Source organism: Halobacillus rhizosphaerae (assembly GCF_046719735.1).
In the GTDB taxonomy this organism is placed as follows: domain Bacteria; phylum Bacillota; class Bacilli; order Bacillales; family Halobacillaceae; genus Halobacillus_B; species Halobacillus_B rhizosphaerae.
The window spans coordinates 1-57,671 of the sequence record NZ_JAUTWQ010000012.1 but is presented as its reverse complement, the minus strand read 5'-3'; the positions used below and the strand labels follow the sequence as shown (position 1 = coordinate 57,671).

General features: G+C 42.9%; 51 protein-coding genes and 1 riboswitch (1 of these 52 running past the window's edge). Of the genes, 36 read left to right on the top strand and 15 right to left on the bottom strand.

All coding sequences use genetic code 11. From position 1 onward, the window contains the following. From Q7A53_RS14200 to Q7A53_RS14190, 3 genes are all read left to right on the top strand, one after another. Positions 1 to 840, top strand: the 3' end of a protein-coding gene (locus tag Q7A53_RS14200) for a penicillin-binding transpeptidase domain-containing protein (protein WP_411789836.1). Its footprint begins 1,182 nt before the window's first position; only the last 840 of its 2,022 coding nucleotides appear in the window; its start codon lies off the left edge, out of view; it ends in the stop codon at positions 838 to 840. Positions 841 to 1,086: 246 nt separating this feature from the next. Beyond that, positions 1,087 to 2,571, top strand: coding sequence for a phytoene desaturase family protein (locus Q7A53_RS14195; RefSeq protein WP_411789835.1), 1,485 nt, complete (start codon positions 1,087 to 1,089; stop codon positions 2,569 to 2,571). Positions 2,572 to 2,633: 62 nt separating this feature from the next. After that, positions 2,634 to 2,807 carry a hypothetical protein gene (locus tag Q7A53_RS14190; RefSeq protein WP_411789834.1) on the top strand — a complete coding sequence of 58 codons (174 nt, stop codon included), beginning with the start codon at positions 2,634 to 2,636 and terminating at the stop codon, positions 2,805 to 2,807. A 47-nt stretch (positions 2,808 to 2,854) separates the two neighbouring features. Here the strand turns inward: Q7A53_RS14190 and kynB are convergent, their stop codons facing one another. The 3 genes from kynB to recQ form a co-directional block, all read right to left on the bottom strand. Next, positions 2,855 to 3,475, bottom strand: a complete 621-nt coding sequence (kynB, locus tag Q7A53_RS14185) for an arylformamidase (RefSeq protein ID WP_411789833.1) — start codon at positions 3,473 to 3,475, stop codon at positions 2,855 to 2,857. 10 nt (positions 3,476 to 3,485) lie between these two features. Then, positions 3,486 to 4,766 (bottom strand): kynureninase, encoded by a 1,281-nt coding sequence (gene kynU / locus Q7A53_RS14180; protein ID WP_411789832.1) that lies wholly within the window; start codon positions 4,764 to 4,766, stop codon positions 3,486 to 3,488. 75 nt (positions 4,767 to 4,841) lie between these two features. Then, positions 4,842 to 6,989, bottom strand: a complete 2,148-nt coding sequence (gene recQ, locus Q7A53_RS14175; RefSeq protein ID WP_411789831.1) for a DNA helicase RecQ — start codon at positions 6,987 to 6,989, stop codon at positions 4,842 to 4,844. A 105-nt stretch (positions 6,990 to 7,094) separates the two neighbouring features. Between recQ and Q7A53_RS14170 the strand changes: the two genes are divergently transcribed. The 4 genes from Q7A53_RS14170 to Q7A53_RS14155 all read left to right on the top strand — a co-directional run bounded on the left by Q7A53_RS14170 (position 7,095) and on the right by Q7A53_RS14155 (position 11,567). Continuing rightward, positions 7,095 to 8,027 (top strand): NADP-dependent oxidoreductase, encoded by a 933-nt coding sequence (locus Q7A53_RS14170; RefSeq protein ID WP_411789830.1) that lies wholly within the window; start codon positions 7,095 to 7,097, stop codon positions 8,025 to 8,027. Positions 8,028 to 8,273: 246 nt separating this feature from the next. Continuing rightward, positions 8,274 to 9,734, top strand: coding sequence for a circularly permuted type 2 ATP-grasp protein (locus Q7A53_RS14165; RefSeq protein WP_411789829.1), 1,461 nt, complete (start codon positions 8,274 to 8,276; stop codon positions 9,732 to 9,734). Beyond that, positions 9,727 to 10,689, top strand: a complete 963-nt coding sequence (locus Q7A53_RS14160) for an alpha-E domain-containing protein (protein ID WP_411789828.1) — start codon at positions 9,727 to 9,729, stop codon at positions 10,687 to 10,689. Before Q7A53_RS14165 ends, Q7A53_RS14160 begins: the two co-directional genes overlap by 8 nt. Before the next feature lie 26 nt (positions 10,690 to 10,715). Beyond that, complete coding sequence (locus tag Q7A53_RS14155; protein WP_411789827.1) at positions 10,716 to 11,567, top strand: transglutaminase family protein; 852 nt, start codon at positions 10,716 to 10,718, stop codon at positions 11,565 to 11,567. Positions 11,568 to 11,812: 245 nt separating this feature from the next. Here Q7A53_RS14155 and brnQ read toward each other — a convergent pair whose 3' ends face one another. After that, entirely contained in the window at positions 11,813 to 13,132 is a 1,320-nt protein-coding gene (gene brnQ / locus Q7A53_RS14150; RefSeq protein ID WP_411789826.1) for a branched-chain amino acid transport system II carrier protein, read from the bottom strand. A gap of 319 nt (positions 13,133 to 13,451) precedes the next feature. Here brnQ and Q7A53_RS14145 point away from each other — a divergent pair, with 319 nt between their 5' ends. Then, a complete protein-coding gene (locus Q7A53_RS14145) occupies positions 13,452 to 15,314 on the top strand; it encodes a cation:proton antiporter (RefSeq protein ID WP_411789825.1) in 1,863 nt (620 codons plus the stop codon). Between the two features lie 133 nt (positions 15,315 to 15,447). On the opposite strand, the gene Q7A53_RS14140 is transcribed toward Q7A53_RS14145, so the two are convergent. Further along, positions 15,448 to 15,627, bottom strand: a complete 180-nt coding sequence (locus tag Q7A53_RS14140; RefSeq protein WP_411789824.1) for an SE1832 family protein — start codon at positions 15,625 to 15,627, stop codon at positions 15,448 to 15,450. A 79-nt stretch (positions 15,628 to 15,706) separates the two neighbouring features. Here Q7A53_RS14140 and Q7A53_RS14135 point away from each other — a divergent pair, with 79 nt between their 5' ends. The 8 genes from Q7A53_RS14135 to Q7A53_RS14100 all read left to right on the top strand — a co-directional run bounded on the left by Q7A53_RS14135 (position 15,707) and on the right by Q7A53_RS14100 (position 22,234). After that, positions 15,707 to 16,552, top strand: coding sequence for a GNAT family N-acetyltransferase (locus Q7A53_RS14135; RefSeq protein WP_411789823.1), 846 nt, complete (start codon positions 15,707 to 15,709; stop codon positions 16,550 to 16,552). 260 nt (positions 16,553 to 16,812) lie between these two features. Continuing rightward, a complete protein-coding gene (locus Q7A53_RS14130; protein WP_411789822.1) occupies positions 16,813 to 17,370 on the top strand; it encodes a TRAP transporter small permease in 558 nt (185 codons plus the stop codon). A 50-nt stretch (positions 17,371 to 17,420) separates the two neighbouring features. Further along, a complete protein-coding gene (locus tag Q7A53_RS14125) occupies positions 17,421 to 18,686 on the top strand; it encodes a TRAP transporter large permease (protein ID WP_411789821.1) in 1,266 nt (421 codons plus the stop codon). A gap of 78 nt (positions 18,687 to 18,764) precedes the next feature. Further along, positions 18,765 to 19,799, top strand: coding sequence for a DctP family TRAP transporter solute-binding subunit (locus Q7A53_RS14120; RefSeq protein WP_411789820.1), 1,035 nt, complete (start codon positions 18,765 to 18,767; stop codon positions 19,797 to 19,799). A gap of 289 nt (positions 19,800 to 20,088) precedes the next feature. After that, the gene (locus Q7A53_RS14115) at positions 20,089 to 20,223 is read left to right on the top strand and encodes a hypothetical protein (RefSeq protein WP_411789819.1); all 135 of its coding nucleotides are present in this window, start codon (positions 20,089 to 20,091) and stop codon (positions 20,221 to 20,223) included. Positions 20,224 to 20,396: 173 nt separating this feature from the next. Further along, complete coding sequence (locus Q7A53_RS14110; RefSeq protein WP_411789818.1) at positions 20,397 to 21,032, top strand: FMN-dependent NADH-azoreductase; 636 nt, start codon at positions 20,397 to 20,399, stop codon at positions 21,030 to 21,032. Between the two features lie 177 nt (positions 21,033 to 21,209). Then, complete coding sequence (locus Q7A53_RS14105; protein ID WP_411789817.1) at positions 21,210 to 21,767, top strand: AAA family ATPase; 558 nt, start codon at positions 21,210 to 21,212, stop codon at positions 21,765 to 21,767. Between the two features lie 47 nt (positions 21,768 to 21,814). After that, complete coding sequence (locus Q7A53_RS14100; RefSeq protein WP_411789816.1) at positions 21,815 to 22,234, top strand: nuclear transport factor 2 family protein; 420 nt, start codon at positions 21,815 to 21,817, stop codon at positions 22,232 to 22,234. 78 nt (positions 22,235 to 22,312) lie between these two features. On the opposite strand, the gene Q7A53_RS14095 is transcribed toward Q7A53_RS14100, so the two are convergent. After that, positions 22,313 to 23,389, bottom strand: a complete 1,077-nt coding sequence (locus Q7A53_RS14095; protein WP_459178595.1) for an AI-2E family transporter — start codon at positions 23,387 to 23,389, stop codon at positions 22,313 to 22,315. Positions 23,390 to 23,600: 211 nt separating this feature from the next. Here Q7A53_RS14095 and pepT point away from each other — a divergent pair, with 211 nt between their 5' ends. From pepT to Q7A53_RS14075, 4 genes are all read left to right on the top strand, one after another. Then, complete coding sequence (gene pepT, locus Q7A53_RS14090) at positions 23,601 to 24,827, top strand: peptidase T (protein ID WP_411789815.1); 1,227 nt, start codon at positions 23,601 to 23,603, stop codon at positions 24,825 to 24,827. 415 nt (positions 24,828 to 25,242) lie between these two features. Continuing rightward, positions 25,243 to 26,004, top strand: coding sequence for a TerC family protein (locus Q7A53_RS14085; protein ID WP_411789814.1), 762 nt, complete (start codon positions 25,243 to 25,245; stop codon positions 26,002 to 26,004). A gap of 108 nt (positions 26,005 to 26,112) precedes the next feature. Beyond that, positions 26,113 to 26,304, top strand: coding sequence for an SE1561 family protein (locus tag Q7A53_RS14080; RefSeq protein WP_411789813.1), 192 nt, complete (start codon positions 26,113 to 26,115; stop codon positions 26,302 to 26,304). A gap of 137 nt (positions 26,305 to 26,441) precedes the next feature. Then, positions 26,442 to 26,891 (top strand): OsmC family protein, encoded by a 450-nt coding sequence (locus tag Q7A53_RS14075; RefSeq protein WP_411789812.1) that lies wholly within the window; start codon positions 26,442 to 26,444, stop codon positions 26,889 to 26,891. Between the two features lie 389 nt (positions 26,892 to 27,280). On the opposite strand, the gene Q7A53_RS14070 is transcribed toward Q7A53_RS14075, so the two are convergent. Both Q7A53_RS14070 and Q7A53_RS14065 read right to left on the bottom strand, forming a co-directional pair. Then, the gene (locus tag Q7A53_RS14070; protein ID WP_411789811.1) at positions 27,281 to 28,936 is read right to left on the bottom strand and encodes a glycoside hydrolase family 13 protein; all 1,656 of its coding nucleotides are present in this window, start codon (positions 28,934 to 28,936) and stop codon (positions 27,281 to 27,283) included. A 458-nt stretch (positions 28,937 to 29,394) separates the two neighbouring features. Then, positions 29,395 to 29,544, bottom strand: coding sequence for a Spo0E family sporulation regulatory protein-aspartic acid phosphatase (locus Q7A53_RS14065; RefSeq protein WP_411789810.1), 150 nt, complete (start codon positions 29,542 to 29,544; stop codon positions 29,395 to 29,397). Positions 29,545 to 29,851: 307 nt separating this feature from the next. Here Q7A53_RS14065 and Q7A53_RS14060 point away from each other — a divergent pair, with 307 nt between their 5' ends. From Q7A53_RS14060 to Q7A53_RS14020, 9 genes are all read left to right on the top strand, one after another. After that, the gene (locus tag Q7A53_RS14060) at positions 29,852 to 30,079 is read left to right on the top strand and encodes a hypothetical protein (RefSeq protein WP_411789809.1); all 228 of its coding nucleotides are present in this window, start codon (positions 29,852 to 29,854) and stop codon (positions 30,077 to 30,079) included. A 110-nt stretch (positions 30,080 to 30,189) separates the two neighbouring features. After that, a riboswitch (FMN riboswitch) is annotated at positions 30,190 to 30,342 on the top strand. Between the two features lie 169 nt (positions 30,343 to 30,511). Then, positions 30,512 to 31,609, top strand: a complete 1,098-nt coding sequence (gene ribD / locus Q7A53_RS14055; RefSeq protein ID WP_411789808.1) for a bifunctional diaminohydroxyphosphoribosylaminopyrimidine deaminase/5-amino-6-(5-phosphoribosylamino)uracil reductase RibD — start codon at positions 30,512 to 30,514, stop codon at positions 31,607 to 31,609. Further along, complete coding sequence (gene ribE, locus Q7A53_RS14050) at positions 31,610 to 32,260, top strand: riboflavin synthase (protein ID WP_411789807.1); 651 nt, start codon at positions 31,610 to 31,612, stop codon at positions 32,258 to 32,260. It begins immediately after the preceding gene. Positions 32,261 to 32,277: 17 nt separating this feature from the next. After that, positions 32,278 to 33,471, top strand: coding sequence for a bifunctional 3,4-dihydroxy-2-butanone-4-phosphate synthase/GTP cyclohydrolase II (locus Q7A53_RS14045; RefSeq protein ID WP_411789806.1), 1,194 nt, complete (start codon positions 32,278 to 32,280; stop codon positions 33,469 to 33,471). Positions 33,472 to 33,483: 12 nt separating this feature from the next. Further along, positions 33,484 to 33,951, top strand: a complete 468-nt coding sequence (gene ribH / locus Q7A53_RS14040; protein WP_411789805.1) for a 6,7-dimethyl-8-ribityllumazine synthase — start codon at positions 33,484 to 33,486, stop codon at positions 33,949 to 33,951. A gap of 118 nt (positions 33,952 to 34,069) precedes the next feature. Further along, entirely contained in the window at positions 34,070 to 35,497 is a 1,428-nt protein-coding gene (locus tag Q7A53_RS14035; protein WP_411789804.1) for a cryptochrome/photolyase family protein, read from the top strand. A gap of 165 nt (positions 35,498 to 35,662) precedes the next feature. Beyond that, positions 35,663 to 36,904 (top strand): aminopeptidase, encoded by a 1,242-nt coding sequence (locus tag Q7A53_RS14030; protein ID WP_411789803.1) that lies wholly within the window; start codon positions 35,663 to 35,665, stop codon positions 36,902 to 36,904. 457 nt (positions 36,905 to 37,361) lie between these two features. Next, a complete protein-coding gene (locus tag Q7A53_RS14025; protein ID WP_411789802.1) occupies positions 37,362 to 38,372 on the top strand; it encodes an acyltransferase family protein in 1,011 nt (336 codons plus the stop codon). 364 nt (positions 38,373 to 38,736) lie between these two features. Then, a complete protein-coding gene (locus Q7A53_RS14020; RefSeq protein WP_411789801.1) occupies positions 38,737 to 39,396 on the top strand; it encodes a type 1 glutamine amidotransferase domain-containing protein in 660 nt (219 codons plus the stop codon). A 152-nt stretch (positions 39,397 to 39,548) separates the two neighbouring features. Here Q7A53_RS14020 and Q7A53_RS14015 read toward each other — a convergent pair whose 3' ends face one another. From Q7A53_RS14015 to Q7A53_RS14005, 3 genes are all read right to left on the bottom strand, one after another. Further along, on the bottom strand, positions 39,549 to 40,904 hold the full coding sequence (locus tag Q7A53_RS14015) for a YjiH family protein (protein ID WP_411789800.1): 1,356 nt from the start codon (positions 40,902 to 40,904) through the stop codon (positions 39,549 to 39,551). A gap of 928 nt (positions 40,905 to 41,832) precedes the next feature. Continuing rightward, a complete protein-coding gene (locus tag Q7A53_RS14010; protein WP_411789799.1) occupies positions 41,833 to 42,702 on the bottom strand; it encodes a fructosamine kinase family protein in 870 nt (289 codons plus the stop codon). 75 nt (positions 42,703 to 42,777) lie between these two features. Then, complete coding sequence (locus tag Q7A53_RS14005) at positions 42,778 to 43,677, bottom strand: GNAT family N-acetyltransferase (RefSeq protein ID WP_411789798.1); 900 nt, start codon at positions 43,675 to 43,677, stop codon at positions 42,778 to 42,780. 173 nt (positions 43,678 to 43,850) lie between these two features. On the opposite strand from Q7A53_RS14005, the gene Q7A53_RS14000 reads away from it, so the two are divergent. Both Q7A53_RS14000 and Q7A53_RS13995 read left to right on the top strand, forming a co-directional pair. Continuing rightward, positions 43,851 to 45,518, top strand: a complete 1,668-nt coding sequence (locus Q7A53_RS14000) for an ABC1 kinase family protein (RefSeq protein ID WP_411789797.1) — start codon at positions 43,851 to 43,853, stop codon at positions 45,516 to 45,518. Further along, positions 45,515 to 45,814, top strand: coding sequence for a phasin family protein (locus tag Q7A53_RS13995; RefSeq protein WP_411789796.1), 300 nt, complete (start codon positions 45,515 to 45,517; stop codon positions 45,812 to 45,814). Before Q7A53_RS14000 ends, Q7A53_RS13995 begins: the two co-directional genes overlap by 4 nt. A gap of 187 nt (positions 45,815 to 46,001) precedes the next feature. Here the strand turns inward: Q7A53_RS13995 and Q7A53_RS13990 are convergent, their stop codons facing one another. Both Q7A53_RS13990 and Q7A53_RS13985 read right to left on the bottom strand, forming a co-directional pair. Then, the gene (locus Q7A53_RS13990) at positions 46,002 to 46,847 is read right to left on the bottom strand and encodes an STAS domain-containing protein (RefSeq protein ID WP_411789795.1); all 846 of its coding nucleotides are present in this window, start codon (positions 46,845 to 46,847) and stop codon (positions 46,002 to 46,004) included. Positions 46,848 to 46,975: 128 nt separating this feature from the next. Beyond that, entirely contained in the window at positions 46,976 to 48,154 is a 1,179-nt protein-coding gene (locus tag Q7A53_RS13985; RefSeq protein WP_411789794.1) for an MFS transporter, read from the bottom strand. Positions 48,155 to 48,236: 82 nt separating this feature from the next. Between Q7A53_RS13985 and yeiL the strand changes: the two genes are divergently transcribed. Next, positions 48,237 to 48,917, top strand: a complete 681-nt coding sequence (gene yeiL / locus Q7A53_RS13980) for a transcriptional regulator YeiL (protein ID WP_411789793.1) — start codon at positions 48,237 to 48,239, stop codon at positions 48,915 to 48,917. Between the two features lie 415 nt (positions 48,918 to 49,332). On the opposite strand, the gene Q7A53_RS13975 is transcribed toward yeiL, so the two are convergent. Continuing rightward, entirely contained in the window at positions 49,333 to 51,027 is a 1,695-nt protein-coding gene (locus Q7A53_RS13975; protein WP_411789792.1) for a methyl-accepting chemotaxis protein, read from the bottom strand. Between the two features lie 172 nt (positions 51,028 to 51,199). Between Q7A53_RS13975 and coxB the strand changes: the two genes are divergently transcribed. From coxB to Q7A53_RS13955, 4 genes are read left to right on the top strand one after another with little or no spacing between them, the layout of a single operon-like run. Next, positions 51,200 to 51,904: a cytochrome c oxidase subunit II gene (coxB, locus tag Q7A53_RS13970; protein ID WP_411789791.1), complete on the top strand. Its 705-nt coding sequence runs from the start codon at positions 51,200 to 51,202 to the stop codon at positions 51,902 to 51,904. A gap of 18 nt (positions 51,905 to 51,922) precedes the next feature. After that, entirely contained in the window at positions 51,923 to 53,830 is a 1,908-nt protein-coding gene (locus tag Q7A53_RS13965) for a cytochrome c oxidase subunit I (RefSeq protein ID WP_411789790.1), read from the top strand. Further along, on the top strand, positions 53,827 to 54,402 hold the full coding sequence (locus Q7A53_RS13960; RefSeq protein WP_411789789.1) for a cytochrome c oxidase subunit 3: 576 nt from the start codon (positions 53,827 to 53,829) through the stop codon (positions 54,400 to 54,402). The genes Q7A53_RS13965 and Q7A53_RS13960 overlap by 4 nt, the downstream gene beginning before the upstream one ends. A 15-nt stretch (positions 54,403 to 54,417) precedes the next feature. Continuing rightward, positions 54,418 to 56,001 carry an FMN-binding glutamate synthase family protein gene (locus Q7A53_RS13955; RefSeq protein WP_411789788.1) on the top strand — a complete coding sequence of 528 codons (1,584 nt, stop codon included), beginning with the start codon at positions 54,418 to 54,420 and terminating at the stop codon, positions 55,999 to 56,001. 176 nt (positions 56,002 to 56,177) lie between these two features. Here Q7A53_RS13955 and Q7A53_RS13950 read toward each other — a convergent pair whose 3' ends face one another. Further along, positions 56,178 to 57,419 (bottom strand): GNAT family N-acetyltransferase, encoded by a 1,242-nt coding sequence (locus Q7A53_RS13950; RefSeq protein WP_411789787.1) that lies wholly within the window; start codon positions 57,417 to 57,419, stop codon positions 56,178 to 56,180. Positions 57,420 to 57,671: the final 252 nt, after the last annotated feature.

Here is a 57,671-nt window from a genome sequence, read left to right as displayed (position 1 = left end):
GACAATCCGGATAAACCTCTATTGAATAAATTCTCAAAAACCTATGCCCCGGGTTCCACATTCAAGCCGATAACAGCTTCCATTGGACTGGAGACGGGTGCTATCAACCCTAACGAAGAAATGTCCATTCCGAATAAAACATTCAGTAAGGACGGGTGGGGTGGATACTCGGTTACAAGAGTGGGGAACAGTGATAAGCAGGTGACACTGCGTGATGCGCTGGTTCATTCGGACAATATTTATTTTGCCCGTTCCATTCTAAAGATAGGAGCCGCTGACTTTTTGCAGCAATCAAAGGATTTCGGATTTAGTGAGGAATTCCCATTTCCTTATCCCATCGGTTCTTCTCAAATTCTCAAACAGGATAGCTTCGGTGATAATGAAGTATTGTTAGCAGATACCGGCTATGGTCAAGGTCAGGTGGAAATGAGTACCTTGCATGTCGCCTTAACTTACACACCATTTGTAACCAATGGAAATCTGTTAAAACCAACCCTTTTTAAAGAGGAGAAAACCGGACAAATCTGGCATGAAAATATTATGAGTGAAGACACCGCATCGACCATTCGGAAAGACTTGAAGGAAGTCGTTCATGCTCGCGATGGTACAGCCCATGGTCACCAGCTAGAAGGAATTGACCTTGCAGGAAAAACGGGTACCGCTGAGCTTAAACAATCGCTTGATGACAAAAACGGTCAGGAGAATGGCTGGTTTGTCGCATGGGATACGAATAAATCAGATCTGCTTGTCTCGATGATGATTAAGGACGTGAAAGATAGAGGCGGAAGCCATTATTTGGTGCCGAAAGTGAAGCGTATATTTGAAGAAAATGATAAATAATGCTGATAGCTATCGACCAATAAGAAGATTAGCTTGAAGACGACCCTCCTCAGCTGCTGGGAGATAAGAATCCCATTCATCATAAATCCTGAACCATTCTTTATTACTGGTTCGGGATTTTTTGTATGTAGGACAGCTTGGTTTCTATTTTCTATGAAAGGTGGCTGTCAGGAATGTGCCCATCTCCTATTCGACTTAGTGGAAAACGGGAATAATTAAATAGGATGGCAAGGGAGGGACGGATGAATGGTGAAAATCTTTGATGTGGCGGTTGTAGGCGCCGGGTTTGGCGGATTAGCTGCAGCAGCCATGCTGAGTAAAGAAGGAAAGAGTGTTGCCGTATTTGAAGCTTCAAATGAACTTGGCGGAAGTGCAGGGAAATTTGAGAGAGACGGGTACCGATTTCAGTCAGGGGCGACTCTTGGAATGGGGTTTGAAAGCGGCGGAGTGTTCTCGAACCTTTACCAGAAGTTAGACTTGCAGCCTCCTCCCATGAAACTATTGAGTCCGATTATGGATATTCATTTGCCGGATCGAACGATTCATTATTATCGGGAGCGGCAGAAGTGGTATGAGGAAATCGCCCGGAAGTTCCCCGGTGATCCGAGCAGAATCCAGGCATTCTATGATGAAGTGTTTCGGGTGGGGGCAATGGTGGATCAATTGGTGCACCAGCTTCCGGTCTTTCCTCCTAAGAAGTTTAAAGACTGGGTGAATTTGCTTCCGCTTGTCAAACCAGGTTCTCTGCCGCTGGCTCCTTATCTCGGGCAGACCATCTATGATCGCTTGAAAAAATACGGATTACATGAAAATCGCTTATTTATTACCTTTCTTAACGGAGAATTAATGGACAGTGTTCAAACAAATGTGACCCGTTGTCCGGCTTTTCTAGGTTATGCAGCACTGCAGACTTTTCATAAAGGAGCGTATGCTGTTCGCGGAGGTTTGGCTGTAATTGCGGAACAGCTGGCGCATTATTGCAAACGTGCAGGGAATGACGTCTTTATGCGGCACCCCATTTATCAAGTGAGCGAGGATCACGGCATTTACCAGCTGCAATCCAAACGGGATCAAACCTTTGCAGCTAAGCAAGTACTGCTGAATAATTCAGTTCACAACTTTCACGACACCGTGGACAAGAGCCTGGCGAGTAAATCTATGATTAACCGGCAAAAGGAGGCAGAAAGAGACGCCTGGGGTGCTTATATCATTCATGCAGGGGTGAGAGAAGAGGTTTTCGCTGAGACTGATGTTCTCTATCATCAATTTATTGATCCTGAGTATCCTGACGACCTTCATGAAGGAGGGCAATTCTTACTTTCCTTATCAGACCCGGAAGACAGGCAGATGGCACCGGAGGGTATGCGGTCGCTTACTATTTCTACACATACTAATGCTATGCAGTGGTGGAATACCGCTCATTATGCTGAAAGAAAAGAGGCCATGAAACACCGTCTTCTCCGTACGGTAGACCATTATTTCCCCGGATTTTCTGAGCAGCTCGATTTCGTGCTTCCCGGCACACCCATAACTTTTCATAAATGGCTGCGCCGGTCATTTGGCAAAGTGGGAGGTTATATTCCGGATGGTAGGTTCAGCTGGGCAAAAAGTTATTCGATCCGAACCGGCCTTGATGGGGTATTTCAATGCGGAGATACGATTTTCCCTGGAGCAGGCACATTGGGAGTGACTTTATCCGGACTTATGGCTGCCAAAGAAATGAGTAAATGATTGAAGTGAGCGGGTTATGGGAATAAGTAGGATAGAGGTTATTTCAAAAAGGAGAGATCAATATGCCAGGTCCAGAAAATGAACTAGCAGGTTTCCAGGCCAACCCGAATGAATTTGGAAAGTGCGGCATATGCGGGAAGCTGCTGACGTCGAAACAAGAAAAAGAAGTAAAAATGTGTAAGGATTGTCAGAGCCGTCATAAAGATCAGGGAGTCGAGTATGACGAATCAGAATAATCAATAATAAAAAGGAGGGGCATTCAATGGAGATGCCCCTCCTTTTATTATTTTTGTCTTAACATCGCTCGCACAGGGCAGCCATCTGCTTCTTCCATTTTTAACGGAAAAGCAAAGAGTTCGTAAATGCCTGGAGCTACATGATCCAGCTGGATCCCTTCCAGGATTAAAATGTCATTCTTGTATAGGGAGTGGTGACCCGTAAGGTTTTTACTAGTTTCAGGGTCTACAGAAGGTGTATCAACACCGATAAGGTCGATTCCCTGCTCTTTCAGGAAGTTCCCGACATCTTCGCCGATCACTGTATAACTGGAAGGGAAGATGGAACGATCACTCCAGCTCATGGATCGGAATAACACTTTTTTAACTCCAGAAAAATCAAACGAGGTTAAATCTTCTGCCATAATGGTTTCGATTCCTTCCACATTGACGACCAGGGCATCTCCTGTGAAGCGCTCCATTGGAATATCACCGAGTTTCAACCCATCAGAATCGTAATGAAACGGAGCGTCTACATGGGTACCTGTATGGTTGCTTGCTTTAAACTGTCCGACGTTAACGGAGCCGGTCTCCTCCATGGAAGCACTAAGTTTATAATGAAAAGTTTCGTCTCCAGGCCAGGCAGGCGTTTCGTTAGTCAGGCTCATTGAAATATCAATTAATTGCATAATATCCTCCTTAGGCGATAATTCCGCGTTCATTTTTGTATTGCTTATGCTTCCCTTTATTCATAATTTCTTTAAGGATCATCATGACATCATAAACCTCTTCAAAAGATGTATAAAGCGCAATAGGGGCTAGCCGGATCACATTAGGCGAACGATAATCAGGGATGACACCCTCCTGTTTAAGCGCCTTACAAATACTGGCTGCTTCGGGATGGAGCAGGCTTATATGACCTCCGCGCTGCGAATCTTCAAGGGGAGTGGCGATTTGAAAGCCTGCCTCATTTAATTCCTGGTGAAGCATGTCCATCATCAGGCGGGTCTGCTTTAGAGATTTTTGACGAACCGCCTCAATCCCTGCTTCGTGGAAAATTTCAAGAGAGCCAAGCAAGGGAGCTGAGCTGAGAATATGAGGGGTGCCTATTTGGAAGGCCCCAGCACTGTCGGATGGAGTTAACTCATGATCCATATCAAATTGCTTTTCTTTTTTTGAGCTGAACCATCCAGCCAACCCGGGTTTTCGGCCCAAATGCTTTTGGTTTACAAACAAGCCTCCCACACCGCCGGGACCGCTATTTAAGTATTTGTACGTACACCAGACGGCAAAGTCCACATCCCACTGATCGAGCTTATGTGGAAGGGCTCCGATAGAGTGGGCTAAATCAAACCCTGCAATAATCCCGTGCTTATGAGCCGCTGCTGTAAGCTGTTCTATATCCAATAACTGACCGCTGCGATAAAGGACCGATGGAAGCAGAAGCAGAGCCGCAGTGTCATCCATAGCTGCAATGATATCCTCTTCAGTCAGTGTATGGCCATTAGAACTTTCCACTTGTATTAAATGCTCGTTGGGATCAAGTCCATGAAGCTCAATCTGGCTTTTCAGAGCATAAATGTCAGAAGGGAAGTTTAGCGCATCCGCGATAATTTTCGTTCTTTTTCCTTCTGGTTTGTAAAAAGTGGCTAACAGCTGATGTAAATTGGTCGTAATGGATCCGGTATTGATAACTTCTTCAGGTGCCGCTCCAATAAGCGGTGCTGTCAGCTCGCCAAGTTTTTCAGACATGTAATACCATGGCTGCTGTCCTTCAGTCCATCCTTCAATTCCGTGCTTTTTCCAATCGTTTAAGGACGTGAGCAATGCTTTTTCTGCTTTTTTTGAAAGCAGGCCAAGAGAGTTTCCATCCATATAATACGTGTGTTCTTGTAAGTAAAATTGACTTCTGAATTCGCTTAAGGAATCTTCTTGATCCAAAGTTCGCACCGATTCTCTCGTAATTACCCTTTCTGTCATCCAATTCCTCCTCCTTTTAATTATAAAGATTCCCTCCTGAAGATGGCAAAAGAAGCGCGCTCCATTCAGAGAAAGTTATTTCTTCCATAAATCGTTTTTCACGAGGACCGCTTTAATCATCCGATATGAAATGTTATCCGGTAGTGCCTCCTTAAGGGGCTTTAACTTATCTTCTTCAAGCTGGTTATATTCGTAGAGCACCTGCTCTTCCTCTGATGGAGTGAACCATTCATCCCAATCAGCCGCTTCTCCTTCTTGAATCGCGCGAAAGATATGATTCTCTATTGTTAACTCTGACATTCCTCGTTCTTTAGCGATCGCTTTAAAATCTGTTTTGTTTTCCTGCCACATCTGATAAGAAATCAGGTGACTCGGCCGGTCATCGTCTGGGTTCTTCCGAGGAATCATCCGTGAAGACGTGTTAAATTTAGGCTTAGGTTTCTCTTCCTGCTCTGCGGCCCAAGGTTGAATTACCTCAAGGAATGCCTCCCCGTACTGAGCGAACTTTTGCTCTCCGACTCCTTTGACTGCCAGCATTTCTTGTTTGTCTTCAGGCAAGTAAATCGTCAGCTCTTTAAGCGTAGCATCTGAGAACACAACATAAGGAGGGAGACCTGCCTCGTCTGCCAATGATTTTCTCAGAGCTCGCAATTCTTCAAAGTACTCTAGGTTGTAGTTGGTTTCCTGTTTCGTAGTGGTTGCCTCAACGAGCATAACGACTGACGTTTCATTCTTCAGCACGGATAAGGAATCCTTCGTCAATTGTAGAGCAGGGTAACGTCCTTGTCCGGGCGTCAAGTAGCCCTCCGCTGTTAAAAAATGAATAAACCGTGTGAGTTCTTTTTCCGTATAGCGGGAAAGAATACCGTAAGTAGATAGGTCTTGAAACCGGAACTGCCGGACCTTCTGATCGGAAGAACCCCGCAGGACTTTCGCGGTTAAACCGGCGCCGAATTTCCCTCCCATCCGTTTCACGCAGGAAAGAACCATTTGAGCTTCCTTCGTCATATCACGTTCTTCCCCGGCATGCATGCAGTTGGAACACTTGCCGCATGGTTCAGGTGGGACGGGATCATCAAAGTATTCCAAAATAAATTTCTGTAAACAAGTATGAGTGTGACAATAGTTCACCATGGCTTGGAGTTTCGCGTACTCTTCTTTTTTCTTCTCCTCTGAAGGAGACTGGTCAATCAGGAAGCGCTGTAAATTAATATCCTGACTTGAGAAGAGCAGAACACAATCTCCCGGTTCACCATCACGGCCGGCTCTTCCTGCTTCTTGATAATAAGATTCGATATTCATCGGCATGGAGTAGTGGATCACATAGCGGACGTTGGACTTATCAATTCCCATTCCGAACGCATTCGTTGCGATAATAGTCGTAATTTCATCCTGGACAAAATCGGTCTGGACCTTCTTCCGCTGATCCTCGCTCATGCCCGCATGGTATTTGCCGGCAGCATAACCTTTCTTGGATAAAAAGGATTGAAGCTGATCAGCATCTTTTCTAGTTGCTGTGTAAATAATGCCCGCCTCCTGGGGGCGGCTTTCTAAATACTCGGTAACAAATTCACGCTTATCGCGTCCTTTCATAATTCGAAAGGAAAGGTTCTCCCGGGCAAAGCCTGTATTAACCACGGCTTCATCATCAACCTCAATCAGCTGTTTAATATCTCGAATGACCTCTTGAGTTGCTGTAGCGGTTAAAGCCATCAGAACGGGGAGGTTAGGAACTTTCTGTAAAGTTGAAACGATCGACCGGTAGCTCGGCCTGAAGTCATGCCCCCATTGAGAAATACAGTGTGCTTCGTCAAAGGCAATTAAAGCTAATTGAATTCCTTGAATAGCTGTCATGAAAGCTGGCGAGTCAAACCTTTCAGGAGCAACATAGACAAAGGAATAGCGGCCGTTTTCCATATCCTGAATACGATTTCGCTGCTCTTCTGAAGATAAAGAGCTGTTAATGTACGTCGCCGCCACTCCATAAGAAAGCAAGGCGTCCACCTGATCTTTCATTAAGGAAATAAGCGGAGAAATGATAATGGCCGTTCCCGGAAGTGTGAGACCTGGAATTTGGTAACACAATGACTTTCCCCCTCCGGTAGGCATGACGGCAAGAGTATTTTTTCTTTCTAAAACATGAGAGATGGCTTCTTCCTGTCCTGGACGAAACGAAGAAAACCCATAGTATTGCTGCAGCAGTTCTTTAGCTTGCTTTATCATTTTGATCATCCCTTTGGTCGATTCTTTCCCTATTTTATCATGTTTCGATTAACTAAATAGGGGAAAATAGTTATCGTGAAAGCTAATGATAAGGAGTGTTTATAGATGAAGGCTATCGTAATAGAGAATTATGGAGATAAAGAGCAGCTAGTGGAAAAAGAAGTTGCAGCACCAGTTATAAATGAAGATCAAGTACTCGTAGAATTAAAAGCAACCTCCATCAATCCTATTGATTGGAAATTGAGAGAAGGGTATTTAAAGGATCAACTTTCGTTTGAATTTCCGATCATTTTGGGCTGGGATGCCGCAGGAATTGTAAAGGAAACCGGGAAAAACGTGAAGAATTTTAAAGAAGGCGATCGTGTTTTCGCTCGTCCGGCAACAACGCGGAACGGAACCTACGCCCAATATGCGGCTGTCGATGAGCAGCTTCTCGCTCATCTGCCGGAAAATATTCCGTTTGAAGAAGCAGCAGCGGTTCCATTGGCTGGACTAACGGCTTGGCAGTGCCTCGTTGATTTTGGTGAAATCAAACAAGGCGATAAAGTGCTTATTCATGCTGGCTCCGGCGGTGTCGGCCATTATGCGATTCAAATTGCTAAAGCTCTAGGTGCCTATGTAGCCACAACAGCCAGTGGGAAAAATCAAGATTGGGTAGAAGAATTAGGACCAGACCGATTTATTAACTATAAGGAAGAAGATTTCTCAGAAGTATTAAGTGATTTCGATATCGTTCTTGATACACTGGGAGGCGAAATTCAGGAGAAAAGCTTTCAAGTGTTGAAAGAAGGAGGAAGACTGGCTTCAATTGTCCAGCCGCCTGATGAGAAGACCGCAGAGAAATATGGCGTGAAAGCAGGGTTTGTCTGGCTGGAGCCAAGTGGTGAACAGCTTGCAAAGCTTGCTGATTTGATGGTGAAAGGGCAGCTTACTTCTGTGATAGGCCATCGTTTTCCACTTAGCGAGGCAGGCTTGAAAGATGCCCATGAAGTGAGTGAATCCCACCACGCAAAAGGTAAAATCGTCATTTCGATCTAAACTGTCAGAACTATTATCTAGCTTAGGCTCTATTTACTAGTATAACAAAATCAGCTGAGAAGCAGTAAATTTATAACATCCTGCCTTTTTAAGTGGCAGGATGTTTTTTATATAAAGATGCGTTTTATATAAAAATGCAGAATCAATTTATTTCCATTTTTCTTTAAATTCAAACAATATTCTGACTATGAAATGTTATAGTAGGGTATATACACTATTACAAGGTTCCATGAGAGGAGAGATTTAGTGTTAACCAATTACAAGGTGGGAGAATTCTTTGATGAAATGATCGGAAAAAGCGGAGAGCCCAGAAATCACTATCAATGGTTTTATCAGCTTGTCCACCAATTCTCGGAACAGGAACTAAAGGAAAAGCACGAAACAGCACAGTTAAGCTTCCTGCGCCAGGGAATTACATTTACTGTTTATAACCATACAGGGAGTACAGAACGAACGATGCCCTTTGACTTTGTACCCATTATTATTCCCGATACAAAATGGGAAAAGGTGAAAAAAGGCATGAAACAGCGCATGTCCGCCCTCAATCATTTTCTGTCTGATGTTTACCATGACCAGAATATTGTGAAGGATGGCATCGTACCCGCTGAGCTGATTGAGCAGAATCCTTATTATTATCATAAACAGGTGGGGGGAGTAGACATCCCGTTAGATAACCATATCTTTCTTGCTGGAATTGATTTAATCAAGGATGAAAATGGCGATTATCGGGTGTTAGAAGATAATTTGCGGAACCCATCCGGAATGTCTTATGTATTCCAAAATCGTTATGTCATGAGACAAGTCTATCCTGAGTTGTTTTTTCAGCATTCGATCGAAACCCTCGAACAACAATTTTCAGAGCTTCACCAGGCCGTGATCAGCCACGTACCTAAAAATGCTAACCCTTCTAAGCCGCCGGCAGCGGTGCTCCTCACACCGGGTATGTACAATTCTGCTTATTATGACCATGTTTTTTTAGCTCAGCAAATGGGGATTGAACTGGTGGAAGGACGCGACTTAATTGTAAAAGATGATATTGTCTACATGAAAACCATCCGCGGGTTAAAACGAGTGGATATTATTTACAGAAGGATTGATGATGATTTTCTTGATCCAGAAGCTTTCCGTCCCGACTCGGCACTTGGGGTTTCAGGACTGTTGAATGCTTATCGTAAAGGAAATGTATCCATTCTGAATGGCATTGGTAACGGAGTAGCAGATGATAAAGCAATGTATGCCTATGTCCCTGACATGATACGTTACTACTTAGACGAAGAACCCATCATACCTAATGTGGAAACATACTTCCTGAGAGACCCGGAACAAATGGAATATGTGCTGGAGCATTTAGATAAATTAGTTGTAAAGAATGTGGGTGCCTCCGGGGGATATGACATGCTGATTGGTCCTCATGCGGAAGAGAGTGAGCGTGAACTCTTCAGGAAGAAAATTATCGAGAGTCCGTCGCAGTATATAGCCCAGCCCACCATAAAGCTGTCCCGTGCTCCTGCATACCAGGATGGTAAATTTTATCCATGTCACGTCGACCTTCGTGTATTCGTTATGAATGGTGAAACGACGCATGTGATGCCTGGCGGGTTGTCACGAGTTGCCTTGAAAGAAGGTTCGCTCGTTGTGAACTCTTCTCAAGGCGGCGGAGGAAAAGATACATGGATTCTTGCGGAAGGAGGCCAAGCCAATGCTTAGTCGAGTTGCTGATTCACTTTATTGGATGTCCCGAAATATCGAAAGAGCCGAAAACAATGCAAGAGCACTCAGCGTACAGCTGGTAAATATGCTGGAAGCTTCGGATCAGGATATGCTGGATCGCGATTGGGAAGAAGTGCTGGAGATTTCGGCATCGGCCGAGGATTACTACAACCGTTATGAACGGTTGGACCGCGATGCGATGATACATTATTTAACGATTAGTCCCGTAAACCTGAATTCTTTAGCAAACTGTATGAAATATGCCCGCGATAATGCCCGATCTACGAGAGAAATTATTCCGGACGAACTTTGGCAGAGCTTAAATCGATTTCATTTGGAGCAGAAAGGCTGGGAGGAACAGACGTTTACCATCCAGCATACTCAAGGGTATTTAAAGAATCTAATTACGGCCTCTATGACCGCCCAGGGAATTATTGAGTCCTCCATGTCACGCGGGAACCCCTATACGTTCATCAAAATCGGCAAATGGCTCGAGCGTGCGGAAAAAACGGCGCGAATTCTGAACGTCATTTGTGAAAAACACAGGAAAAGTACCCCTGGCGGAACTCATAGCTACTATTATTGGCTTACCGGCCTGCAAGTTCTAAATGGCTATGATGCTTATATTAAAGATAATCCTCCGACGATGGACGCGAAACCGGTGCTGCGATTTTTAATTGACGAACCTGCTTTTCCACGCTCAATCCGTTACTGTATGGACCATGTTTTAAGCGCTGTTCATAAATTGGAAGGTGGGAAAATTTCCAGCTATTCTGAGGAATTGTTTCAAATGCTGGCGACGATCGAAGAAGAGCTGGGGCGGACAAATATAGAAGAATTGGATATGGAAGAATTAATGAAGTTTCTCGATCATTTTCAAGATCGCTGCTATGCGGTAAGCCGCTTGTTTACAGAAACTTATTATTTAGTTGAGCCGGTGCATGTGACATGACACTGCTGCTCTAGGGGGATTTTACGGTGAAATACCAAATTGAACACACAAATACTTTCTACTATGAGAATTTTGTAGATCAGAGTATGAATCATATTAGGCTGAAACCTAGGACCGATGAATGTCAGCGATTACTGCTTTATCGGACAGAAATTAAGCCAAACTCCATGACAAAAGAACATATTGATTTATGGGGCAATCACGTGGAGACTTTTTTCATCCCTCAGAAGCATGAGCATCTTTCTGTGAAAACAATTTCAACAGTAAGCATTCAAAAGAGTCCATTTATACGAATGATTCGCTGTAATGACGAAATGAGATCAATTTTTAATTCAGATCTGTTCCATAATCATTATTTACCATATTTAAATGAAACGCCTTATACGTTTATGTACAAGGAGCAGTTAGAAGAAATCAACAATCTCATTGGCAGTTCGGATGATCCGATCCAATTTGCGCTGGATTTAATGGCATACATTAACCAATCGATCATGTATGATGGTATAGCCACTCAAGTCAATACGAAGGCTTTTGAAGCTTGGCCGTTAAAAGCCGGAGTGTGTCAGGATTATGCTCATATCATGATTGCTGTTCTTCGATCTGCTGGCATTCCTGCTAGGTACGTGAGTGGATATTTGTATGTAGGAGAAGACTCTGCTTTGATCGGTGATGCTGCCACACATGCCTGGGTGGAAATGATGGTCCCAGGAATCGGCTGGGTTGGCCTTGATCCTACGAATAATGTAGAGGCCCTCGAGCATCACATTCGAATTGGCACAGGCAGAGATTATGCAGACGTAAGTCCTTTGCAGGGCGTGTATCGTGGAGGCGGTCAAAACTTAGACGTGAAAGTAAGTGTAACGCTGCTGGATCACTAATGAGGTTCCCTTAACGGAAACTGTGTAAAACTTAGAGGCAGGGACAGAAGTCTTTTAGCCAATATAAAATCCGAACGATGAGGAAATGGTAATGTCATTCTTCCATCATCGTTCGGATTTTTTCTTGTAAAAGATGAAAATTCCAGTCGTTTCTGGACGGGGGATACTTACATTTCCTGTTTTATGTCCCAACTTCTTTCTGTTGAATAAGACACTTTCGACCTGGCATTAAAGATTAGCTTTTATTAGTTTTGATAACTTTCAGATGTTTTCGTCTGCAATTTAATCACATGATAGAGCCCGCCGGCAAGTGCTCCAGCTAAAGCGGGAATCATCCAGCTTAAATTTAATTCAAAGAAAGGAAGCTGACTGATCCACGGTGTCGCAAAAGATAGGTTCACTCCCATAGCATTCAATCCATCATACAAACTTACTATCGAAGTGAGTATAATTGCTCCCCGGTAAACATAAGGTGAATGATGGAAGAAGCGGCTGATAAAGGTCAGGATGATCAGCACAATGGCGATAGGATACACAAATACCAGCACAGGAACAGAATAAGCAATAATCTGATTGAGCCCTATATTGGCAATACTGAAGCTGAGCAGCGTAATCACCATAACCACTGTTTTATAGGATAGCTTAGAAATACGCTGAGAGAAAAACTGTCCACAGGCGACCGTTAATCCTACACAGGTAGTGAAACAAGCGAGAGCCACAATAATGCCCAATAATAAAGTACCAAGATCACCATAGATGATTTTAGCGGCCGCTGATAAAATGGCACTTCCATTATCATAACTTCCTTCAGTGGCCATTTTTGCCCCAATCCAGCCGATGGCTACATACACGCCGGTGAGACCGACAGCTGTCACTAAACCAGCTTGCAGCGTCTTAATGGTTAACTTTTTTTGATCATGGACACCGCGGTCTCGGAAGGAGGTAACGACAATAATTCCGAATGCTAAAGCACCAATAGCATCCATAGTTAAGTAGCCTTCAATAAAACCTGCGAAGAATGGCTGGGCTTGGTATTTTTCGCTTGGCGGCTGAATCGGTCCGTCTAGTAAGAAGAAGCTTCCCGCTACCAATCCTATAATAGCGATAAATAGAGCAGGAGTTAACCATTGACCGATACGGTCGATTAATTTAGATGGATTTAAGCTGACCCAATAAACCATTGTAAAGAAGATCACAGTAAATAGAAACAGTGTCCACGAAGAGGGACTGCTGAACCATGGAACGGCTCCCATTTCATACGCGACATTCGCAGCACGGGGAATTCCAAAGAAGGGACCAATGGCTAAATAGATGACCGAAGTGAAAATAATTCCAAACTTAGGATGAACACGTCCGGCTAATTCAATTGCTCCATTTCGAAAAAAGGAAATACCTGCGACAGTGATCACAGGAATCCCGACACCGGTGAGAACAAAACCGGAAATAGCCAAGAAATAGGAGCTTCCAGATTCCATACCGAGGGATACTGGGTAGATTAGATTGCCGGCTCCAAAAAACAGCGCAAACAGTGTAAAGCCAATAAATAGCGTATCTCTAAACTTCATAGGGGCTCCTCCTCCATAGATGTAATTATTCATATTCTTTGCGTAAAAAAAGCCATCCTGTCCAAGGATGAACTATATAGTAACGATTAATTTTTAAACGGATCGTTTCATCTGCAACGCCGTAAATACTATCAATGTCAAAAAATTATGTCAATCAATATTTTTAAATCGGCAGTGTTTGGAATTTTTTCCAATGAAGAAAGCGTTCTCTTTCTGAGGTCTAATGTTCATCTCAGAACAAGATAGTTTACAGGAGGGGAGGGGGCATATAAAATATGAATATCATTGTTACGCAAGCCTTAAACAAGGGAGACTACACATGATTGATTCGCTTTTGCTTCAATTTATGATTATTGGAACACTGGGGATCGGTTCCCAATGGCTTGCATGGAGATTTCGTCTGCCTGCCATAGTGATTATGTCCATTGCAGGGCTGCTTGCCGGACCTGTATTTGGACTGATGAACCCGGAACATGATTTCGGTGGATTATATGAACCGATTATATCTCTAGCAGTAGCTGTTATTCTTTTTGAAGGCAGCCTTAATTTAGATTTTAAAGAAGTGCGAGGGCTAGGACGTCCCGTTTTTCGAATCGTTACGTTCGGTGCTTTTCTAGGATGGATCTTTGGAGCTTTAGCCGCTCATTATGTTGCCGGGCTGAGCTGGGCGGTTGCCTTTGTTATTGGGGGACTATTTATCGTTACAGGGCCCACAGTCATTCTGCCGCTTCTGCGTCAGGCTAAACTGAAACCAAGACCGGCGAAGATCCTTAAATGGGAAGGGATTATTGTGGATCCGGTCGGTGCTTTACTGGCTGTGTTCGCATTCGAAATTATAAAGTTTCTGCTGGGTCACGACAGCAATCCGACTCAATTGTTATCCTTCCTGCTTGCCTCTATATTTGCAGTCATACTTGGCTGGGCATGTGGGAAAGGGGTAGGCTGGATGTTCGAAACGGGGTATGTTCCGGAGTTTTTGAAATCTCCCGTTGTCTTCACGGTCGTGATTGCCTGCTTTACTATAGCTGATGAAATCACTCATGAAACAGGATTGCTTTCTGTTACAGCCATGGGAATGACGTTAGCGAATATGCATATCTCTTCCATTGATGACATGAGACATTTCAAAGAAAATATCTCGCTATTATTAATTTCCACTATATTCATCATGCTGACGGCATCTTTAACTCAGGAAACCCTGCTGCAAATCTTCCATTTTCGTATTATTGGATTTGTATTGTTGATGCTGTTCATTGTCAGGCCGCTCTCTATCTTCCTGTCTACATGGAGGACAGATTTAACGAAAGCAGAAAAACTGCTGATCGGCTGGATTGCCCCTCGCGGCATAGTTGCTCTTACCGTTGCCAGCTATTTCGCCAGTGTGTTTGGAGATGCTGGATTTGATGATGCCAGCATCCTAATCTCGTTAACTTTTGCCCTTGTTTTTACTACAGTTGTTGCACATGGATTCTCTATTAGCTGGCTTTCCAAGAAACTTGGACTGTCCAACGAAGGGCCTCCTGGAGTTATCATTGCTGGTGGAAGTCAGTTCGCAACAAGGCTTGCGAAAACGTTCGAGGAATTGAAAGTACCTGTTCTCGTTTCCGATTCTTCATGGGAGCGGCTGACGCGGGTGAGATCAGCAGGAGTTAAAACCTATCATGGAGAAATCTTGTCCGAACAAACCGAGTACTATTTAGATATGACGCCTTATGAGTATCTGATTGCGGCGACAGAATTAGATTCTTATAATGCGCTAGTCTGCACCACGTTTGTCCCAGAGTTCGGCCGGAATAATCTCTTTCAGCTCACCTTGAGTAATCGTGAAGGAGATAACTTAGAAGATCTCGTTCACACCATAGGAGGGCGAGTTCTCTTTAAAGACGGCGTCTCCCTGGAAAAATTGAACGAGATGGTGGATCACGGATATGTGTTTAGGAAAACGAATATTACCGAACAATACGGATTTGAAAAGTATTTGGAGAATGTTGATGAAAGTGCAGTGCTAGTATGCATAAAAAAACCGTCCGGAAATATACAGTTCTTTAGTGAATACGGTGACTCCAGAGCTGAACCCTCTGATGTAGTAGTGGCCCTTACTCCCCCTAGTAAAGAATTTGAGAAAATTCAAGAGAAGCTGGAAGAACAGCGGAATGGGCAGAAGGATAAGAAAGATGCGTAACAAGAAGGCATAACTAAAGACTGGGAAGAAATCTTTTAATCCTTAATAAATCCGAACGATGATGAAATGTAATTTACATGATTCCATCATCGTTCGGATTTTTTGTCGTGTATTTTTAGCAAGTTTACAAAATTTATTTTGCTTTAGCCAGCTGTTGTTTTAAGTCCTTGAGTTCTTTTTCCATTCGGTCCAGCTGCTTCTCAGCGTTCTGGACATTGGCACCGTTTGCCTCAAGTTTATCCAAGTCTCCTTGGATCCGAATATAATCAGCTTTCAGAAATGTGATTTGATCTTCAATTTCCCTCTTGTTCATCTTCATCACTCCTTTCTTCTATTGTAGAAGACCTGTCAAGTAAGTATAATAATAGTAATTTTTAACAGGAGGGTAAAGGATGAACATAAAGAGTTTTCAAGATCCGTCACAGTTTGCGAGAGAAGCCGCACCTTTATTAATGGCTCAGGAGGCAGAGAATAACCTTCCTTTAGGAATTATGCATCGGTTACAAGAAGACCCGGCAGCCGTGGAAGATGTGTCCATGCTGGTCCTTTATGACGAAGAGGAACGTCCGGTGTACTTAACGCTAAGAACGCCGCCACACCTATGGATCCTTCCTTCCGTTACATCGGTAACCCGGCAGCAAGTCTGCTTTTTAACAGAGTATTTACGAACGGAGGCGCATGAAGTCCCGGGTATCTTAGGGGAGGAGAATGCGGTCCAGTGGTTTCTGGAAAGGTGGCAAGAGCTAACTGGACAGGAAACGGCACTGCAAATGCATCAGGGCATCTATCGATTAGATAAGCTTGAAGAGATACGGGAAGGGGAGGGGAAATTAATCCTCGCAGCAAGCGGCCAGGAAAAGTTGGTTGCCAAATGGCTGGAGCAATTCTCTATCGAAACGAATACCCCAGCGCCTCAAGATAGTGAGCAGCAAGCGAAAGAGATGATTGACGCTGAGCGAGTGTATTTATGGAAGAAGGGAGAAGAATTTGTTTCCATGGTCTGCCGCGCCCGCACCACTCCTCATGGTGCGACAGTAAACGGAGTGTTTACCCCGGATCAATTTAAGAAGCAAGGATATGCCAGTCAGGCCGTTTGGCAGTTATCGAATCTATTGCTAAGAGAAGGATTTTCGTTCTGTGCCCTCTATACGGATTTAGCAAACCCTACTTCTAATTCAATTTATAAGAAAATTGGCTATCAATGGATTGGTAATTCGAAAGTCTATCATTTTAACTAATTGCAATTATTGGAAAATATTACATTATTTAATCCGATTGGGAATTTTATAGAGGAATTGGAGGAAAACAAACATATAGACAGTTAAAGCGATCATACTTTCATGATCGCTTTCTTAATTTACCTCACTACAGAATTTACATAAATGGTACAAAATATTCGGAATAATGAGGTTTGGGCTGTTCGCTTGTTGTTCGGTATGATAATAGTAACTGGGCCTTCGTACTTATTCCCGCGCTCATCAGAGGAGGTAACAAACATTTGAAGCTATTCAAATTGATCGACAAAGCGATCTTAAAGCTTGAAGAATTCATTTTAAGCTATGCAGTTATTATCATCGCATTGATGGTCGTTGGGAAAGCCTTAAGCAGGGCGCTATTCAACTATTCCCCGCCATTTGCAGATGAAGTTAGTCAAATCTGTATCGTCGTGGCCACCTTTCTTGGAATTAGCTTTGCGGCAAGAAAAGGCCGGCATATCAGTATGTCTGCTTTTTATGATCTTGCACCCTTTAAAGTCCGCAAGATTCTTGCTATTTTCATTCCGGTTGTCACGGCTATTTTCCTATTTATACTTACCTATTATTCTTCCTTGTACGTGTTGGACGTTTATAACTCAGGGAGAGTAACACCGGCTCTGGAAATGCCGGCTTATTACTTATATATCTTCATTCCCATTGGTTTCTTGCTCGGAGGTATTCAATTTCTAAGAAACGCCTGGATTAATATTAAGGATCGGGAGTATGTTTATTTAGGAACGGATGCTAAGGACTATAATGACGAAGAGAAACGCGATGTAAACGAAGAAATCCACCTATAATGAATGGTTTCTTATTAACTAAACTCAATGTATGAAGAAAGGATAACAATATGATCGCGACCCTACTTACGATCATGGTGGTCCTGCTATTATTGAACTTTCCAATGATGATTCCGCTCATGGCAGCTCCATTAATTGTAATGTTCATTTATTTTCCTAATTTGGACCCTATGATTCTTATGCAGCAATTTTCTACCGGAATCGAACCTTATGTACTGTTAGCGGTTCCGTTATTTATATTTGCAGCAGATATTATGACAACAGGAAAGACTTCGAACCGACTGCTCGATTTTATTGGCTCGTTTATAGGTCATATTAGAGGAGGCTATGCCGTCACGACTGCGGCAGCGTGTACGTTGTTCGGCGCGATTTCAGGCTCGACTCAAGCTACGGTTGTTGCGATAGGAAAGCCGATGAGACAGCGATTATTAAAAATTGGCTATAAAGATCATACGGCCATTGCCCTTATCATTAATTCTAGTGATGTGGCCTTGCTAGTACCCCCTAGTATCGGAATGATCATTTATGGGCTTGTCTCGGGAACATCTGTCGGCGACCTGTTTATAGCGGGAATTATACCCGGAATTATTGTCTTCGTCTGCTTTGCTATTTATAGTGTGATTCACGCTAAAGTGACGAAGATCCCGCTTGCGGAGAAAGCTTCCTGGAGCGAACGCTTGAAAATGACGAGAAGGGCACTGTTTCCATTGGGCTTTCCCGTTATTATCATTGGCGGAATATACAGTGGGATCTTCAGCCCAACGGAAGCAGCAGGGATGTCTGTTCTGTATGCCTTTCTACTAGAAGTCGTACTATTCCGTTCCATTCATCTTAAAGAACTTCCCCGTATAGCGAGGTCGACAGGTCTTGTTACCTCTGCCGTATTTGTTCTGGTGGCAGGTGGACAAGCATTCACCTGGGTCATCTCCTTCGCAAGGATCCCGCAGATGATTTCAGAAGCTGTATTAGGAACCGATCCCAGCGGCATTTATGTGCTGTTCATGGTTACTATCTTTTTCTTTATCGGCTGTATGTTTGTCGATCCGATTGTCGTCATTTTGGTGTTAACGCCAATCTTTTATCCACCGGCGGTTGCTGCAGGTATTGATCCTGTGCACTTAGGGGTAGTCATTACCTTCCAGGCGGCTTTAGGTTCAGCAACACCACCGTTTGGAGTAGACATATTTACTGCAAGTGCTGTGTTTAATAAACCATACCTGCAAGTCATTAAGGGAACACCGCCTTATATTATCATGCTGGTGCTTATTTCTATTTTATTAATTTACTTTGAACAACTTTCACTCGCTTTTCTTTAAAGCAAAGCGTGGAGGTCTATTTATAAAAATTGGGAGGTCATCATTATTTTAAAAAAGAAGAGAGTATTAGGATTAGTGATGCTGTTTGTGTTGAGTCTAGTATTATCGGCCTGCGGAGGAAATGATGAAAGCAGCTCTGGCGGCAGCAGTGACGGGAAAACTTACAACTGGAAATTCGTAACGGAAGAAGTAAAAGGGCAGGTTCAATATGAGTATGCTCAGGAGTTTGCCAAACGAATGAAGGAGAAATCCGACGGAAATGTAAACATTCAAGTTTATGAATTTGGCGGTCTTGGCAGTGAAGTGGACCAGGTGGAACAATTGCAGAACGGAGCCGTACAAATGGCGGTTATGTCTCCAGGTTTTACAGGTAACATGGTGAAAGAGGGACAGATTTTCGCCTTGCATTTCTTATTTCCTGAAAGTGTGAAAACGACGCAAGAGATATTAAATACAAGTGAAGCCCTTAATACAGATTTGCGTAATAAATATGAAGAGCATAGCATTACGCCGTTATCTTACTGGACAGAAGGAGCCATGCAGTGGACCTCCAGTAAAAAAATTGAGAAACCTTCAGATTTTGAAAACTTTAAAATGAGGACCCAAACGTCTCCGCTTATTTTAAGATCTTATAAAGCGTATGGAGCAGATCCTACACCGATGAGCTGGTCGGAGCTTTATACAGCCCTTGATCGTGGTACGGTGGAAGGAGAGGAAAATCCAATCTTCTTTATCGGGGACGCTTCTTTTAATGAAGTACAAGATTATATGACTCTATCCAGTCACAATAACTACGTAGCCATGACTACCGTTAATAATGATTGGTACGAAAGTCTTCCTGATGATATAAGAGGTATGGTCGATGATACGACGAAGGAAATGCAGGATTGGGTCTTTAAAGAACAGAAGCAGCAAAATGAAGATTGGTTGAAAAAAATCAAAAATGATAAAGAAAATCCTACTGAGATTGTAGAATTAACGGATGAAAATCGCGAGAAATTCAAACAAGCAGCGAAACCTGTTCGCGATTATTATCGTAGTGATGTTTCTACTGTAGATGGTAAGATTTTAGATAAACTTCAAAAAGAAATTGATTCAGCATCAGGGGAATAACCATTTGTTTGGTTTCTTTTCCTAGGGTGGAATAGCATTAAAGGAAGTCATTTAGTTATGAATCCGAACGATGAGGGAATGTTACCAATGATTCCATCGTCGTTCGGATTTTTTGTTTCTTGAGGATCGATGGCGGACGTTACCGTTTTATTCCTCCACTGATTAAAGGAGAAAGAAAAGTGTGACATGTGTGTATGGAAGAGATAACATATTATTTTTGGAATTTTTAAAAAATATAAAGACTTTGTATGCGCTTTCAGTTATGATGAAGTAGAGGAGGTGGAAAAGGATGGAAGACTATCCGGTTCATTATGATGGAAGTGGTAAGATAGAGTTGAAAGAAGCACCTGACTCTCATCCTGTGGCAGAAGTAACTGACGAAGCAAGAAAAAATATAGGTGGGAACCCTTTTGAAATTAAATGAATCCCATCCTCGATTTGTCACTTAGACAAGTCTTTTTTTTTGGAACAAATAAATTGACTTGAATGAAACCGTCCTTTATGATGATATTCGTGTTCAGTTATCTTTAATTCAAGATAGTATTTTGTCATCTTGGATTTCATGAACATGAAGCTCAAATAGGAAGGTGAATGATTATGTCAAAAGTATTGTATATTACAGCTCATCCACACGATGAAACACAATCTTACAGCATGGCAGCGGCATCCGCATTTATCAATAAATATAAGGAAGTTAATGAGAGTGATGAGGTTGTTCATATAGATCTTTATAAAGAAAATATTCCTCACATAGATGCGGACGTATTCCAAGGCTGGGGGAAACTGCAGTCGGGGAAAGGTTTTGAAGAACTGAGTCAGTCCGAAAAAGAAAAAGTCGGACGCTTATCTGAACTAAGTGAGCAGTTTATTGACGCGGACAAATATGTATTTGTGACTCCTTTATGGAACTTCTCGTTCCCTCCTGTCATGAAAGCCTATATTGATTCCGTTGCTGTAGCTGGGAAGGCTTTTAAATATACGGAAGAAGGACCAGTTGGACTTCTTACTGATAAGAAAGCTCTTCACATCCAGGCCCGCGGAGGAATCTACTCTGAAGGACCGGCAGCTGGGATGGAAATGGGGGACCGTTACTTGCAAACGGTGATGAATTTCTTTGGCGTCCCTTCTTATGAAGGATTATTTGTCGAAGGTCATGCTGCGATGCCAGATAAAGCTGAAGATATTAAGCAGGATGGTATTAACCGTGCGAAGGATTTAGCGCAAACCTTTTAATAAAACTGCACGACACACAAAAGTAGTCTCTCTCAGAAAACTCGAACCCTACAGTGGTTCGGGTTTTTTCTATTAAGATACGGATTCCATTTACCTTAAAGGCAGATATGATAAAATGCATGTATCTTTATCTGCTTCTAAATTTTGAGCAGACTGTGGTTGGGGAGGAGAGATGGAATGAAATTTGTGTTACTATTCGGCCCCCAGGCAGTGGGCAAAATGACCGTGGGGCAAGAGCTTGCGAAAATTACAGGTCTTAAGCTTTTTCATAATCACATGACGATAGATTTACTGGAACCTCTTTATGGTTTTTCTGAGGAGATGTGGAGATTAACGCACTTGTTTCGCGAGGAAATATTCAAGTCCTTTTCTGCCAGCCATCATTATGGAATGATTTTCACTTATGTATGGGCGTTTGATCAGCAGAAAGATTGGGATGCCGTAGAAAATATGTCTGCGATTTTCAGTGCCCAGGGGGCCGATACTTATTTTGTAGAACTGGAAGCTGATATGGACGTTAGACTAGATAGAAATAAAACCCCTCATAGACTCCAGAACAAACCAACAAAGAGGAATCTTGAACAATCCGAACAGCATTTGAAAAGCACGATGAAAAAACTCCGGTTAAATTCTTACCCAGGAGAAATTGAGCAAGAGAACTATTTAAGGTTGAATAATGAACAGTTAACCCCTGAAATAGCTGCTCAGATGATTAAAGAACATTTCAACTTATAGGCTTGGATGATTCTGTCAATTTGTATGTATAGAAGGAGGGGGAGAAGATGAGCAGCCATTTAGAAGAACATTTAAGGGAGCTTGAAGAACGACATTTAAAGCTGGACGTTCGTAATTCCTATGAGCATCTTAATGCTATCCTCGCTGACGAGTTTTGGGAAATAGGAAGTTCAGGCTATCCATACGATAAGAAAGAATGCTTGGAGAGTGGTGTGGTCCTTTCGGAAATGACGCTGCACAATTTTAAGATTCAGTCATTAGCTGAAGGTGTAACTTTAACTACATATTTTGTCGCCGACCAGACAAGAAAAAGAAATACGCTGCGAAGCTCTATTTGGAAATATATCGATCAACGTTGGCAGCTTTATTTCCATCAGGGTACGATAACGGATTTGGAAGTCAATTGCAGTGAAGCACCTCAAACCGATCCAACTGACATCATGAAGGACAAAAAATCCGAACGATAAGGGAAGAATGGAGTACGTATTTCCTCATCGTTCGGATTTAATTTTAAAGACTTATTTTTCGTGTATTATTCTGATGAATTATTCACTTTCAGAAGGGGACCGGTATGCAAGCCACTCGTGGTAAAGATGACTTACAATTGCCTTAATAACAGCATAGGCAGGAATGGCAAACAGCAAGCCGATAAATCCTGCCAGACTTCCAGCCGCTAGAATAATCGTAATGATCGTAAGCGGGTGAATACTTAATGCCTTCCCCATAACGTTCGGAGAGACAAAGTTTCCTTCGATTTGCTGAGCAACCAGCATAATAATTACGACATACACGGCCATCATGGGATCCTGGAATAGACCGACAAGCATGGCAGGCAGAACGGCAAGAAATGGACCGATAAACGGGATAACATTCATTAGCATGGCGAACAGTGCGAGAGTAAGAGAATAAGGCAGGCCGATAATTAAATAACCGACAAGCAGAATGAGACCGACGACAATACTGACGGTCACCTGGCCTAAGATGAAGGCATTCAACGTATGGTCAATGGATCCTGCTAACCTTTCAAAGCTATCTCCAACTCTGCGTCCGAGAAACTGCTTCACAAACGGAACAAATTTCTCGCCATCTTTTAACATGAAGAATAAGAAGAACGGGACAAGCACAAGAGCAAATACAAAACCGATTAGCTGACTGATAAAGTTGATTAATATCTTGGAAGCATTTTGCAGGTAGCTTTGCAGATTATCTACAACACTGTTAATGGTGCTGTCAAATTGGCTGGGGATAATATCCTGATTCTGCTGCCAATAGTTAATACTGTCGGTAAACATATTAACCATAATTGGAAAATTATCAATTAACTTTGAGAATTGCTGCTGGGCTACAGGAGCGATAAATTGAGTGATTAAGAATCCAATGAAAATATAAAGCACAAAAATGGTTAATATAGCAAGAAGACGGTGAATTTTATTTCGTTCAAGGAAATGCAGCACCGGCCTTGAAATGTAAAATAGGATCCCTCCGCCAATTAGAGGAACGGCGATCGCTCCAATGTAAGTGAATATGGGCTGAAAGAAGAATCCAATCAGATGAATCATGTAAATAAGCAGGCTGACTAAAATGCCAACCACAATTGCTTGGAACCATCGTTTATGAATCAATTGCGACACACCTTTATGTAAAAAATTTGGGATCTTACTTAATGTTCGAGATTCCAGCAAATAATTCCTGTTATAAGTTTACTTTATTCTAATCTATTTATAAACTTAAGAAAAGCATAAGCATGCTTGTACGGACAGAGATCGCCCTTGATGATCTCTTCTACCCCGTAAAGAATGGAACAGCAATTAGAACTTAAGGAGGAACAGTGTGATGAAAGAAGATTTACTGCAGAGATTTACATCTTATGTGAAAATTAATACGCAATCAGATGAAAGTGTAGATAGTACACCGTCTACAGAGGGGCAATTGATCCTCGCCAATCAACTGGTTCAAGAATTAAAAGATATTGGCATGGAAGAGGTTGAAATGGACAGGTACGGTTATGTGATGGCTTCTTTGCCTGCCAATACAGAGAAGGAAGTCCCTGTGATCGGTTTTCTTGCCCATGTGGATACGGCGACTGATTTTACAGGGGCGGGTGTGAACCCTCAGGTGGTTGAAAATTATCAGGGCGGCGGCATTCCACTGAACGAAACTGTAACTCTTTCTCCTGAAGATTTTCCTGAGCTTGAGGGATATATAGGTCATACGTTAATTACAACGGATGGAACGACTCTTTTAGGTGCGGACAATAAAGCCGGAGTGACCGAAATAATGACAGCCATGGATTATTTAATTCAGCATCCTGAAATCAAGCACGGCAAAATAAGAGTAGCCTTTACACCGGATGAAGAAATTGGACGCGGTCCGCACAAATTTGACGTCGATCGTTTTGGAGCCTCCTATGCTTATACAGTGGATGGCGGCCCGTTGGGTGAATTGCAATATGAGAGCTTTAATGCTGCGATGGCGAAAGTAACTTTTAATGGAAATAGTGTTCACCCAGGTACTGCAAAAGATAAAATGGTCAACGCGGTAAAGCTGGCTATGCAATTTAACGAGGGGCTTCCAGCTGGACAGGCACCTGAACATACAGAGGAGTATGAAGGCTTCTTCCACTTGAATTCATTTGAGGGAGATGTAGAAAAGACGCAGCTAGTTTACCTCATTCGTGATCATGATAAGGAGAAGTTCGCGGAGAAGAAGCAAACCATGCTGCAGATCGCAGACCGTTTGAGAGAAGAGTATGGGGAGAACAGCATTTCTCTGGAAATGAAGGATCAATATTACAATATGGGTGATAAAATCAGGCCCGTAAAAGAAATCGTAGATAAAGCAAGTAAAGCCATGAAGAATATAAATATCGAACCACTCGTGAAACCAATCCGTGGAGGTACAGACGGTTCCCAGCTCTCCTATATGGGTCTTCCTACACCGAATATCTTTACCGGGGGAGAGAATTTCCATGGGAAGTTCGAATATGTTTCCCTCGATAACATGGAAAAAGCCACTCAAGTTATTGTAGAAATTTCCCGCCTCTTTGAAGAAGAAGCGTAAGCGGAAAACTCAACGGCTGGAAGGGTCCGCAGCCTCTTAATCAAACGTTTGTTTAAGGCACGGCGAACCGTAAAATAAGACGAAGAAGAAAGATCTGGCAGCTTCTTGCTAAAGTCTATTTGTATGAACCGTGTATAACACTATTCCTATTTATCATACTAAGTTTAGGATGGATTCAACGAAAACATTAGATTGACAAAACACGGTGGCATGCTATGATTAAGTTAGAATTTAGCATTTCCTAAAGGGGAGTAGCTGTACAATAGAGTCGTCATTCCGGGAAGCATCCCCGGCTCTATTGGCAACGGACGTTGTTAGCGAGACCTTTACCCACCGTGGTAAAGGTCTATTTTTTATGGTCTTTACCTCAGTGGCAGGTAAGACCATTTTTTTATACAAAAAAGGAGAGAGATGCATGGAGGCACAATTATTGATCGAATACGGGTGGGTGCTGCTGGTACTTGTTGGCTTAGAAGGAATTCTGGCGGCTGACAATGCCTTAGTACTGGCAATTATGGTAAAACATTTACCAGATAATAAGCGGAAGAAAGCCTTGTTTTACGGACTTTTTGGAGCTTTTATTCTCCGATTTGGATCATTATTCGTCATATCTTTCCTGGTGGACGTCTGGCAGGTTCAGGCCTTGGGTGCCGCCTATCTCCTGTTTATTTCCATCAAGCATTTAGTGGATAAATGGAGGAAAAATCGAGAAGGACAGGTGGAAGAAGAGGAAGAGGATAAAAATGCTGCCAGTGGTTTCTGGGCAACCGTTTTTAAAGTGGAAATTGCCGATTTAGCTTTTGCTGTAGATTCAATACTTGCTGCGGTTGCTTTAGCCGTTTCTCTTCCAGAAACGAATCTCCCGAGTATCGGAAGTCTGGATGCTGCCCAGTTCATTGTAGTGCTGGCCGGAGGAATGATTGGGATTATTATCATGAGATTTGCGGCAAACGTATTTGTCGATCTGCTGCATTCCCGTCCAGGGTTAGAAATTGCAGCTTTTGTCATTGTCGGCTGGGTAGGGGTGAAGCTGGCTGTTTCTACACTCGCACATCCCAATATACATGTGATTGACGAGCACTTTGCCCATTCCGTGTTATGGAAGGTCATATTTTATGGTGTGCTCGTGATGATTGGCAGTCTAGGCTGGTTCTTATCCAAAAAAGAAAAGGAATGAAATCGGGACGCTGTTTGAGGTTTGCATGGAGAAGGAAGCTGAAAGTTTGTGATTGAGCTCAAACAGAGTAAAATGTGGTTAAGATTATTAATAAAAGGGGGCGTAGGTATGGGGAAAGCGTCAACCCAACCATCGGAGCAATTTCACTACATTAAAAATAGAATTCAAATGCTGAGCCAAGTGGTTTCAACTATGGATCCTGAGCAAGTAGATATGGATGATTTTACTCGAGTCCTTGACATGATTCAGCAGCTGCAAATGAAAATGGAGCGATTTAAGAAGGACTGGGAAAGTAATTAAATGAGACGTGAACTATTTTTATAAGTGAGGAGATATCTCTATGTCATGGGAATGAAGCTCCTGCAAACAAAATAGTTATCATTCAGTCGAATACGGATTACAATTGAGCTAGATGATCGGAAAGTGAGGGATATTTAATGACGCTGCATCATTTTCATTTAAAAGCGGATTGGCCCGGCGGCCGAAATGAAGTGGGCTGGATCGAAGCAGATAAATTAAAAACGAAAATATCTATTCCTAAAGAAATGAATGGACCAGAAGTAGGTACAAATCCTGATGAAATGTTATTAGGAGCTGCTGCTACTTGTTATATTATTAGTCTGGCAGCAATGATTGAGCGGGCGAATTTACCCTTGAAAGAAATGAACATGGATTCGGAAGGGGTTGTAGATGTAACCGACGGAGTGTTTACGTACCAAAAAATTATTCATAAACCGCGCGTGGTCTTAGCGAAGAGTGCAACAGAAAACGATTTGAAGAAGCTTAATCAATTAGTGAAAAAAGCAGAAAAAAGCTGTATGATATCCAAAGCCATTCAAGGCAACGTAGAATTAGAATTGCAGCCAGATACTCAAATTGAATCTTAGGTAAAAGAGGGGGAGATGAAATCCCCACATTTAATGACAATCAATTAAGGAATTGCAAAGATTTACTCTGAATGACCGCTCCGGAAATACACTCCGCTTTTCGCTGGCGGCTGGTTTGCCTCCTCGTGCTCCGCACTGTGGGGTCAAACCTAGGCCATCCTCCCGCAGAAGTCTCCGTGTATTTCCTACGCTGGAATGGTTTTATTTTCACTTTCATTTTACTTTGTGCAACAGAGGAGCCTGAGTAATAAAATGTTGGAACCGTCTATAAATCTTTCTTCATGCAGGATGAAAAATCCGAACGATGATGGAATCAGGGCGTTACATTTCATCACCGTTCGGATTAAATTATGCCTATAAGACCTCTGTCTCAGTCTCTTTCAGGCAATTTAGAATACATAGACGCGTGCCTCGTAAGGAAGAAGGGTTACACTTTGGATGTTGTTGTGTTTTTCTGCCTCTCTATTCGATAGAGCGAGTGCTTGATTACTTAAGCTTTTGTTCCCTTTAAATACAGCTTCCTGCGCAGTTAAGTTAGTCATGACCAGGGCTTGCTTCTCTCCCAGCGTCCGAGTGTAGGCATAAATCTGCGGATCTTCTTCCATGAGGAGGTCATAGCTTCCATAAGTAAACAGATCATACTGCTTTTTCAAACGTATCATAGCTTTGTAGTAGTTTAAGATGGAAGCGGGGTTGTCAAGCTGATCCTCTACATTAATCTCTGTATAGTTACTATTGATCTTGAGCCACGGCTTGCCTGTAGTAAACCCAGCTTTATCTTTGCTGTTCCACTGCATAGGAGTACGGCTGTTATCGCGGGAAGTTTTCCAAAGAACTTCCATGATCTCATTATGAGGCAACCCTTCCGCCTTTTTATTTTCGTAAAGGTTTTTAGCTGCAACATCGTCATAATCTTCTATAGAAGGGAAGGAGAAGTTAGTCATTCCAATTTCCTGCCCCTGATAAATGAACGGTGTACCCTGCATTAGGAAATACATGGTACCAATAGCTGTGGCACTTTCACGCCAGTATTTCCCGTCATCGCCCCAAGTCGAAACGACGCGGGGTTTATCATGATTTTCAACAAAAAGAGCGTTCCAGCCGTCTCCTTCGAGACCTTTCTGCCAGCGAGTCAGAGCCTGCTTAAGTGCAGGGATATCAAGCTGCTGATCTCCATCCTGTTCCCAAAGGTCTAAATGTTCAAATTGAAAGACCATGTCCATTTTTCCTTCTTTTCCTACCCACCTGTAAGCATCGTCAGCGCTGACTCCGTTAGCTTCTCCTACAGTCATGGCATCATAATTATCATAGGTTTGCTCTTTAAATTCTTGCAGGAATGAATGGATCCCTTCCTGATTCATATGCATATCAAAGGAGGATACATAGTCAGTTTGGTCAGGATTGGGTAAGTCTGGCAATCCTGGCCGTTTTTTAATGTGGCTGATGGCGTCAATTCTGAAGCCGTCAATCCCTTTATCCAGCCACCAATTGACAGTGTCATAGAGAGCTTCACGCACTTCTTTGTTTTCCCAGTTTAAATCAGGCTGCTTCGTAGAAAAAACATGGAGATAATATTGATCTGTTTTCGAATCGTATTCCCAGGCGGACCCGCCGAAGATACTCTCCCAGTTGTTCGGTTCTTTCCCGCCTTTACCGTCCCGCCAAATATACCAGTCGCGTTTTGGGTTATCCTTAGAGGAACGTGATTCAATAAACCACGGATGCTCATCACTCGTATGATTTAAGACAAGATCAATAATCAGCTTCATTCCGCGTTTATGTACTTGCTGAAGAAGCCGGTCGAAGTCATCCATGGTACCAAACTCTTCTAAAATATCCCGGTAGTCGGAAATATCATATCCGTTGTCATCTTTAGGGGATTTATACATGGGACAGATCCAGATGAAGTCTATTCCTAAATCCTGCAGGTAATCCAGACGCTCGATCATCCCTTGGATATCCCCGATGCCATCACCATTGGAATCCTGAAAACTTTGCGGGTATACCTGATAGCCGATTGCTTCTTTCCACCAAACTCTTTCCATAAAAAAACCTCTTTTCCATAATAGATTTCTGCCGTCCAGTTATCGGATTTCCTGATCCGTTTGATACGATCCACTAAGATGTCTTTATTTACAGCGGTTGTCTTCATTGTACATGAACGTCCCTTTTTATGATGAATTCTAAATGAGGTGGGATCCTGGCCGATCCTCGCTTATGGGAATACAAAAACCCCATTAATTAATGCAATCGGTTGCATTAATATTTTAGAATTACCTTATTATCTGTAAGGTTAATTACACTATTTTAGTGAAGCAATCGATTTCATTAATAGATTTATAGTAGCGGATATCGGAAGTTTTTACAATCTCTTTTAGAGACCGATAAGAAAAAGGGGATTTGGCACAATTCTTACGGTGGAGACTTAGGGAGGTGGAAAAGATCAAGAGAAATGGGGCGGGTGAAGAGGCAGGCTCCACCTCACTCCAATTTACTTTTGTTTTTATGATTGTTCGTCCAGCTTGTTTAACAAGTTGTCTAGCTTCTGGGAAATCCTAATCACTTCTTCATAATCATTAGCATGGTTATAAACTTCATACATTTTTTGTCTGATGTCTTCAATTTTCTGTTCTAATAGAATTTTATCAATCATTTGGGGTCCTCCAATAAATAACTTATTCTTTATTTTCCCGATTTAATGACTCTTCTAACAGGATATTGTCGAATAATAAACAATTTGTACATCAGTGAAATGATCTTCCTACCCCATACCAAAAATGTGAGGAACCACTATTTAAAGTAGTTAAAAAGGAGGGGGGTCTGCTTTCCAAATAAAGTTCGTCTTCCATTTGACCGCAATACATAAGTAGCAAACTTCTTCCAGCTTTTGTTGGTATACTTCACTCCTTGTTCTTAGTATAATGGGAACAAACGTTCTTGTAAATAGGAGAGTGGTCACTATGAAGGGCATATTATGCCGATCTCTTGAACAAAAACTAAAGCTAACCTTAATTTATATGGATTCTTCTGGACGTTTGTCTCAGAGAACCATTCGAGTCATTGGGGTTAGAGAAGAAGACGTTCTTGCTTTCTGTTACATGAAAAAACAGGTGAGGACGTTTAAGCAGAAGAATATTTTAGCTGCGCATCCTTGTCAGGGGACTCTTCGGAAGGGGAAGTCTATATAAGGTGTTGCGCTGTGTTAGGGTAAACAGCTGGTTTTGCCGGCAGTCAGATAAGCGGATGGATTGCGAGTTCTGTTTATTTCCTATATATTTATAGTATTACAACTGAATACAGAATCCTTCGGGGTCGGGTGAAAATCCCAGCCGGCGGTAATGAACGATTTTGTTCTGAGCCCGCGACGGGGAAACAGTGGCATTCACGTTTCCTCCTGATTTGGTGCATATTCCAAAGCCGACAGTTACAGTCTGGATGGGAGAAGGAGCGAGAACATAATTGGTACAGGTGTTGTTTTTTTACATGTACCCTTTATTTAGTGTACTTAAATTTTTAAGTCATTCAGGACCCTGGGGAAGTATGTCTTCTTCAGGGTTTTTTTGTTCGCTTTTTTAAAGACCGACCTGTCTAGTATTTTACTCATATTAAGGGGTGAGCGCGTGAATCGAGATGAGCATTATATGGCATTATCTATTCAAATGGCAAAAGAGACGAAAGGCCAAACGAGTCCGAACCCATCCGTGGCTGCCCTGGTCATTCATGATAATCAGGTGGCTGGTATGGGGGTGCACGTGAAAGCGGGAGAGCCTCACGCGGAAATCCATGCTCTAAGGATGGCAGGACAAAAGGCAGAGGGGGCAGAAATCTATGTCACGCTTGAACCTTGCAGCCATTTTGGTAAAACTCCCCCGTGTGCCCAGGCGATCATTGACGCCGGTATTTCACGAGTGATTATTGCTTCTCATGATCCTAATCCGAAAGTGGCCGGACGCGGGGTTGAGATGATGAGGCAGGCAGGAATTGAAGTGAAAGAACAGGTTTTAAAAGAAGAAGCCGATCGTTTAAATCACGTGTTTTTTCATTTTATCCAAACTTCAGAGCCTTATGTTCGGTTAAAGTCTGCAATGAGTCTTGATGGAAAGATTGCCACTTCATCAGGGGAAAGTCAGTGGATCACCGGAGAGGAAGCGCGGCGGGACGGTCATCAATACCGGCATCAATCTGATGCGATTCTAGTTGGTGTAAATACGGTTTTAATGGATAATCCTAAGTTAACGGCAAGGATCGAAGGCGGCGGAAAGAATCCGGTCCGCATAGTACTCGATACCAATCTCCGGACTCCGCCTTCTTCGCAAATCATTCAGAGCGATGACGCCCCGACTTGGATATTTACCGGTAATCAATTAAAGGAGGATCAGCTCCAACCGTTTCGGAGATTTTCTCATGTGAAGATTATTCCGCAAAAGGGTTCTAAAGTATTCGTGGAACAAGTGCTGCAGTACCTGGGTGAACAGCAACTAACTTCTCTATTAATCGAAGGCGGGGGAACGGTAGCTGACGCATTCGTACGGGCGAATAAAGTAAACGAAACGATTACTTATCTTGCTCCGAAGCTAATTGGCGGCAAACACGCCTTAACTCCTGTGGCAGGAGAAGGAATAAAGCAGCTGAAAAATGTAGAATCATTTGAGATTGAAACCTTCGAACAGCTTGGTGAAGATATGAAAATTGTTTCGGTGAAGAAGGAGGGGTCCTGAATGTTTACAGGAATTGTAGAAGAAATTGGAACCGTAAAAGCCATTACTAGCAAAACGGAATCGCTGGAATTGAATATTCAGGCCAAAGAAGTTCTTACCGATGTGGAGCTTGGGGCAAGTATCTCTATAAATGGTGTTTGTTTAACCGTAACCAGCTTTACGGAGCGGGACGTACAATTTGATGTGATGCCCGAAACCTTCCGTGCTACTAACCTGCATCAATTAAAGCAGGGAAGTAAAGTGAATCTGGAACGGGCAATGGCAGCAAATGGACGATTTGGCGGACACTTAGTTTCAGGCCATGTCGACGGGACGGGTACCATTGTTTCTAAGAAGCCCGAATCCAATGCGGTTTATTATGAAATTGAAATGCCCTCGGACCTTAGCAGCTATTTTGTGCATAAAGGCTCCATTACAGTCGATGGCACAAGCCTAACCGTATTCGGTGCCGTGGATAACAAGGTGACTATATCCTTGATCCCGCATACGATGGAGCATACGATATTAGGCGTAAAAGCTCCCGGTGATCAAGTGAACATAGAAATCGATATGCTGAGTAAATATGTGGCCCATTTTTTAAAGAACGATAAGCAGGAAGAACAAGGCTCTAACATCACTAAAGAGTTTCTGAAAGGGAACGGATATGCATAAAAAGAGGATGTGAAACGATGTTTGATTCTATAGAAAAAGCCATTGAACAATTAAAAATGGGAAAGGTTGTTATCGTGTGTGATGATGAAGATCGTGAGAATGAAGGCGATTTAGTCGGACTTGCCGAGCATGCGACCCCTGAGATGATTAATTTTATGATTACGTACGGCAAAGGTCTGGTTTGTGCTCCCATTACGGATAAGCTGGCAAGTGACCTCGAACTGATGCCGATGGTCGACAATAGCACAGACCCTAACAAGACAGCCTTTACAGTGAGTGTCGATCATAAGGATACGACCACTGGTATTTCAGCAGATGAGCGTGCGTTAACGATTCGGAAAATGCTGGATACCGAAACTACAGCAAGCGACTTCCAGCGTCCTGGTCATATTTTCCCGCTGGTAGCTAAAGAGGGCGGCGTACTGCGAAGAGCAGGGCACACTGAAGCATCCGTTGATTTAGCCGTTCTGGCTGGCTCAAAGCCGGCAGGAGTGATCTGTGAAATTATTAAAGATGACGGCACTATGGCCAGAGTACCTGATCTACGGAAGATGGCAGATGAATTTGACATTCCAATGATTACGATTGCGGATCTCATTCAATACCGCCACAAAAATGAAAATCATGTAAAGCGGGAAGTAGAAGTCAGCCTGCCCACGGAGTATGGAGATTTCCGTGCGGTCGCTTATAGCAATGATATTGATTATAAGGATCATATTGCCTTAATTAAAGGTGAGATTAAAGCTGGTGAACCTACCCTGGTACGGGTTCATTCCGAGTGTTTAACGGGGGATGTGTTCGGTTCATACCGCTGTGACTGCGGACCTCAGCTTCATAATGCTCTTAAGCAGATTTCTGAAAATGGCAGCGGTGTGCTTTTATATATGCGGCAGGAAGGCAGAGGGATTGGTCTGCTGAATAAATTATTTGCTTATAAACTTCAAGAAGAAGGACTCGACACAGTCGAAGCCAATGAAAAATTGGGATTCGGCCCTGATTTAAGAGACTATGGAGTGGGAGCGCAAATTCTGCGGGACCTCGGAATCTCCAAGTTGAAATTGCTCACGAATAATCCGAAGAAAATTTCCGGCTTGGGCGGTTACGATTTGGAAGTGGTCGAAAGAGTGCCCATTCAAATGGAGTCACGCAAAGAGAATGAAAATTACTTAAGAACAAAGCAATCGAAAATGGGACATTTATTTCATTATTAAGGAGTGGTAAAAATGGTTAGAACATTAGAAGGAGATTTAGTAGGAAGCGGTTTAAAAATCGGGATTGTCGTAGCACGCTTTAATGACTTTATTACGAGCAAGCTGTATGAAGGAGCTGCCGATGGTTTGAAGCGTCATGGTGTAGATCTTGACCAAGTGGAAGCGGCCTGGGTGCCGGGAGCTTTTGAAGTCCCGATGGTCGCTGGAAAAATGGCGAATTCCGGTAAATATGACGCTGTCATTACCCTCGGAGCTGTAATTCGCGGCTCCACTCCCCATTTTGATTACGTATGCGGCGAAGCAGCTAAAGGTGTGTCTCAAGCCTCTGTGCAAAGCGGTGTCCCTGTAATCTTTGGAGTGATTACCACTGATACAATTGAGCAGGCAATTGAACGGGCAGGAACGAAAGCCGGAAATAAGGGCTGGGAAGCCGCAACAGCAGCCATTGAAATGGCCAATTTAAATCGATTACTTGATTAATGGACAAGCCGTTTCAGGGAATGAACTCCCTGAAACGGCTTTTTTATGTTTTTGAATCAAATTTAAGGGAAATCGCTAATAGGCAGAAGAACTTATTTGAAGGAAAGGGGGCGGGGGGATGGCTGTAAGAGTCGTCTGGTTCAGAAAGGATTTACGTTTGCAGGATCACACTGCTCTCGCTCAAGCGGTACAAGATGCAGAGGCAGATGATCGAGTCCTTCTGTTTTATCACATTCACCCTGATTTAATTGACACCTTTACCGTCCGTCATGATTACTATTTCCAAACATTGCAGTCGTTTGTAAGCGATTGTGAGGACCTGAAAGCACCTGTGCATTTTCTATACGGGGAGCTGGAGCACGCCTTTCAGCAATTAGTAAATAATGAAAGCAGCATAAAAGGTTTTTATTTTAATTATGATGAGAGCGGGTTCGGCAAGAAACGAGATGATCAGCTGGTTAACTGGCTGCATGACAAAGGAATAAACGTGTATAAGTCGCTTGACCATCACATTCATTCAGCAGGTGAGATTGAAAAGAAAGATGGTGGATATTATAAGGTTTTCACGCCTTATTTCAAACAATGGCAGAAGCTGGACAAGCCTTTAAGGAGAAAAGTAGATCACCAGAAGCTTAAGCAGCATGCCGCTGATCACCAAAGTTCCTATAAAAAAGGCAGGAATAAATATGACAGCCTGATGAAACAATGTCAGAACGACTGGGATGGGATTGGCGAACAAGCGGCTCTGGAGCGGCTGGATTGGTTTCTTGATGGAGCTATTTATGACTATGACCATGACCGCGACTTTCCAGCCGTGGATGGGACCAGCCTGATGTCCCGTTATTTACGGACAGGTGCGATTTCACCTAGAACTATTTACCATAGAGTCCTAGAAGAAACAGCAGGAAAGGCTGGAGTAAAAGGGGCAGATACATTTATACAGGAGATCGCATGGAGGGATTTCTATAATATGATCTTTCATTATTATCCGAACGCGGCGGACGAGGAAATGGTGGAGAAATACCGTGAACTGCCCTGGGAATATGATGAAGATATATTAACCTGCTGGAAAGAAGGCAAGACAGGATTTCCGCTTATTGATGCCGCGATGCGTCAATTGAACACAACAGGATGGATGCACAATCGGCTGCGCATGGCTGTGGCTTCCTTTTTGACAAAAGATTTATTAATGGACTGGCGTTTAGGGGAACGTTATTTCTCGGAACGGCTCGTTGATTATGATCCAGCCTCAAATATTGGCGGCTGGCAGTGGGCCGCTTCTACTGGTACAGATCCTGTACCTTATTTCCGCGTTTTCAACCCAACAAGACAGTCAGAACGGTTTGATCCCCATGGCAGGTTTATTAAAGAATGGGTACCTGAACTTGAAAATGTGCCCAAAAAGTATATCCACGAACCTGGAAAAATGTCTGAAGAAGAACAGCGGGAGGCAGGTTGCAGGATCGGAGAAGATTACCCTGATCCCCTGATTGATCATAAAGTTATGCGGAAGCAAGCCATCAGCATGTTTAAGAAAGAGAAATGATTTCTTTCTAGCAGGTCCTTTCTTTTCGGTGTGCTTTAGGCCCTGTGCAATTTTTCAAAACTCAAAAATGGATGATAACTAGCAGGCGAATAGCAATAAGTGGGAATGATTTTGAAAATATGAAATAATAGAATTATTACTTTTGACCAAATGGAGGTATGAATAGTGACAACACACCAGCAGCAATTAGAAAAGTATGCAGAACTTGCCTTGAAGAAAGGGGTAAATATCCAAGAAGATCAGGGGCTTATTATCAATGCTCCCATCGAATCCGCAGATCTTGTGAGAACGATTGCCGCTAAAGCCTACGGCAAAGGAGCAAAAGACGTCCATATTGAATGGGGCGACGAAGTACTTACTTATCTTAAAATGAAGAATGCACCCATGACAGTGCTGGAAAACTTTCCAAAATGGAAGGCAGAAGGACTTGAGAAAATGGTGGAAGACGGCTATTCACTCATGTCTGTTTACGGGCCGAATCCTGATCTGTTGAAAGACGTAGATTCCGAACGCGTAGCCCGCGCGAATAAAGCTAGTGCCGAAGCGCTGACGAATTATCGTGATTATATTATGAATGATAAAACCACCTGGACCATCATTGCTTACCCTCAGAAAGCATGGGCTGAAAAGCTATTTCCTGGCGTTTCCACGGCAGAAGCTCAGGACAAATTATGGGAGCAGATCTTCCAAATTACCCGAATTGACCAGGAAGATCCAATCGAAGCTTGGAATAAGCACAATGATAAGCTTCGTCAGGCTCGCGAATTCTTAAACGAAAAACAGTACAAGCGTCTTCACTATAACGCTCCTGGTACAGAGCTGACGATCGAGCTTGTAGATAATCATATCTGGCACGGAGGTTCAGCTACTTCGGATAAAGGCATTGAATTTAATCCGAATATGCCGACGGAAGAAGTGTTTACCATGCCGCATAAATACGGAGTGCAAGGAAGAGTTTCAAGTACAAAACCGTTAAATTATGGGGGCAACTTGATTGAAAACTTCACTCTCACTTTTGAAGATGGCAAGATTGTTGACTACAAGGCAGAATCCGGAGAAGATACATTAAAGCATTTACTTGAAACGGATGAAGGGGCAAAACGATTAGGAGAAGTCGCTCTTGTACCCAATGAATCCCCGATCTCCCAATCTGGTCATATCTTCTTCAACACTTTGTACGATGAAAATGCTTCCTGCCACTTGGCGCTGGGTAAAGCTTACCCAACCAATATTGAAGAAGGACCAGCTATGAATAAAGAACAGATGAATGAGAACGGCGTGAATGACAGCCTTATCCATGAAGACTTTATGATGGGATCTGCCGAGCTTGATATCGACGGAGAAACGCAGGACGGCAGCTTTGAACCGATCTTCCGCAAAGGCTCCTGGGCTATCGAATTTGAATAAGGGAATCAGAATATTAAACACTTCCCACGATTAACAAGCAGCTTTAACATCCGGTCATATAAAGATGATGGATGAAATGCTAGATAAGAGGAAGAGACAGAAGTCATTTTGCCATTATTAAATCCGGACGTTGATGGAATGTTACCAACATTACTCCATCAACGTTCTTTTTTTGTTCTTCTAGGTTCCCACTTATGAACAAAGTAGAGTCTCCGGATTGTCGTCTTTGGATTGGGGGGATTCCCCTTATGCCCTGCATCTTTCATTATTATTCATTACAATTTAGAGACAAGTGCAGGTCAGTTTAACAGAATAATTACAGTTCTTTTAAAAAGTGAAGTTTTTGCTATATATCTTTCTGTTTTGTGGTAAATATAGAATAAGGTTTTATTGAAGAGATTAAACAGACGTGTGTGTAATTTGTATAGATAACTGCTAACTATAAAGGGTGAAGATGATGAAAAGGGATGCCTTCTTTGATAATGCAAAATTACTATTAATATTCCTTGTCGTGTTTGGCCATATGATTGAACCGTTCACACATGATTCCAGGCCCATTTACACGCTCTATACGTGGATCTATACGTTCCACATGCCTGCATTTATATTCCTTTCCGGCTTTTTTGCTAAAGGCGCCGGAAATAAAGATTATGTATTGAAATTAGCTCGGAAATTAATTTTACCGTATTTGATTTTCCAATTGGTATATACTGGGTACTTTTTTATAATGGGAGACGACGGCTGGCTGAATGGTCCATTTCTGCCGCATTGGTCCCTATGGTTCCTGTTCAGCTTGTTTTGCTGGCACATTCTCTTGTATTGGTTCAAAAGAATTCCGCCAATTATGGGAATCGCCATTTCCCTAGAGATTGGTCTAGTTATTGGATATTTCAGTGATATTGGGCAATTCTTCAGCCTGTCACGAACTTTTGTATTTTTTCCGTTCTTCCTTGCGGGTTATTGGTTAACCAAAGAACATATGCAAAAGTTGCGTTCAGTGAGAGTGAAGGAAGCGGGCTTAGTGATGATGCTCGTAGTTGCCGGTTTAATTGCTGCCTTCCCGGATATCAGTTCCGGCTGGCTGCTTGGTTCTAAATCTTATGATGTGCTGGGCACCCCTGAAATGGGAGGGATCTTCCGTCTGGTTGTTTATGTCCTTGGAGCCCTTATGACCATCAGCGTACTTTCTTGGGTACCGAATAAACAATTCCGTGTAACAAATTTCGGAGGCAGGACGCTTTATGTGTACTTGCTACATGGATTCTTTATTCAATTCTTCAGACACGAAGACCTGTTTAAAGTGGATAACATTTTGGACTTGTTAGGCTTAGCGATCATGTCTGCGGCGATTGTATTGCTGCTATCTACTAATCCTATACGTACGCTGACCCAGCCGGTTATTGAAGTAAGAACAAGTCGCATTCAAAATTGGTGGTCAAGGCTGACAAATAAACAATCTTCCGCATGACCATGAGGAAGATCATAAAGAAATTACGACAATAGAATTGATTTTTCACCAGCAAACCCGAACCATTGATTTACATTGGTTCGGGTTTTTTGTGTTGTGGAGTAAAAGAAGGGGGGAGATCGCCCCTCTTGCAGCCGCTGGCCTAGCCCGGAGGATCTAAACGCTCCTCTTCGCTTTTGAATCATCCAGCTGCAGCGCCTAGCTGCTCGTGACATAAGCAATCCCATTCTGTGGCAAAAAACGCCACGCCATGGTTTTGCTTATGCTTGTCGCAGCTCCCCAAGGCGCTTCCGCTTTTGATAAGGCATGGATCATTATGATTTGGTAAACAATAGAAGGTAACTGACTAAGGAGGGATATTTTCATGGCTAAAAAAATACTGATGATTGTTACGAATACGAAGCAAATGGATGAAAAGCATGAAACGGGATTATGGCTGCAGGAATTTGTAGAACCTTCGATGGAGTTTAAGCAGGCAGGGTTTGAAATTACGGCAGCTAGTATTAAAGGGGGAAAGATCCCGATTGATCCGAATAGTTACAGCAATGACTTGCCTGATATATGGGATGGCGTCATGGAGCCCCTAAGAGATACGATCCCGCTGGAGCAAGTGAAGCCTGCGGAATTTGATGCTGTTTTCCTTTCAGGAGGCCATGGTACAATGTTTGATTTTCCGGAAAATCAGGAGCTCGGAAAGATTCTGGAACATTTTGTTGAAGAAAAGAAAACCATTAGTGCAGTCTGTCACGGGCCAGCAGGATTTATAGGCGTTAAAGATAAGAACGGAAAGTCTATTGTGTCTGGAGTTAAGATCACAGGATTTACGAATGAGGAGGAAGTGGAAGCAAAAGTAGAGAAGCTCCTGCCTTTTAAACTGGAAGATAAGCTGCGTGAAGAGGGGGCAGAGTTTATCGTTTCTGGAACTTCTCAGGACCATGTGGAAGTGGATGGAAACTTTGTAACTGGACAAAACCCTCAATCCAGCTTAAGTACGGCTCAAGCTGTCATCAGACAGCTGCAATAAAGGTGCAGAGCTGTAATTTCAGGGGATTGAGGTTTATTAGCCATTAAAAAGGCGAACGATGATGAAATGTTAACTACATGATTCCATCATCGTTCGCCTTTTTTTAGTTCTTTCCAATCATACTTGCTCTAATCTTCTAATAAGAGTTTAAATTAAAATAAAAAGTGAGCGGCTAGTGCAATAACTGGTAAAGTAATAATCGTTCTTTGCAGGAAGATAATAAAGAGTTCCAGCAGATTTACAGGGACTTTTGAGCCCAATATTAAGCCACCCACTTCAGACATATAAATTAACTGTGTCACCGATAGACTGGCAATAATAAACCGAGTCATTTCACTGTCTATCGATGACCCGAGGATTGCAGGAAGAAACATATCAGCAAAACCGACTAGGATGGTTTCAGACGCTGCCTGAGCTTCAGGAATGTGCAGCAGTTCAAGGAACGGAATAAATGGGACACCCAGCCACTGGAAGAATGGGGTAGAGTTAGCGATCACAAGAGCAACCGTTCCAAGCGCCATAACAATAGGGGCTACTCCCATCCACATGTCCAGGATATTCTGAGCTCCCTGCTTGAAGAAATCCCCAGCGCCGCTGGCTTTACTTCCGCGGTCGACAGCTTGCTGATAGCCATACGTGAACACGTTGTGCTTATCGGGAATGCTCTCATCGATTTCATCGGCTTCCTCTGTGACATAGGTATCGGCTTTTCTTGAAAGCGGTGGAATTCTTGGCATGATCAAGGCAGCCACGAATCCAGCTAAAGCCACGGTTAAATAAAACGGAATAAACATGGAGGAAAGACCGACTTTATTAATTACCACTAAACTAAAGGTGATGGATACTACGGAGAATGTCGTCCCAATGACGGCAGCTTCCCGTTTTGTATAATAGCCTTCTTCATACTGTTTACTTGTCAGCAAGACCCCGATTGTTCCGTCTCCCAGCCATGAAGCTAGAGAGTCAATCGAAGAACGTCCCGGAAGTTTAAACAGCGGACGCATAAATTTAGTTAATAGAACTCCGAACAGTTCCAATAAACCGTAATTTAATAGCAGCGGTAAAAATAACCCAGCAAATAGAAAGACGGCAAATAATACATGTAAGAGATCGTTTAATAATAAGCCGCCATTGTCGCCAGAAATAATCGCATCGGGTCCAATTTGGAAGTAGACCATAATGGCAAAAATCATCCCGAACACGCGGGTAATTACCCATACAATGGGTACGTCAAATAAGGATTGAAAGAATGGGAGTTTGTTCAGCTTTTCCTTTTTCATGGCTTTTACTACTAAGGTACAAATCGCAGTAATAGAAATGATGAGCATCATAATAAAGGATAATTGATTTTCGAGCCATGTTTCGACCCAGCCGGCTAAAATAGCAATTGGAATGGTGACGGAATCTTCTTTTGGATCATAAATCGGCACCATAAATAAAATAATCCCTAAAAGGGACGGAATAATAAACCGTAAATGAGAAGAAAGCTTATACTGCTTTGCTTCCATAAGACATCGCTCCTGACTGAATGATAATTTTTTAACTATGAATAAGATGAGAATAAATATGCAACATTGTACATTTTAATACGACTCTACTAAAAAGCCAAGAAAAATTTTGTACCATTTCCTTCTAATTCGACTTTTTTATATAAAATCCTTGGAAAAAATTGAGACTGATTAAAAAGAACCAGCCAAACCATTTAAAATGGCAGGCTGGTTCTTATAAGCACTCTTTGGGTTCGTGTATTTCAGATATTTAACATATCTTCTGGAAAAGTGCAGGATTAAGGAAGACTCGACTTCGAGATGTTTGGGTCCGTTATGAACAAGGAGAGGAGGGTGGCGCAGGAAATAACTCGCTTTCCTGTGGGGGAGCTGGCAAGCCTCCTCGTTAGTTTTCACTCTCTGTGGGGTCTCGCCTATCCCCTTCTCCCACGGGAGTCTCGTCATTTCCTGCGCCACCCTACCCATAGGTTGATGAACGGACCTTATCGAATGTCTTCCTAGTTACAAACCGTCTTTCTAACTATTGAATAGCATCACTAATTGTTTCCGTTTCATCCAATCAAGTTTAGAAGGGAATGGATTAACGCACAGTTTCCCGACAATCCATTCAATGGAGATACAAGTCTCTTCCCGAATAATAGCCTCATCACTTCCAACATATTAGAAGAGATATGCTCATGTGACCTGTATGCTGACACTAAAATTTTCGCTTTTTCTTGAAGGGGTTTCGAGATTCTATTAGGGCAAGGGGGCGGAGGGAAACGGTGAGACTCCTGTGGGAAGTGCGGGACAGCTGAGACCCCACAGAGCTTTGCTCGAGGAGGCTCAGCGCCCGCCCCACGGAAAGCGATCCTTTTCCCGCAGCCCCCTGAACACCCCTTATAGTCTCGAAATTAAGTTTTAAAGAAATATTTTCCAAAAAAACATCTCACCCTACATAACGAGCAAGAATACGATCAACTGACGGACCGTACGTTTCTCCAAACAAATTTAAATGAACAAGCAAATAAAAGAGCTGGTACAATGGCTTCGTTTCGTCATAATTGTCAGGAAGAGGAGACGTTTCCTGATACGCCTTATAAAAAGGATCCGGAAATCCTCCAAATAGTTCCGTGAAGGCAAGTTCGAATGCAGGGTCCCCGTAAACAATAGACGGATCAATTAAAAAGGGCTCACCATCCGGGCCAGCCATCCAATTTCCACCCCATAAATCACCATGAAGGAGAGAGGCGGACGGCTTCTCTGGAATCCAGCCCTCTAATTGAGTGATCAGCTGATCCAGCCGCTGGTGTCGGTTCTGATCAAGACGATTTTTTTGAACAGCCAGTTCCATTTGCGGTCGTAACCGATAATTTCTATAGTACTCTGTCCATGTCTCGCACCATTCATTTTCCTGAGGAATTGTCCCGACAAAAGTCGATTGGTTAAGTCCGTAAGCAGAAACTTCATGCCGATGCATTTGAGCAAGCCTGGTACCAAGCATTTCAGGCGTGTTCGCTCGATTTTCTCCGGTGACCCAATCCATTATAAGAATTCCGGGCGCACCCTGTTCGGGTTCATTATAATATTGCACAGCGGGTACGCTTATTGTATTTGTCTGTCCGATTAACTCCAGTCCATCAGCTTCCGCCTTGAAAAAGTGAGGAGGAACATTTTGATTTCCTTTCATAAAATACTCTTTCGTCTCTGTTTGGACATAAAACGCTTGGTTTATATCTCCTCCGCTTACCTGGCGGATCTCGGTGATCGAAGAGTGGTCTCCTATTTGCTGTAACCCTTGTTGAATTATCTCCTTCATAATTGCCTCCTTTAGATTAAGCGGTTTTCTCTGTAAAAAAAAGAGCCGTCAGGAAATCGAACGACTCCGCCCTGTTTAATGCAGGGTAGGGGGAACTTGAGGTTTTTCTAATTTTTTCTGATAAGCAAAGATTTTATTGATTTCTCTAAATCCAAACTGCATATATAGACGTTCTGCCTGTTTGTTCTGCGTGCGTACCGAGATCGTGACGGCATCCAGGTTATAAATGTGGAAGGCATACTGGACAGCGTGTTCAATTAAAGTAGAACCAATGCCTTTGCCTCTATGCCCGGGGGCTACATTAACAAAGCAGATTTCGCCTTCTTCGTCTGGAATAATCGTTTCGAAATAAAGATATCCGATCAGCTCTCCATTGACTTGGTATCCCCAGAGTTTATTGGATTCCTTACCGGCAAGCTCCATCATCTCGTTCAAGGTATAATAGGCAGCGCTCGGATGAAGCAGATCTAATTGATCTTTGTCTTCCTCTCCGATGTTAACGATCGAATGGCATTTCGTGTCGGTGGGTTCGAAATTTGATCGATGAATCGCTAACGTTTTTTCAACATTATATAATTGAAAGCCCTTTTTCTCCGAGAAAGCAACTAACGCATGGTTCGCTTCAAAACAGGCGACTTTAACTACATCAAAGTGAAGCTGGATCGTTAAAGAAGCTTTATTCCATAGTTGTTCAATCATTGCTTCTTCTTCACTCAGTGCAAACGGACCAAGCAGACGGCACAGCTTTTGTTCAAAGAATGGAAGAATGCCCAGGAAACCGATAATCTCCTGTTTATCATTCCATGCGACAAAAGCCAGCGGTTCTTTAAACTGAGTCAGGGTCCAGATTTGTTCAAATATTTCATTGGGATCGGATGCAAGCCAGGCAACAAAGTGTTTATCCTGCTCGTTCATACGATGAAGCCAATTGGCAACCTTATGTAAATCCTTTACTTCTAACTCGCCAATGTACATGTTATCACCTTCTCCTTTTAATAAATCATGCCATAACAAACGGGAAAAACTCAACTCAAGACGTTAAACAGAATAAATCCCAGTAAAACCTTATAAATGTGTGATTGATATTCTGTGTGCAGGGTAATGTTAAGATAGAAAACAATTAGGATAATTAGGAATGGTGAGGGCTTATGGCTAATAAACGGTTTAAATACATATCTATTTATAGAGTCAGTGTAATTGTTTGGATGGCGACAAGATTTCTGCTGCAAATTGTCTGGTTTCAAAAGACGCACCGGATTTGGGATGAACAAACCAATAAGAAATGGGAGGCCATGCTTGCGCGCCAGGCGGGAGAATACCGCAAGAAGGCGATACTCCTGGGTGGTCTGCTCATTAAATTCGGCCAATTCTTAAGTTCTCGCGGTGACCTTTTGCCTAGCTCATTTATTAAAGAACTGGAAGGACTTGTAGACCGGGTGGAGCCAACTCCATTTCGTTACTCTAAAAAAACGATAGAGGAGGACTGGGGGACATCTCTTGACGAACTCCTTGCCGATATCGACGAGAATGCTGTTGCCTCTGCATCGATTGGAGAAGTGTATAAGGCACATTTACACGATGGAACTCCCGTAGCGGTGAAAGTCCAGCGATATCGGGTAGCTGATATCTTTCGAATGGATTTTAAAGCCCTGCGCATTGTGTTCTGGATGCTCGGCCGGTTTACGAAGTATGGTAAAAAAGCAGATCTTAAAGCTTTATACAAAGAAGTCGTTATGGTCATTAGTAATGAACTTGATTTTACTATGGAGCTTGAGAACGGGAACCATTTCAAAAAGAGATTTAAAGACTTCCCTTCTCTCTATATACCCGAATATTACTCGGATTTATCCACTAGACGGGTTTTAGTTATGGAGTGGATTGAAGGGGCGAAGGTAACAGATATTTCCTTTATTAAAAAGCATAAGATTGATCGTGAAAAACTGGCAAAGGTTCTGTTTGATTTAAGTATAGAACAATTTCTGTATGCCGGAATGTTTCACTCAGATCCTCATCCGGGAAATTTAATGTTAAAGTCGGACGGTACTCTTGTCGTGATTGACTTCGGGATGGTAGGCGAAGTGAAGAAGGAAGACGCGACTTCCATTCGTAAAATGATCCAAGGATTTATTCTTGATGATTACGATAAAGTCATTGAAGCCTTAAGAGAAATGGAGTTTCTGCTGCAGCATGCGGATACGGAGAAAATGAAGAAATTGTTGAAGCAAACGACGAAGATGTACCTGGAAGGGGATTTCAACAAGCTGGATGCCCAGATGATCACTGATATCCTCGAAGAAGTACAAGAATTTGTGAAAGAACAGCCGATTCAGCTGCCGGCAGACTATGCCTTTCTCGGCAGAGCGACTTCCATTATTTCCGGTGTGTTGATTACCGTATATCCACAGGTTGATTTAGTGCAGTGGGGGCGGCCGGTCATTAAAGAATGGATGGCTGGTGATGATTCTAACTTTTCTTTATATAAAGAAATTGCTAAAGAAACCGCCAGGCCATTATTGTCACTGCCAAGGGCGCTGATTGAGTATTTGGAAGATGGGGATAAGGAAAGAGAATGGCAAAGTCATAAGCAGCAGAACCATCTGTTTCACCAATACTACCTTTTCTATGCTTTGCTCTTTTTCTTCGTATTTACCACTGGCGGAGGGGTAATCGGAGGAACGATGGTTTACTCTCTGCCGATCCCCTTGTGGGCAGGCGGGTTTATTGCCGGAATTGGAGCTGTAGGATGGATCTTCTTCATGCTGAGCCATTTTCGTTTATTAAAGCAACTTCAAAATAATAGGGGGAATATCAGATGAGCGATTTATTAAAAAAAGGATTCTATTTAGGACTGGGAGCTGCGATTAGCGGAAAAGAGAAGTTTGAAAAGAAGCTGGATGACTTAGTAGCTAAACGGGAAATGACCCCAGCAGAAGCTAAAACAATGCTGAACTCCTGGATTTCCAAAGGCGAGGGTCTTGACCAAGAATGGAGCGATCAAGCGAAAGGGAAAATGCAGGATCGCATCAAGGCGCTTGGTTTTGTTACGAAAGAAGAATATGAGCTCTTAGAAGCCAGACTTCAACGACTTGAAAGCCATCTGTATAAAAAATAAACCTGCCAGTTTAGGCAGACCATTCATCGTAGCGAAAGGCTCCAATTTTTGCTGAACACCACAGTGGAAATTGGAGATTTTTATAACCTGCATGAACGGTCATAAGCTAGCTGCGATTTATGTAACTACATTCTGTTTGTAATCCCAGGGGACACCACGGTTAATAGTTGATCCACCCCGGCGAGTGTTATTGATTCATCTGTTCGATTAATTCAAGCGCCTGTTTTAAAGTTGAACATGCATGGACTTTAGGTTGTTCAGGCTGTCCGAGCATTCCTTTCTTTACCGCATTCATGCTTAAATCAGGACGTATACCTGAAAGGATCGGGATAATCCCCAATAATTGCAGCCCATCCATTAATTGATGAAAATGGTCGAGAAAATCTTCGTTAAAAGCATAGACGCCAGATAGGTCGATGACAAGAAAATCAAGGTCTAACCGATGGGCCGCTCTTAAAGTTTCCTCAAGGATAACGGCCGCGCGAAGATCATCGATTTCACCGGCAAGTGGCAGGATGGCCGCATTGTCTTTAATCGGGACAATGGGAGTCGAAAGCTTTAAATATTTATCTTCATAGGTTTTCAGGACACGGGTGTTTTCTTTTGCATAAGCGAGACTGTATCCATAAATCATATGATTAAATAAATAATCAATCCTTGTAATGACTTCCATCACTTCTTTAAATGTATAATCTGTATGGTTGGTTTGTTCAATCATGTAGCTCCATAGAACTTCTTTATAAAGGTTGATATATTCCATCGCTTCGTTTAGTGAACTCCCCCTGGAAATAAACAAAGTTCCGACCTTTCCTCCCCAGTTGACAGCTTCCTTTTTAGAAAAAGATTGATTGGTTAAAATACCAGGAATCGTTTCAAAGAGTTCAATAATCAGCGCTTCATCTTGTTTAATAGAAGAGAGTAAAGCGGATTCCGGATACCGGGTTTCAAACGTTTTCAATAGACGGTTCGATAACAGTTCAGTATTGTGAACGAGCTTTTCCTGAAAGAATTGGACAGGAGCTGAATGATCCATAGGTTCGTCATTCCTTTTTTTGTAATGATGTAATTATTATAGCTTGATTTACTTGGAAATAAAAACCTTTTTTGAAATGAAGATGATTCAGCCTCAAAAGTCCTGTTATCCGGGCCATTTCGGTTTACTTACCCTGCCATTTCGGCCTTGAGCTCACTTTTTCGCTCCAGCTTTTTATAGACGATGGCCATCAACATAGATGGAATCGTAGAGACAATCATCCCGAGAAAAGCGTATCCAGGCTTAATCTCGTAAAGGAATCCACCATAAATCGTTAATAAAGCTGTACTCCAGCTGAGAGCTATTGCCGCGTAGATCCCCTGTGCCTTCGGGATCAGCTCTGGATCGATGTTCTTGATTAAGTATTGCATAAATGCGTAATGGCCCATCGCAAACGAACAAGCGTGGAGTACTTGTGAAATGGAGAAAACGATCACATTTGGAAAAGCAAATACGAGAATCCATCTTATGGTTGACCCTAGAGCGGCAAGGATCAGCAGGGATCCTGGTGTGAAGTTACGAAACGCTCTGTCCGCCATCATAAAGAAAATGATTTCCGCGATGACAGCAATATTGATGATCACCCCAATTAAATAGGCGGGGGCTTCGATTTCCTGCAAATAAATATACCCATAATTGTAATAGGAAGCGTGCGCCGCCTGAAGCAGAATAACAATGGTTAAGACGATGCCAAAGTGCTTCACTTTAAACACTTCCAGCATACTGCTTTTAGCTTTATCATCGTTTTGACTTTTTTTAGATAAGACATTAGGAGCGCGAAGTAAACCAAGGCAGATAAAAATCAAGATGCCAGCGAGAAGTCCCCATAGGATTGCTTCATCGCCAAACCTTCCTGTAAACACCGTCAGAATCATCCCACCGGCAACGAACCCGATGGATCCCCATGAGCGGCTCTTACCGTAATCGTGCAGCTGACCATCCTGCACGAGCACGCCAGCAGCGGTATCTAAAGCAGGCATCAAGGCAGGATAAAAGAAGTGCAAAAGTAACACAACGGCAAGCAAGCTGGTAAATGAGTTGGCCGGAATAGTCAGCAGCAAGGCGATCAAAGTGCCGAACGCCATCGCGTTGATCAAGGTTTTACTGCTAAGTCGATCGGACAGTTTCGGGAAGGCGAATAATGTGGACAGGCCGCGAATAGCAAGACCTAAGCTCATAATTAAGCTTGCCTGTGACACCGTCATTCCCTTTGCGTGGATCATCCATCCTGTGAAATAGGGGAGAAAGATTCCCCAGGTTAAATAAAAACTGAAAAATTGTCTGCTCATCCAGCGGTATGAGTTCATTATTCCGCACCTCCAATGATTGCATCATATCAGGAAGACACTTACAATAATATGAGAAATCTCATAGTTTGGACGGATGAACATGAAAAAATTGAACGGCCAGCGAAAGCAGAGATACTTAACCCAGCACCCGATCTCCGATTTGTTTTCTTTCCCAATCGAAGCCTCGATTGAAGTACACGAATATGAGCGCGATGAATGGATCATCCGGGAAGGCATGCGCCCGGACTACTTATTTTATGTCGTTGAAGGAAAAGCCAAGATTTACGTAACCTACCAAAATGGGAAGAGCTCGCTGATTAATTTTATTAACGCAGAGGAATACATCGGTGAAATGGAGCTCGTGAACGAAATTTACTATACGAAAGGCATCCAAACCTCTACGAAAACGATATGTTATGCGATTCCATTGCATAAATTTCGCAAGCAGCTGCTCGAGGACCCGAAATTTCTCCGCGAACTGACGAAGTTTTTGAGTATTAAAGCCGGTGTAATGGCTGAAAAGTACTCCCAAAGCCTGTCGTTTCCGCTGGAGAACCGGCTGGCAGACTTTATTCTGCAAACTGCGGATGGGCAGGTCTATAAAGAAAAGCATGTAACCGTTTGTGATTTCCTTGGCGTTTCTTATCGTCACTTACTGCATGTGCTGTCCCAGTTCTGCGAAAGAGGATATGTGAAGAAGGAAGGAAACCAGTATCGTATTATAGAGATACGGAAGTTACGTGAACTCGCCGGCGTATTTAAGAATGTTCTTCATAAATAAAGGGAGTAGACAGGGATATAAGGAAACGACCCCAATCTAAAGATATAAAATAAAAGTGAGGGCGGAGGTTTACGCTGAATAGCCGCTCCGGAAATACACTCGGCTTTTCGCGGGCGGCTGCTTTGCCTCCTCGTGCTTCACACTCCGGGGTCAAACCTATGCCTTCCTCCCGCAGAAGTCTCCGTGTATTTCCTACGCTGAAATGGTTAATGTTTTTCCTTTCAATCGCTTTCATTCATCCGTGGAGGCAGAGTAATAAAAAGGAAAACGTACTTATAGGTCTTGTGGAAACTTTTAGAAGTCATGTATCATGCAGAACAAAAAATCCGAACGATGTGGGAGAAATGTCGTTAACACATTCCATCATCTTTCGGATTTTATAATGGCTAAAAGACTGTTATCCCTGGCCCAGAAGTTAGGCCGTTAATTTAAATTGACGAAGCAGCTGATCTAACCGATCGGACATATCAGCAAGCTCCTGAGCATAATGAGCAATTTGTTCCATCGAACTGTTTGTCTGCTGCACAGAAGCCGTGGTCTGTTCCACTCCAGCAGCTGCTTCCTGGGAACTCGACGCTACGTTATCAATGGAAGAATTCATGGTAACACTGTTTTTCTCAATATCGTTGATGTTATCTGAAATTCGATTGACCCCAGTTACCATATACTGAATCGATTCCTGAATGGATTGGAAGGTGGTTCCGGTGGTTTCGATTTGCTGCGTTCCCATCTCGACTTTATCAAATCCATCTTGAAGGGATGTAGAAACTGATTTTGACTCGGTTTGAATGGTAGTCACCATCGAGGTAATCTCTCCGACAGACTGGGCCACTTGCTCCGCCAGCTTGCGGACCTCATCAGCAACGACAGCAAAACCCTTGCCATGTTCTCCTGCTCGCGCTGCTTCAATCGCTGCATTTAAAGCTAACAAATTGGTCTGTTCGGCAATATCCTGAATCACCTTCACCAGCTTTGAAATTTCTCCTGACTGGTGATCGAGGGTTCGGACCTTTTGAACCGCCAGCTCCATTACTTTATGGATGTCATTCATTTGATGAACGGACGTATCCATGAGTTTTTTTCCTTCATTACTTAAGCTTAAGGCGCTTTCCGAGTCTTGGGAAACTTTCATTCCTTCCTGATTGGCTGCGAGGATTTTCTCGTTCCATGCCTCCATCATCTCCGCCAATGTGGAGGCATCCTCCGCCTGATGTTCAGAAGCAGAAGAAAGCTGCTCCATTGTGGAAGCGACTTGTTCAGATGCTTCCTGCACTTCATGAGAAGATTGCTTTAGTTCATTACTTTGCTTATGAACATGACTCGCTAATCCGGAAACCTCCTGTATTAATTCCTGCAAGCTTGTTTTCATGTGATGGATAGAAGTGCTTAGTTTGCCAATTTCGTCCTTACTGTCATAGGCGAACGTTTCATGGTACAGTTCCCCGGCAGCAATTTGGTCGGCCGTGTTCACAAGGCGGCGCATATTCTGTTTAACGAGACGGTTCACAAACAGCATGATCCCTACGCCTGCTAAAATGGCCACAATGGAAGAGACAATCAGGATGAGTATAGATACTTTCATTCCATTGGAGGCAGCGGTCATAGAAGCTGCCATGTTGCTTTTAACATCTGCCTGAAGCTTATCCAAGTTAGAAATTAAACTCGACCTTAGCGCCTGAGTCTCTCTTCTAAGGCTATCAATTTTATCATCGTTGCTGACATTGCCTACCATTTGTTTTAAGAAAATCTGGTTCACTTCCTTATCATCCTGTTTAATGGCAGCAAGCTCCTTCTTCATGTCTTTCGAATCAAAGTGTTTTTCATATTCAGCAATCAGCTGATCGACTTCTTTCTGAGTATCCTGAAACTCTTGAATATAGTTTCGTCTCGGTTCTCTTACATAATCAGCAATCCGGATATCCTTCGTCCGTACAAGAGAAGAAAGTTCCTCCACATCAACCGCGGTGGTGCCGCGTTCCTGCAGCTGCTTTACATCTCCTTGTGTCCTATGAAGCTCCGTAAATACAAAAATGATGGCGAGTATAAACAACATAACAGTGGCTATAAAAGCTGTACCATACTTCCAACCGATACTAAGATTTCTCCACATTTCTTTCGTCCCCCTGGTCTAATGAGCCTGTCTACTTCTTACAATCCTCTATATATATCGACATAAAATTTCATAGTTTAACCATGTTTCAAACAACTGTAGAACGGCTAATTAAGTATTAATGTAAAAGAATTGGAAACGAAAATAAAGTAGTGGAAAGGGCTGCGATAGGATGAGGATACTTCGAATAATCCCGCTCATGGCAATGGTTTCTCTGCTGAGTGGATGTGATTTGCGAGTGCTTAATCCAGCCAGTGATACGGCGGATACCTTATCAAATTTAATCTACTTAAGTTTTATATTGATGATGCTAGTGTTTGCCGTTGTCATTATTTTGTTCACGCGATTTGTATTAAAATACCGCCAGACGAAAGAAAACAAGGATTACATACCTGCCGAAAAGAAAGAGAGCAAGTTGTATGAAACCTTATGGACAGTACTCCCTATTCTATTGTTAGTTGTCCTTGCAGTGCCAACCGTAAAAGCCACCTACGATCTGACCTATAAATCAGCTGCAGGGGAAGGGTTTAAGCGGGATGCTGTGCAGGTGGATGTACAGGCTAAGCAATTCAGCTGGACATTTACGTATGAGAATGGAAAGAAATCACAGAATGAGCTCGTGCTCCCAGTGGATCAGAAAGCCGCCTTCACACTGACTTCTAAAGATGTCGTGCATTCCTTTTGGGTCCCAAGACTCGGAGGGAAGATTGACTGCATTCCTGGTAAGACCACTCATATGGCACTTGTCCCTGAGAAAATTGGAACCTATCAGGGAAAATGTGCAGAGTTTTGCGGGGCGAGCCATGCCTATATGCGGTTTAAAACGAGAGTAGTCAGTCGGGAGACATTTGAAAAATGGCTAAATACGAAAGAGTAAGAGAAAGGCGGGAAACTCATGCATGTGCCTATCGTTGGGTTTATACCTTCAGATATCGTCGTGTCTTGGATCGTCATGTTTTTCATGACGTTAGCGATTTTATGGATACTTACAAAGAAGCGCGCATGGCCAGTCATCTTTGATTATATGAAAACGACCCATCACCGTAAGATTGGAACCATGTACATTTTGCTGTGCATTCTTCTTTTTTTTAGAGCCGGACTGGACGCGATGATTATCCGGACTCAGCTTGCTGTACCGGAAAATAATTTTTGGGTGTTTCAGGCGGATAAGTACAACGAAGTGTTCACAACTCACGGAACAGCGATGATATTCTTTGTGGCAACACCACTCTTAATTGGCCTGATGAATATCGCGGTTCCCTTACAGATCGGAGCCAATGACCTGGCATTTCCTTATCTGAATGCGGTCAGTTTCTGGCTGTTTGCTGCAGGAGCGTTTATTTTCAATATGGCCTTTTTCATGAATTCAGCTCCGAATGCGGGTTGGACTGCTTATACGCCTTTATCGACCGACACGTTTACTACTGGAGTCAATAATAATTACTACATATTTGGTCTTCAAGTGGCGGGACTCGGTACCATCTTTACTTCGATTAATATGATCGTGACGATTGTGAGATTGAGAGCGCCGGGGATGAAGTTTACACGAATGCCGCTGTTCCCTTGGTCTACTTTGATTACTAGTGTCTTGATTATGATCGCCTTTCCTGTACTAACCATCGCACTTGCTTTATTAATGTTCGACCGCTACTTTGGTACTTCGTTTTTTTCTGGAGGTATGGGTTCCCCGGTTTACTGGCAGCACCTGTTCTGGATCTTTGGGCACCCGGAAGTTTATATTTTAATTCTCCCTGCCTTTGGAATATTCTCAGATGTGATCTCTACCTTTTCCAAACAAAAAACGTATGGGTATACGTCTATGGTGTTCGCCCTGGCGCTTATTGGCTTATTAGGCTTTATGGTATGGGCCCATCATATGTTCACCGTAGGTCTTGGAGCTTTTGCAAACACGTTCTTTGCTATTACCACTATGATGATAGCGGTTCCTACTGGTATCAAAATATTTAACTGGCTGTTTACGATGAAATCGGGTGTCATCCGAATGACCACACCGATGTTATTCTCGCTCGGCTTTATCCCTACCTTTGTGATGGGGGGAGTAACCGGGGTGATGCTTGCCTCTGCGGCGGCAGACTTTCAATATCATGATACTTACTTTGTAGTCGCTCACTTTCATTACGTGATGGTAGGGGGCACGATTATGGGGGTATTTGCCGGCATCTATTACTGGTACCCAAAAATGACAGGAAAAGTTCTCAACGAAAAGCTTGGTAAATGGCATTTCTGGCTGTTTCTAATTGGGTTTCATGTGACCTTCCTTCCGCAGCACTTTGCAGGTTTAAACGGGATGCCTCGCCGTGTATTTACTTACACATGGGCAGACAAAATCTTTGTTTATAATTTTATTAGTACAATCGGTGCCTTTATGATGGCGTTCAGTATGCTGTTCTTTGTGTGGAACATTTATAAAACCCAGCGGTATGGAAAACCGGCAGGGGATGATCCATGGGATGGGAGAACGCTGGAGTGGACGATTGCTTCTCCGTCACCTGAACATCCCTTTGATCCAATGCCGGAAATCTCTTCCATTGATCAACACTGGTATAATAAAGTGTATAAGCGAACCTTTAAAATGGCAGAGAATCCTCGCCCTGCTCCTATATCTGTAGAAACCTATAAGCCTGTTTTAATTGCTTTTACTATGATTTTATTCAGTATTGCTTTTATCTACAGCTGGTTCTGGCTGGTGATTATTCTTGGCGCGGTAAGTTTAGCATTCTTTGTTATTCGGCCGTTCACGGATGAGAGAAAACCAGTTTACGAGAAGGAGGAAGAATCATGAAACAGCTTGCGTCTAAAGTACTTTTTCTTGATAAGCGATTGGGTTTCTTCCTGTACCTGGCTGTAGAAGGGGTCATGTTTTCTACGTTATTTGCCACCTACGTGGTCTTTACTCCGAGTTCCGTTGGGGCAACACCTACGGAAGTCTTTGAACTGAAAGAGGTTATTTTGACCTCTGCCTGCCTGCTTCCAAGCAGCGCCACGCTGCTGATCTCAGAAAGCGGGCTGAAAGATGGCAAACGGGCAAAGATCTGGATGGGGCTGATTTTGACCTTTGTGCTCGGTGCCGCGTTTCTGGGACTGGAGATTCATGAGTTTTATAAATATGCGCACGAAGGTTACACCATCAGCATGAATGATTTTCTAGCTTCTTTTTATGTCCTTGTCGGTCTTCATGCTTCTCACGTTGCCTTTGGACTGTTCTGGATGATTCTTATTGGTATCCAGTTTAAGCAGAAGATTCCGCAATCATTATTTATAGAGAAACATAAAATTTTTAACTACTATTGGCATTTCGTCGATGTGATTTGGGTCTTCATTGTTTTAATCGTCTATAGTCCGTATGTACTTTAATAGGAGGAATTCATTATGTTGGAAACTATTTTAATCAGCATTGTCATAGCTTTATTAGTATTAGTAATAGTGGTGCCGCTATTTCTTATTCTTCGTATGTCCGTACACGACAAAAAACAAAAAGAGCACTCTGTCCTGCGGAATTACCCTATACTTGGGAAAGCCCGTTACATTATTGAAAAAATGGGGCCAGAGCTAAGACAGTATTTATTTCATAATGATAATGAAGGTAAGCCCTTTAACCGCCGAGAATTTGAATTCGTCAATATTGCTGGTAAATATAACAGCCGGATGGTCGGTTATGGGTCCGAGCGAGATTTTGAGAAAGATGGATTTTACGTCTCGAATTCTATGTTTCCCACTCACCGTGAAGATTTAAAAGTGGTTCAGGAACCAAAGGTGAAAACGAGGCTGTATAAAATTGATGAGGACAAGCTGTTTTCGCGAAAAGAACATCGAGAAGATGGGGAAATCGATCCTTATCTATTAACGGAAGAGAATCATATTCATCTTGGAAAAGATACGGTGAAAAAACCTTTTGAAATCAGTGGAATAGTTGGCCAATCTGCCATGAGCTTCGGATCATTAGGGGATCATGCTATTACTGCTCTATCCAAAGGCTTAGGCATGGCAGGCGGTACATGGATGAATACTGGGGAAGGAAGTTTGTCTCCTTATCATTTAAAAGGCGATGTCGATATTATCATGCAAATAGGTCCCGGGCTTTTCGGTGTTCGTACGAAAGAGGGCGAATTCTCCTGGGAGGAATTTAAGAAGAAATCACGGATCGATCAAGTAAAAGCGTTTGAGTTAAAATTAGGCCAGGGTGCAAAAACACGCGGCGGTCACGTTGCAGCGAAAAAGGTAACGAAGGAAATCGCTGAAATTAGAGACGTGGAACCTCACAAGGATATAGACAGTCCGAACCGGTTCCGCCAGTTTGACGATGTCAAAGGTCTGCTGGAGTTTGTCCAACAGCTCCGTGAAGTCGGAGAGAAGCCGGTCGGCATAAAGATTGTAGTGGGCTCTGAAGAAGAAGTGGAAGATATGGTGAAGGTGATGAGTGAAGAACAAATGGTTCCTGACTTTATTACCGTAGACGGCGGAAATGGCGGCACAGGAGCATCCTACTATGAACTTGCAGCAGGTGTCGGCCTTCCTACCTTTGCTGCACTCCCGCTTGTTCATGATCTGCTGACGAAATATGGCTTGCGCGAACGGACTCATATTATTGCTTCTGGCCAGCTGATTACCCCTGATAAAATCGCTATGGCCCTTTCTCTTGGAGCAGATATGGTTAACATAGCTAGAGGCTTTATGATGTCGGTGGGCTGTATTATGTCTGAAGTCTGCCATACAAATAATTGTCCTGTCGGAGTTGCCACTACTGATCCCGAGCTGCAGCGGGCGCTGGATATTGAAGAGAAGAAATACCGCACGTGTAATTATGTGGTTTCTTTAAGAGCGGGACTGTTTAATATGGCTGCCGCCGCTGGAATCGACAGTCCAACTAAGTTTGAACGTAAGCATATTCGGTATAAAGAAGCGTTAAGTAACGTGATGACTTATAAAGAACATAAAGAAAAAACAGTGCACTAATCATTTTCAAAAGTATTTGTGTTTAAGCGATGCTGGAAATGTCAACATACTAGAAAACCCGAACCTATTATTTACAATGGGTTCGGGTTTTCTGTATTTTGCTTTCATGGCAGGTGAGGCTGCGTCTGCTCTTATCATGAATAGGGCTGTTCCTTGATGGGTTTCTCTAGAAACAGTTAAATAAACGACCAGTTTTCCGGTTTCACTGGGTTAGAGAATACTTCTTTCGCCGTTTGGATCGCTTTGGCTGGACCATCCGGGCTAGCTTTTCCTACGAAAATTAATTCTTCAAGCGTTATGCATCCCATCAATAGCGAAGAAAGCTCGGCGATATCGATATTTACCGTTACATCCGCTTCCGCTTTGTCTGCAAGTGCCACTCCCCGTGGGGTAAAGTGAGCACAGCAATTCATAACGTCAGTATTCATAAAGGAATCGGTAATAGCAAAATTGATTTTAATTGAATTCGAACTGAAAGAGTGGTCTTCTATATATTTAAAAAACAGGGGTACATCTGTGATCCGATACATGACTCCCGTCCCTCTGCGGTGGGTTTCATGATAGATGTTAAAGATGAGATCCTTATTCGTATGCCTGGGATCGTCTAATAAGAAGGCAAAGGTATCATTGAACGTTGGAAAAGTAATGGAGCGTACTTGATCCTTTTGATTATGCAGAAAATTCATCAACGATTGAAAAGCTTCGGTAGTATTAGCAAACCACGCCGTTATATGAAGGTCGTGCTGAAGAAAGGTGTCTTTAGCTTGCTGATTCATTTTAAAACTCATATAACCTTCCAATTTTCCGTCCATGTAAGTTCCGACCGTTTGAGTATCCTCCATACCGAGGAAACGATACTCGTAATCTTCTTTGTCGCAGGCGCCGTGAGTTTTCTCAGCCCAGCGATTATAGCAGTCCTGAACTTCCCTGGTATTCTCTTCTCCGAGTGCAGTGACGGCACTGGCATCTGCGAAAGAGGGCAGCTGCTCGGGGCCGAATTGAAAGACATTCAGCTGAGGACCAAACCCAAAGCCCATTCGCCGGTAAAAGTCTGGCCGGAAGGGGTAGAGGTGGGTGATGGGACAGTTATTTTCTTTCGCCTTGTTAATAAAATGCTGGATCATTTGTTTGGCTAAGCCTTGCTTTTTGTAAGGCAGGTCGACCGCTACCGTGCCAATGCCCATGGATGGGACGGTTTGCTGATAGACATTCATGGGCAGAGTGTAATGAATACTGCCTCCTGCAAGACGGTTATCATCATAGATGCCGACATGTTCAACAGCGGGTTCCTGGTCCATTTTCTGGCGGTGCTCTGTGTAGCGGCGTTTCGCTTCCTTAGAAGTCAGCTTCATGCCTGGGTAGCAGTGACTTGAAATTTCTGTGAAAGGTTCAAAAGCTTTCATGTGTTTGATCTCCATAGCGTATAACCTCCATTCATATTTATTGTAGTGAACTCCACATCAAATGGAAACTAAATTTCCTTTTCTTTCAGAAAGTACTACTCAGTATTGTTAAAGTCTACACTGAAATATTCAGATCTTAGATCATCGGAGAATTTCCGTTATGCTTGATAGTGTTTGGATGGCCGGGAAATCACTCGCTTTCCATGGGCGGGCGGTGAGCTTCCTCGGGCAATGAAGTGACCCCTTATATTTGGACACTATGTAATT

What these genes read in the sequence shown, in the direction of transcription:
- Q7A53_RS14195 (WP_411789835.1), top strand. Translation starts at nt 1,087, where the DNA reads ATGGTGAAAATCTTTGATGTGGCGGTTGTAGGCGCCGGGTTTGGCGGA.
- Q7A53_RS14190 (WP_411789834.1), top strand. Translation starts at nt 2,634, where the DNA reads ATGCCAGGTCCAGAAAATGAACTAGCAGGTTTCCAGGCCAACCCGAAT.
- kynB (WP_411789833.1), bottom strand. Translation starts at nt 3,475, where the DNA reads ATGCAATTAATTGATATTTCAATGAGCCTGACTAACGAAACGCCTGCC.
- kynU (WP_411789832.1), bottom strand. Translation starts at nt 4,766, where the DNA reads ATGACAGAAAGGGTAATTACGAGAGAATCGGTGCGAACTTTGGATCAA.
- recQ (WP_411789831.1), bottom strand. Translation starts at nt 6,989, where the DNA reads ATGATAAAGCAAGCTAAAGAACTGCTGCAGCAATACTATGGGTTTTCT.
- Q7A53_RS14170 (WP_411789830.1), top strand. Translation starts at nt 7,095, where the DNA reads ATGAAGGCTATCGTAATAGAGAATTATGGAGATAAAGAGCAGCTAGTG.
- Q7A53_RS14160 (WP_411789828.1), top strand. Translation starts at nt 9,727, where the DNA reads ATGCTTAGTCGAGTTGCTGATTCACTTTATTGGATGTCCCGAAATATC.
- brnQ (WP_411789826.1), bottom strand. Translation starts at nt 13,132, where the DNA reads ATGAAGTTTAGAGATACGCTATTTATTGGCTTTACACTGTTTGCGCTG.
- Q7A53_RS14145 (WP_411789825.1), top strand. Translation starts at nt 13,452, where the DNA reads ATGATTGATTCGCTTTTGCTTCAATTTATGATTATTGGAACACTGGGG.
- Q7A53_RS14140 (WP_411789824.1), bottom strand. Translation starts at nt 15,627, where the DNA reads ATGAACAAGAGGGAAATTGAAGATCAAATCACATTTCTGAAAGCTGAT.
- Q7A53_RS14135 (WP_411789823.1), top strand. Translation starts at nt 15,707, where the DNA reads ATGAACATAAAGAGTTTTCAAGATCCGTCACAGTTTGCGAGAGAAGCC.
- Q7A53_RS14125 (WP_411789821.1), top strand. Translation starts at nt 17,421, where the DNA reads ATGATCGCGACCCTACTTACGATCATGGTGGTCCTGCTATTATTGAAC.
- Q7A53_RS14120 (WP_411789820.1), top strand. Translation starts at nt 18,765, where the DNA reads ATGCTGTTTGTGTTGAGTCTAGTATTATCGGCCTGCGGAGGAAATGAT.
- Q7A53_RS14115 (WP_411789819.1), top strand. Translation starts at nt 20,089, where the DNA reads ATGGAAGACTATCCGGTTCATTATGATGGAAGTGGTAAGATAGAGTTG.
- Q7A53_RS14110 (WP_411789818.1), top strand. Translation starts at nt 20,397, where the DNA reads ATGTCAAAAGTATTGTATATTACAGCTCATCCACACGATGAAACACAA.
- Q7A53_RS14105 (WP_411789817.1), top strand. Translation starts at nt 21,210, where the DNA reads ATGAAATTTGTGTTACTATTCGGCCCCCAGGCAGTGGGCAAAATGACC.
- Q7A53_RS14100 (WP_411789816.1), top strand. Translation starts at nt 21,815, where the DNA reads ATGAGCAGCCATTTAGAAGAACATTTAAGGGAGCTTGAAGAACGACAT.
- pepT (WP_411789815.1), top strand. Translation starts at nt 23,601, where the DNA reads ATGAAAGAAGATTTACTGCAGAGATTTACATCTTATGTGAAAATTAAT.
- Q7A53_RS14085 (WP_411789814.1), top strand. Translation starts at nt 25,243, where the DNA reads ATGGAGGCACAATTATTGATCGAATACGGGTGGGTGCTGCTGGTACTT.
- Q7A53_RS14080 (WP_411789813.1), top strand. Translation starts at nt 26,113, where the DNA reads ATGGGGAAAGCGTCAACCCAACCATCGGAGCAATTTCACTACATTAAA.
- Q7A53_RS14075 (WP_411789812.1), top strand. Translation starts at nt 26,442, where the DNA reads ATGACGCTGCATCATTTTCATTTAAAAGCGGATTGGCCCGGCGGCCGA.
- Q7A53_RS14070 (WP_411789811.1), bottom strand. Translation starts at nt 28,936, where the DNA reads ATGGAAAGAGTTTGGTGGAAAGAAGCAATCGGCTATCAGGTATACCCG.
- Q7A53_RS14065 (WP_411789810.1), bottom strand. Translation starts at nt 29,544, where the DNA reads ATGATTGATAAAATTCTATTAGAACAGAAAATTGAAGACATCAGACAA.
- Q7A53_RS14060 (WP_411789809.1), top strand. Translation starts at nt 29,852, where the DNA reads ATGAAGGGCATATTATGCCGATCTCTTGAACAAAAACTAAAGCTAACC.
- ribE (WP_411789807.1), top strand. Translation starts at nt 31,610, where the DNA reads ATGTTTACAGGAATTGTAGAAGAAATTGGAACCGTAAAAGCCATTACT.
- Q7A53_RS14045 (WP_411789806.1), top strand. Translation starts at nt 32,278, where the DNA reads ATGTTTGATTCTATAGAAAAAGCCATTGAACAATTAAAAATGGGAAAG.
- ribH (WP_411789805.1), top strand. Translation starts at nt 33,484, where the DNA reads ATGGTTAGAACATTAGAAGGAGATTTAGTAGGAAGCGGTTTAAAAATC.
- Q7A53_RS14035 (WP_411789804.1), top strand. Translation starts at nt 34,070, where the DNA reads ATGGCTGTAAGAGTCGTCTGGTTCAGAAAGGATTTACGTTTGCAGGAT.
- Q7A53_RS14025 (WP_411789802.1), top strand. Translation starts at nt 37,362, where the DNA reads ATGAAAAGGGATGCCTTCTTTGATAATGCAAAATTACTATTAATATTC.
- Q7A53_RS14020 (WP_411789801.1), top strand. Translation starts at nt 38,737, where the DNA reads ATGGCTAAAAAAATACTGATGATTGTTACGAATACGAAGCAAATGGAT.
- Q7A53_RS14015 (WP_411789800.1), bottom strand. Translation starts at nt 40,904, where the DNA reads ATGGAAGCAAAGCAGTATAAGCTTTCTTCTCATTTACGGTTTATTATT.
- Q7A53_RS14010 (WP_411789799.1), bottom strand. Translation starts at nt 42,702, where the DNA reads ATGAAGGAGATAATTCAACAAGGGTTACAGCAAATAGGAGACCACTCT.
- Q7A53_RS14005 (WP_411789798.1), bottom strand. Translation starts at nt 43,677, where the DNA reads ATGTACATTGGCGAGTTAGAAGTAAAGGATTTACATAAGGTTGCCAAT.
- Q7A53_RS14000 (WP_411789797.1), top strand. Translation starts at nt 43,851, where the DNA reads ATGGCTAATAAACGGTTTAAATACATATCTATTTATAGAGTCAGTGTA.
- Q7A53_RS13995 (WP_411789796.1), top strand. Translation starts at nt 45,515, where the DNA reads ATGAGCGATTTATTAAAAAAAGGATTCTATTTAGGACTGGGAGCTGCG.
- Q7A53_RS13990 (WP_411789795.1), bottom strand. Translation starts at nt 46,847, where the DNA reads ATGGATCATTCAGCTCCTGTCCAATTCTTTCAGGAAAAGCTCGTTCAC.
- Q7A53_RS13985 (WP_411789794.1), bottom strand. Translation starts at nt 48,154, where the DNA reads ATGAACTCATACCGCTGGATGAGCAGACAATTTTTCAGTTTTTATTTA.
- yeiL (WP_411789793.1), top strand. Translation starts at nt 48,237, where the DNA reads ATGAAAAAATTGAACGGCCAGCGAAAGCAGAGATACTTAACCCAGCAC.
- Q7A53_RS13975 (WP_411789792.1), bottom strand. Translation starts at nt 51,027, where the DNA reads ATGTGGAGAAATCTTAGTATCGGTTGGAAGTATGGTACAGCTTTTATA.
- coxB (WP_411789791.1), top strand. Translation starts at nt 51,200, where the DNA reads ATGAGGATACTTCGAATAATCCCGCTCATGGCAATGGTTTCTCTGCTG.
- Q7A53_RS13965 (WP_411789790.1), top strand. Translation starts at nt 51,923, where the DNA reads ATGCATGTGCCTATCGTTGGGTTTATACCTTCAGATATCGTCGTGTCT.
- Q7A53_RS13960 (WP_411789789.1), top strand. Translation starts at nt 53,827, where the DNA reads ATGAAACAGCTTGCGTCTAAAGTACTTTTTCTTGATAAGCGATTGGGT.
- Q7A53_RS13955 (WP_411789788.1), top strand. Translation starts at nt 54,418, where the DNA reads ATGTTGGAAACTATTTTAATCAGCATTGTCATAGCTTTATTAGTATTA.
- Q7A53_RS13950 (WP_411789787.1), bottom strand. Translation starts at nt 57,419, where the DNA reads ATGGAGATCAAACACATGAAAGCTTTTGAACCTTTCACAGAAATTTCA.